This is a genomic window from Bermanella marisrubri (assembly GCF_012295615.1).
Lineage (GTDB): Bacteria > Pseudomonadota > Gammaproteobacteria > Pseudomonadales > Oceanobacteraceae > Bermanella > Bermanella marisrubri.
This window is the reverse complement of the sequence record NZ_CP051183.1, coordinates 1,144,042-1,200,000: the sequence shown is the minus strand read 5'-3', so window position 1 is coordinate 1,200,000 and position 55,959 is coordinate 1,144,042. Positions and strand designations below refer to the sequence as shown.

At 43.6% G+C, this 55,959-nt stretch carries 54 protein-coding genes (2 of these 54 cut by a window edge); 24 read left to right on the top strand and 30 right to left on the bottom strand.

Translation table 11 applies throughout. The features are described from left to right. The 5 genes from queE to HF888_RS05495 form a co-directional block, all read left to right on the top strand. A protein-coding gene (gene queE, locus HF888_RS05515) for a 7-carboxy-7-deazaguanine synthase (protein WP_007016342.1) crosses the window boundary here: on the top strand, positions 1–525 show its 3' portion. The gene continues 147 nt to the left of window position 1, outside the view; 525 of the gene's 672 nt are visible here — the last part of the coding sequence; its start codon lies off the left edge, out of view; its stop codon occupies positions 523–525. Between the two features lie 86 nt (positions 526–611). Next, positions 612–1,664 carry a CNNM domain-containing protein gene (locus HF888_RS05510; RefSeq protein ID WP_007016341.1) on the top strand — a complete coding sequence of 351 codons (1,053 nt, stop codon included), beginning with the start codon at positions 612–614 and terminating at the stop codon, positions 1,662–1,664. Positions 1,665–1,725: 61 nt separating this feature from the next. Further along, entirely contained in the window at positions 1,726–2,523 is a 798-nt protein-coding gene (locus HF888_RS05505; RefSeq protein WP_007016340.1) for a crotonase/enoyl-CoA hydratase family protein, read from the top strand. Position 2,524: 1 nt separating this feature from the next. Next, entirely contained in the window at positions 2,525–2,881 is a 357-nt protein-coding gene (locus tag HF888_RS05500; protein WP_007016339.1) for a hypothetical protein, read from the top strand. Between the two features lie 21 nt (positions 2,882–2,902). Next, positions 2,903–3,382, top strand: a complete 480-nt coding sequence (locus HF888_RS05495; protein WP_007016338.1) for a cupin domain-containing protein — start codon at positions 2,903–2,905, stop codon at positions 3,380–3,382. 27 nt (positions 3,383–3,409) lie between these two features. Here the strand turns inward: HF888_RS05495 and pdxH are convergent, their stop codons facing one another. Then, positions 3,410–4,048: a pyridoxamine 5'-phosphate oxidase gene (gene pdxH, locus HF888_RS05490; protein ID WP_007016337.1), complete on the bottom strand. Its 639-nt coding sequence runs from the start codon at positions 4,046–4,048 to the stop codon at positions 3,410–3,412. Between the two features lie 146 nt (positions 4,049–4,194). On the opposite strand from pdxH, the gene HF888_RS05485 reads away from it, so the two are divergent. Both HF888_RS05485 and HF888_RS05480 read left to right on the top strand, forming a co-directional pair. After that, entirely contained in the window at positions 4,195–5,004 is an 810-nt protein-coding gene (locus HF888_RS05485; RefSeq protein WP_007016336.1) for a TatD family hydrolase, read from the top strand. Positions 5,005–5,031: 27 nt separating this feature from the next. Then, complete coding sequence (locus tag HF888_RS05480; RefSeq protein WP_007016335.1) at positions 5,032–5,919, top strand: D-hexose-6-phosphate mutarotase; 888 nt, start codon at positions 5,032–5,034, stop codon at positions 5,917–5,919. A gap of 9 nt (positions 5,920–5,928) precedes the next feature. Here HF888_RS05480 and HF888_RS05475 read toward each other — a convergent pair whose 3' ends face one another. The 3 genes from HF888_RS05475 to HF888_RS05465 all read right to left on the bottom strand — a co-directional run bounded on the left by HF888_RS05475 (position 5,929) and on the right by HF888_RS05465 (position 9,515). Further along, positions 5,929–6,756, bottom strand: a complete 828-nt coding sequence (locus HF888_RS05475; RefSeq protein ID WP_007016334.1) for an SDR family NAD(P)-dependent oxidoreductase — start codon at positions 6,754–6,756, stop codon at positions 5,929–5,931. A 13-nt stretch (positions 6,757–6,769) separates the two neighbouring features. Beyond that, on the bottom strand, positions 6,770–7,204 hold the full coding sequence (locus tag HF888_RS05470; RefSeq protein ID WP_007016333.1) for a hypothetical protein: 435 nt from the start codon (positions 7,202–7,204) through the stop codon (positions 6,770–6,772). A gap of 94 nt (positions 7,205–7,298) precedes the next feature. After that, positions 7,299–9,515 carry an ATP-dependent helicase gene (locus tag HF888_RS05465; RefSeq protein ID WP_007016332.1) on the bottom strand — a complete coding sequence of 739 codons (2,217 nt, stop codon included), beginning with the start codon at positions 9,513–9,515 and terminating at the stop codon, positions 7,299–7,301. A gap of 157 nt (positions 9,516–9,672) precedes the next feature. Between HF888_RS05465 and ppnP the strand changes: the two genes are divergently transcribed. Both ppnP and HF888_RS05455 read left to right on the top strand, forming a co-directional pair. After that, complete coding sequence (gene ppnP, locus HF888_RS05460) at positions 9,673–9,954, top strand: pyrimidine/purine nucleoside phosphorylase (protein WP_007016331.1); 282 nt, start codon at positions 9,673–9,675, stop codon at positions 9,952–9,954. 233 nt (positions 9,955–10,187) lie between these two features. Next, the gene (locus tag HF888_RS05455; RefSeq protein WP_007016330.1) at positions 10,188–12,077 is read left to right on the top strand and encodes a TonB-dependent receptor plug domain-containing protein; all 1,890 of its coding nucleotides are present in this window, start codon (positions 10,188–10,190) and stop codon (positions 12,075–12,077) included. A gap of 3 nt (positions 12,078–12,080) precedes the next feature. Here HF888_RS05455 and ccmI read toward each other — a convergent pair whose 3' ends face one another. From ccmI to ccmA, 9 genes are all read right to left on the bottom strand, one after another. Next, complete coding sequence (ccmI, locus tag HF888_RS05450) at positions 12,081–13,328, bottom strand: c-type cytochrome biogenesis protein CcmI (RefSeq protein ID WP_007016329.1); 1,248 nt, start codon at positions 13,326–13,328, stop codon at positions 12,081–12,083. Then, on the bottom strand, positions 13,325–13,861 hold the full coding sequence (locus HF888_RS05445; RefSeq protein WP_007016328.1) for a cytochrome c-type biogenesis protein: 537 nt from the start codon (positions 13,859–13,861) through the stop codon (positions 13,325–13,327). Before HF888_RS05445 ends, ccmI begins: the two co-directional genes overlap by 4 nt. Then, a complete protein-coding gene (locus HF888_RS05440; RefSeq protein WP_007016327.1) occupies positions 13,861–14,388 on the bottom strand; it encodes a DsbE family thiol:disulfide interchange protein in 528 nt (175 codons plus the stop codon). Before HF888_RS05440 ends, HF888_RS05445 begins: the two co-directional genes overlap by 1 nt. Positions 14,389–14,397: 9 nt before the next feature. Then, complete coding sequence (locus HF888_RS05435; RefSeq protein ID WP_007016326.1) at positions 14,398–16,341, bottom strand: heme lyase CcmF/NrfE family subunit; 1,944 nt, start codon at positions 16,339–16,341, stop codon at positions 14,398–14,400. A gap of 11 nt (positions 16,342–16,352) precedes the next feature. After that, a complete protein-coding gene (ccmE, locus tag HF888_RS05430) occupies positions 16,353–16,814 on the bottom strand; it encodes a cytochrome c maturation protein CcmE (RefSeq protein WP_007016325.1) in 462 nt (153 codons plus the stop codon). Then, entirely contained in the window at positions 16,814–16,987 is a 174-nt protein-coding gene (gene ccmD, locus HF888_RS05425; RefSeq protein WP_007016324.1) for a heme exporter protein CcmD, read from the bottom strand. The genes ccmE and ccmD overlap by 1 nt, the downstream gene beginning before the upstream one ends. Positions 16,988–17,000: 13 nt before the next feature. Beyond that, entirely contained in the window at positions 17,001–17,753 is a 753-nt protein-coding gene (locus tag HF888_RS05420) for a heme ABC transporter permease (RefSeq protein ID WP_007016323.1), read from the bottom strand. Between the two features lie 93 nt (positions 17,754–17,846). Then, positions 17,847–18,512: a heme exporter protein CcmB gene (gene ccmB / locus HF888_RS05415; protein ID WP_007016322.1), complete on the bottom strand. Its 666-nt coding sequence runs from the start codon at positions 18,510–18,512 to the stop codon at positions 17,847–17,849. Further along, positions 18,509–19,138: a cytochrome c biogenesis heme-transporting ATPase CcmA gene (gene ccmA, locus HF888_RS05410; RefSeq protein ID WP_007016321.1), complete on the bottom strand. Its 630-nt coding sequence runs from the start codon at positions 19,136–19,138 to the stop codon at positions 18,509–18,511. Before ccmA ends, ccmB begins: the two co-directional genes overlap by 4 nt. Before the next feature lie 162 nt (positions 19,139–19,300). Here ccmA and HF888_RS05405 point away from each other — a divergent pair, with 162 nt between their 5' ends. Both HF888_RS05405 and HF888_RS05400 read left to right on the top strand, forming a co-directional pair. Then, complete coding sequence (locus HF888_RS05405; protein ID WP_007016320.1) at positions 19,301–21,142, top strand: hypothetical protein; 1,842 nt, start codon at positions 19,301–19,303, stop codon at positions 21,140–21,142. Next, positions 21,139–21,420, top strand: a complete 282-nt coding sequence (locus HF888_RS05400; RefSeq protein WP_007016319.1) for an EscU/YscU/HrcU family type III secretion system export apparatus switch protein — start codon at positions 21,139–21,141, stop codon at positions 21,418–21,420. The genes HF888_RS05405 and HF888_RS05400 overlap by 4 nt, the downstream gene beginning before the upstream one ends. Here HF888_RS05400 and HF888_RS05395 read toward each other — a convergent pair. The 9 genes from HF888_RS05395 to xdhA are packed head-to-tail and all read right to left on the bottom strand — an operon-like array spanning position 21,408 to position 31,026. Beyond that, on the bottom strand, positions 21,408–22,583 hold the full coding sequence (locus HF888_RS05395; RefSeq protein WP_007016318.1) for a urate hydroxylase PuuD: 1,176 nt from the start codon (positions 22,581–22,583) through the stop codon (positions 21,408–21,410). The two genes, HF888_RS05400 and HF888_RS05395, sit on opposite strands and share 13 nt — an antisense overlap. 13 nt (positions 22,584–22,596) lie before the next feature. After that, a complete protein-coding gene (gene guaD / locus HF888_RS05390; RefSeq protein WP_007016317.1) occupies positions 22,597–23,874 on the bottom strand; it encodes a guanine deaminase in 1,278 nt (425 codons plus the stop codon). Between the two features lie 8 nt (positions 23,875–23,882). Next, positions 23,883–24,422 (bottom strand): ureidoglycolate lyase, encoded by a 540-nt coding sequence (locus HF888_RS05385; RefSeq protein WP_007016316.1) that lies wholly within the window; start codon positions 24,420–24,422, stop codon positions 23,883–23,885. Position 24,423: 1 nt separating this feature from the next. After that, a complete protein-coding gene (gene uraH, locus HF888_RS05380; RefSeq protein WP_007016315.1) occupies positions 24,424–24,765 on the bottom strand; it encodes a hydroxyisourate hydrolase in 342 nt (113 codons plus the stop codon). Positions 24,766–24,798: 33 nt separating this feature from the next. Then, entirely contained in the window at positions 24,799–25,323 is a 525-nt protein-coding gene (gene uraD / locus HF888_RS05375; protein WP_007016314.1) for a 2-oxo-4-hydroxy-4-carboxy-5-ureidoimidazoline decarboxylase, read from the bottom strand. A 4-nt stretch (positions 25,324–25,327) separates the two neighbouring features. Next, complete coding sequence (alc, locus tag HF888_RS05370) at positions 25,328–26,332, bottom strand: allantoicase (RefSeq protein ID WP_007016313.1); 1,005 nt, start codon at positions 26,330–26,332, stop codon at positions 25,328–25,330. Positions 26,333–26,384: 52 nt separating this feature from the next. Further along, entirely contained in the window at positions 26,385–27,230 is an 846-nt protein-coding gene (xdhC, locus tag HF888_RS05365) for a xanthine dehydrogenase accessory protein XdhC (RefSeq protein WP_007016312.1), read from the bottom strand. Then, the gene (xdhB, locus tag HF888_RS05360) at positions 27,227–29,593 is read right to left on the bottom strand and encodes a xanthine dehydrogenase molybdopterin binding subunit (RefSeq protein ID WP_007016311.1); all 2,367 of its coding nucleotides are present in this window, start codon (positions 29,591–29,593) and stop codon (positions 27,227–27,229) included. The genes xdhC and xdhB overlap by 4 nt, the downstream gene beginning before the upstream one ends. Then, on the bottom strand, positions 29,590–31,026 hold the full coding sequence (gene xdhA / locus HF888_RS05355; RefSeq protein WP_007016310.1) for a xanthine dehydrogenase small subunit: 1,437 nt from the start codon (positions 31,024–31,026) through the stop codon (positions 29,590–29,592). The genes xdhB and xdhA overlap by 4 nt, the downstream gene beginning before the upstream one ends. Before the next feature lie 480 nt (positions 31,027–31,506). Between xdhA and HF888_RS05350 the strand changes: the two genes are divergently transcribed. Together HF888_RS05350 and HF888_RS05345 are read left to right on the top strand one after the other, a co-directional pair. Then, positions 31,507–32,244 carry a hypothetical protein gene (locus HF888_RS05350; protein ID WP_007016309.1) on the top strand — a complete coding sequence of 246 codons (738 nt, stop codon included), beginning with the start codon at positions 31,507–31,509 and terminating at the stop codon, positions 32,242–32,244. A 163-nt stretch (positions 32,245–32,407) separates the two neighbouring features. Beyond that, the gene (locus HF888_RS05345) at positions 32,408–33,046 is read left to right on the top strand and encodes a TetR/AcrR family transcriptional regulator (protein ID WP_243469354.1); all 639 of its coding nucleotides are present in this window, start codon (positions 32,408–32,410) and stop codon (positions 33,044–33,046) included. A gap of 24 nt (positions 33,047–33,070) precedes the next feature. On the opposite strand, the gene HF888_RS05340 is transcribed toward HF888_RS05345, so the two are convergent. Continuing rightward, a complete protein-coding gene (locus HF888_RS05340; protein WP_083771843.1) occupies positions 33,071–34,453 on the bottom strand; it encodes a class II fumarate hydratase in 1,383 nt (460 codons plus the stop codon). Between the two features lie 124 nt (positions 34,454–34,577). Between HF888_RS05340 and HF888_RS05335 the strand changes: the two genes are divergently transcribed. Continuing rightward, on the top strand, positions 34,578–35,237 hold the full coding sequence (locus HF888_RS05335) for a Frag1/DRAM/Sfk1 family protein (protein ID WP_007016306.1): 660 nt from the start codon (positions 34,578–34,580) through the stop codon (positions 35,235–35,237). 27 nt (positions 35,238–35,264) lie between these two features. Here HF888_RS05335 and HF888_RS05330 read toward each other — a convergent pair whose 3' ends face one another. Beyond that, positions 35,265–37,016 carry an N-acyl-D-amino-acid deacylase family protein gene (locus HF888_RS05330; RefSeq protein WP_007016305.1) on the bottom strand — a complete coding sequence of 584 codons (1,752 nt, stop codon included), beginning with the start codon at positions 37,014–37,016 and terminating at the stop codon, positions 35,265–35,267. Between the two features lie 149 nt (positions 37,017–37,165). On the opposite strand from HF888_RS05330, the gene HF888_RS05325 reads away from it, so the two are divergent. Beyond that, positions 37,166–38,182 carry an AraC family transcriptional regulator gene (locus HF888_RS05325; protein WP_007016304.1) on the top strand — a complete coding sequence of 339 codons (1,017 nt, stop codon included), beginning with the start codon at positions 37,166–37,168 and terminating at the stop codon, positions 38,180–38,182. 61 nt (positions 38,183–38,243) lie between these two features. After that, positions 38,244–38,435, top strand: coding sequence for a (2Fe-2S)-binding protein (locus tag HF888_RS05320; protein ID WP_007016303.1), 192 nt, complete (start codon positions 38,244–38,246; stop codon positions 38,433–38,435). A gap of 54 nt (positions 38,436–38,489) precedes the next feature. Here the strand turns inward: HF888_RS05320 and HF888_RS05315 are convergent, their stop codons facing one another. Beyond that, a complete protein-coding gene (locus tag HF888_RS05315; RefSeq protein ID WP_165836997.1) occupies positions 38,490–40,241 on the bottom strand; it encodes a S1 family peptidase in 1,752 nt (583 codons plus the stop codon). A 261-nt stretch (positions 40,242–40,502) separates the two neighbouring features. Between HF888_RS05315 and HF888_RS05310 the strand changes: the two genes are divergently transcribed. Continuing rightward, the gene (locus tag HF888_RS05310; RefSeq protein WP_007016300.1) at positions 40,503–41,330 is read left to right on the top strand and encodes a hypothetical protein; all 828 of its coding nucleotides are present in this window, start codon (positions 40,503–40,505) and stop codon (positions 41,328–41,330) included. A gap of 9 nt (positions 41,331–41,339) precedes the next feature. Here the strand turns inward: HF888_RS05310 and HF888_RS05305 are convergent, their stop codons facing one another. Together HF888_RS05305 and HF888_RS05300 are read right to left on the bottom strand one after the other, a co-directional pair. Beyond that, positions 41,340–41,747 carry an MAPEG family protein gene (locus HF888_RS05305; protein ID WP_007016299.1) on the bottom strand — a complete coding sequence of 136 codons (408 nt, stop codon included), beginning with the start codon at positions 41,745–41,747 and terminating at the stop codon, positions 41,340–41,342. A gap of 68 nt (positions 41,748–41,815) precedes the next feature. After that, a complete protein-coding gene (locus HF888_RS05300; protein WP_007016298.1) occupies positions 41,816–43,486 on the bottom strand; it encodes a phytoene desaturase family protein in 1,671 nt (556 codons plus the stop codon). A gap of 139 nt (positions 43,487–43,625) precedes the next feature. Between HF888_RS05300 and HF888_RS05295 the strand changes: the two genes are divergently transcribed. The 4 genes from HF888_RS05295 to HF888_RS05280 all read left to right on the top strand — a co-directional run bounded on the left by HF888_RS05295 (position 43,626) and on the right by HF888_RS05280 (position 47,891). Next, positions 43,626–44,165 carry a PadR family transcriptional regulator gene (locus HF888_RS05295; protein ID WP_007016297.1) on the top strand — a complete coding sequence of 180 codons (540 nt, stop codon included), beginning with the start codon at positions 43,626–43,628 and terminating at the stop codon, positions 44,163–44,165. A gap of 172 nt (positions 44,166–44,337) precedes the next feature. After that, the gene (locus HF888_RS05290; RefSeq protein ID WP_007016295.1) at positions 44,338–45,423 is read left to right on the top strand and encodes an AraC family transcriptional regulator; all 1,086 of its coding nucleotides are present in this window, start codon (positions 44,338–44,340) and stop codon (positions 45,421–45,423) included. 204 nt (positions 45,424–45,627) lie between these two features. Next, positions 45,628–46,752: a hypothetical protein gene (locus tag HF888_RS05285; protein ID WP_007016294.1), complete on the top strand. Its 1,125-nt coding sequence runs from the start codon at positions 45,628–45,630 to the stop codon at positions 46,750–46,752. A 293-nt stretch (positions 46,753–47,045) separates the two neighbouring features. Beyond that, positions 47,046–47,891, top strand: a complete 846-nt coding sequence (locus HF888_RS05280; RefSeq protein ID WP_133308403.1) for a DUF4785 family immunoglobulin-like domain-containing protein — start codon at positions 47,046–47,048, stop codon at positions 47,889–47,891. Between the two features lie 85 nt (positions 47,892–47,976). Here the strand turns inward: HF888_RS05280 and HF888_RS05275 are convergent, their stop codons facing one another. Further along, the gene (locus HF888_RS05275) at positions 47,977–49,389 is read right to left on the bottom strand and encodes a Type 1 glutamine amidotransferase-like domain-containing protein (RefSeq protein WP_040297376.1); all 1,413 of its coding nucleotides are present in this window, start codon (positions 49,387–49,389) and stop codon (positions 47,977–47,979) included. Between the two features lie 498 nt (positions 49,390–49,887). On the opposite strand from HF888_RS05275, the gene HF888_RS05270 reads away from it, so the two are divergent. The 3 genes from HF888_RS05270 (at position 49,888) to HF888_RS05260 (ending at position 54,641) form a co-directional block, all read left to right on the top strand. Continuing rightward, the gene (locus HF888_RS05270; protein WP_007016291.1) at positions 49,888–50,904 is read left to right on the top strand and encodes an efflux RND transporter periplasmic adaptor subunit; all 1,017 of its coding nucleotides are present in this window, start codon (positions 49,888–49,890) and stop codon (positions 50,902–50,904) included. A 1-nt stretch (position 50,905) separates the two neighbouring features. Further along, positions 50,906–54,097: an efflux RND transporter permease subunit gene (locus HF888_RS05265; protein ID WP_007016290.1), complete on the top strand. Its 3,192-nt coding sequence runs from the start codon at positions 50,906–50,908 to the stop codon at positions 54,095–54,097. 190 nt (positions 54,098–54,287) lie between these two features. Next, on the top strand, positions 54,288–54,641 hold the full coding sequence (locus HF888_RS05260; protein WP_007016289.1) for a hypothetical protein: 354 nt from the start codon (positions 54,288–54,290) through the stop codon (positions 54,639–54,641). Positions 54,642–54,652: 11 nt separating this feature from the next. Here HF888_RS05260 and HF888_RS05255 read toward each other — a convergent pair whose 3' ends face one another. Together HF888_RS05255 and HF888_RS05250 are read right to left on the bottom strand one after the other, a co-directional pair. Further along, entirely contained in the window at positions 54,653–55,921 is a 1,269-nt protein-coding gene (locus tag HF888_RS05255) for a DSD1 family PLP-dependent enzyme (RefSeq protein ID WP_007016288.1), read from the bottom strand. 12 nt (positions 55,922–55,933) lie between these two features. Continuing rightward, positions 55,934–55,959: the end of a D-arabinono-1,4-lactone oxidase gene (locus tag HF888_RS05250; protein ID WP_007016287.1), read on the bottom strand. The gene runs 1,330 nt beyond the window's last position; only the last 26 of its 1,356 coding nucleotides appear in the window; its start codon lies beyond the right edge, outside the window; its stop codon occupies positions 55,934–55,936.

Here is a 55,959-nt window from a genome sequence, read left to right as displayed (position 1 = left end):
CAGTTCTGCGACACTGACATTGTCGGCACAGACGGGCAAAACGGTGGTACATACAACCAGCAGGCGCTCGTAGAGTTGGCTTTATCGCTTTGGCCACAATTAACAGACGACACCAAAAGCAAACCCTACGTGGTGTTTACTGGCGGTGAACCTGCTCTTCAGTTAACCGAATCCTTAGTCAGTGATTTTCAGCAAGCCGGCTTTGAGTGTGCAGTGGAGAGTAATGGGACATTACCGTTACCGACTAATCTAGATTGGGTTTGCATTAGTCCTAAAGGCACCAGCGAGATTGTGGTCAAGCAATGTGATGAGCTTAAGTTAGTCTATCCTCAAGTGGATTTGTCCCCAGACGCTGTTAGTGGTATCAGTGCCAGCTACTTCTATCTATCACCAATGGCGGACTATGGTGAGCAGAATAGCGGTATGATCATTCGGGAAAATATGCAGGCTGCCACTCAGTATTGCTTAGACCACCCACAATGGCGCATGTCTTTGCAGACCCATAAGCTTTTAGGTATTGATTGATCTGTTAAGGAACCTCACTCTAATAGAGTCATCTAAGCGTAACTTTGACTCGTATAAACCCGTTAGTACATTAATAAGGAACAGCGGTGACACTTTTACTCATTTATCTATTTGTTGCCTTAGGTTTTTCTTTCTTTTGCTCCATTGCAGAAGCGGTACTTTTAAGTGTCACCACCCCATATGTAAACCTTCAAGAAAAAGAAGGTAAACGCAGTGCAAAAGCGTTACGCAAACTCAAGCAAAATATTGATGAGCCTTTAGCCGCTATTCTCTCTCTAAATACGATCGCCCATACCATGGGTGCTGCCGGTGTAGGGGCACAATCTGCTGTGGTGTTTGGCTCTAACGCGCTTGCCATGACATCAGCCGTTCTTACATTTTTGATTTTAGTATTTTCCGAGATTATTCCCAAAACTATTGGTAGTTTATATTGGCGTCAACTGGCACCTACGTTTGCGGTATTACTCAAGTATATGGTCATTATTCTATATCCACTGGTTGCAATGTCGCGCTTATTGACGCGCCAGTTTCAGGCTCATCCAACGTTAGATGGCTTTAGTCGAGATGAATTTGCTGCGATGGCTAAGTTGGGTGAACAAGAGGGTCAATTAGCGGCTCATGAAGCACAAATTCTGCACAACTTATTTCGCTTACAAGAACTTAAAGTTGAAGATGTACTGACTCCTAGAAGCGTCGTATTTATGCAGTCACAGACCTATACAGTCGAGCATTACTTTAATAAGCACAAAAAGAGTCGTTACTCGCGAATCCCATTATATGGCGCCAGCCAAGATGACATTCTCGGTTTTGCTTTACGTACTGACTTGCTGTTGGCACGAGCTAGGGGTAACGGCGAATCGACACTAGAGCAATATAGCCGAAAAATGGAATCCGTATTGGATAAAACCTCATTGCTGCGATGCTTCGAGCTTATGATCAATAACGGAGCTCAGATCCTATCCGTTGTAAATGAATACGGTGATATCAAGGGCATCATTACACAAGAGGATATTTTTGAAACATTACTTGGCTTAGAGATTGTCGACGAAAGTGATGAAGTCGAAGACCTTCGTAAACTGGCACGTGCCCGCTGGCTAAAGCGCGCCAAAGAAATGGGGGTTGATACCAGCAGCCTATAAGCTTTTATTGCAAATTCACCTGTTAGCGCTCACTATTCATTAAAAATAATAAGGAGCTTTCATGAGCGCTATCCTACTTGAAAAGCACGAACATATTGCCACCCTCACACTGAATCAACCTAAATTACGAAACTCTATTTCAGAAATCGAGGTAGTCGATGCCTTTGTCGATGCATTAAATGAGGTTGAGCAAGATTCAGAAATTCGATGCCTGATCATTACAGGGGCAGGCTCCGCTTTTTCTAGTGGTGGTAATATCAAACATATGCTCAACAAAGAGGGTATGTTTGCTGGCGACGCTAACGATATTCGCGAAAGCTACAAAAGGGTCATACAACGTATTCCGCTTGCCTTATATAACTTCCCATTACCAACCATCGCTGCAGTGAACGGCCCGGCTATTGGTGCTGGATGTGATTTGGCCATGTATTGTGATATGCGAATTGCCAGTACCCATGCGAAATTTGCAGAGAGTTTTATTAAAGTCGGTCTCATTCCCGGCGATGGTGGTGCTTGGATTTTGCCTAAAATCGCAGGTATATCATGTGCCGCTGAGATGGCATTCACTGGTGAATCCATTGACGCACAAACAGCATTAAAGTGGGGGTTAGTTAGCCAAGTAGTCGAACCTGAGGCACTTATGTTAGAGGCTAATAATCTTGCACAAAGAGTATCGAATAATCCTCCGCAAGCACTTAAAGCCACTAAGCAATTGTTACGTTCAGCTCAAAACCTGAACCTCGAACAAACTCTTGATTTAAGTGCAGCCATTCAAGCTAGCTTGCATCAGACCGAAGATCATTTGGAAGCTGTACAAGCAATGATTGAAAAGCGGGCGCCGAAGTATAAAGGACAATAACGTGATTCCTAGACTTTTACTTTGTATAACCATTGTCTTACTCGTGGCGTGCGACTCTGGGCTAAAAACAAGTGATTATCGTGGCGGCTATATTACTGAAAGTGGAGACTGTCCCGAATCCGGTGATTTAGGTATGTATTATCGAGATTTAGAAATCGAAATGGGCTTTTACTGCTTTCTAAAAGAATGTGCTTTGGTAAAAGGTCAATCCAGTCCAGGTGGCTTCTTCCATATTGAAACGGATGGAGCCTATTTCGTGAAAGGGAAAATTGGCCCAGAGCAAGCAAAGGGAACCTGGTATCTCAACATGAATGGTAAAGATTGCTCTGGCCACTGGGTTGCGTTAAAAAATCGATAAATGAAGACGAACTGAATCACCGTGACTAAAGCAGCTCAGCAATGGATTAAGCAGTTGGCATTGGAGCCCCACCCTGAGGGTGGCTATTATAAGCGTATCTATGCCAGCGACATAAACACATCAAACAATCAGTTAGTACGCCCTATTTGCACCAGTATTCACTATTTATTGGAAGCGGGCGACTTCTCCGCTTGGCACCGAATTAAAAGCGACGAGCAATGGTTCTTTCATGCTGGCACGGCCCTCATGATCTATGAAATAAATTCTACAGGAAAACTGATTGAGCATAGGCTGAGTGCAAACCATGCGCTCAGTATTGTGATTCCCGCTCATAGTTGGTTTTGCGCGATGACAGAAAACACAAAAGAAGCGTATAGCTTGGTCAGTTGTGTGGTTAGCCCGGGCTTTGTATTTGAAGAGTTCGAGTTGGCCAAGGCAGAAAGCCTAAGCCAACAATTCCCAGAACATAGAGCACTAGTTGAGCGGTTTTGCCGTCAGTAATAGAGCGGATCAAAATCGATCTGAAAACTAAGGCTGCAAGCGCTCTACATTCCAACCAGAATCCGTTTTACGATATAAAAAACGGTCGTGTAAACGATTCACCCTACCCTGCCAAAACTCAATTCGTTCCGGCACGATGCGATAACCACCCCAAAATCCAGGCAAGGGGACTTTGCCTTCCTGAAATTTGTGTTTCATCTGGGAAAACGCCTGTTCAAGCATTTTTCGACCTGTGATCGGCTTACTTTGAGCACTGGCCCAAGCTGCCAATTGACTGTCATGAGGACGAGATAAAAAGTATTCTGTATTTTCAGCAACACTCAATTTTTCCGCGCGCCCGCGAATAATCACTTGTCGCTCAAGTTCAAGCCAACCAAAGTGCAGACAAACCTGACTATTATTGGCAATGTGCTGGGCTTTCTGACTTTCGAGATTAGTATAAAAAACGAAGCCTTTTTCATCATAGTTCTTAAGCAAAACGATGCGTTGGCACGGCATACCATCTTCATCTACCGTGGCGATATTCATAGCGGTAGGATCTTTAAAAAGCTCTGAATCGATGGCTTGACCGAGCCAATGTTTAAACTGAGCGATAGGGTTATCATCCAAGTCTTCACGATGCAGTTCAAAACCACCGTATTGGCGACGAATATTGGATATATCCATGAAAACTCCCTTACAACCTGAATATCAGTGGGATTAATACAAGATTTCTGAGTGTATCAACCGCTATGCCGTTTACAAAGTATTTTTGGGTTAAGCCGTTGAACACGTTAACATATACGTGAATATTTATTGATTGGTTGTATCACATGAGTAAGAGCAAAAAGCGCCCAATTCCGGTTTTCGATCACCCTATCATCGAAACCCATTGCCACTTGGATTATCTCAAAGAGCAATCTATTGAGGATACCGTGGCCACCGCAGCCGAAAAAAATATTGAGAAAATCATTACCATTGCGGTGTCCGGAGACAATCTTGAGACCGTGATGGATATCGCGACTAAGCAAAACTTGGATCGCGTTTATGGCACGCAAGGCATTCATCCCCATCAAGCCGAAGATTTTAACGACGATGTGGAAAAGCAGATTCGCAGCAACGCCCAACATGAGCGTATTCGTGCCATCGGTGAAATTGGTTTGGATTACTTCTACGATCATTGCGATCGTGAAATACAGCTCAATGCCTTCCGCAAACAACTGCAAATCGCCAGTGAAATGGACTTACCTGTTGTTATCCATAGCCGCGAGGCAGACGAGGATACCATTACAGTGCTAAAGGAATTCGAAAGCACATTAAAACGCCGCGGTGTTATCCATAGTTTCACATCTGGTCCTGGTTTAGCACAGTATGCAATCGAGCAGGGGTTTTATCTTGGCTTTAATGGTATTTGCACCTTTAATAAAGCAGAGAACGTGCGCGATATTATTCGTATGACACCGCTGGACAATATTATTCTCGAAACCGATAGTCCTTATCTCACGCCTGTTCCATATCGTGGTAAAGAAAATGCCCCTTGCTATATCCCGTTTGTGGCAGAAAAAGTGGCTGAAGTGAAGGGCATCACCGTAGAAGAACTATTGCCAATTGCTTACCAAAATAGTCAGGCACTATTTTTTTAAATCATTCTTTACGATTAAGGAAACAAAATGTCAGATAAAGGCTTGGTTTTTTGCAAGATCATCTTTCATGATGAACTACCTTGTTTGCAAATTGAACATCCCAAATTTCAGGCCCTTATCTGCCTACAAGGAGCTCAGCTTTTAAGTTTCGTGCCTACTGGAAAGCAAAATTTATTATGGCTCAGCCCGTTAGCAGAGTACAAGACAGAGCAAAGCCCAAGAGGTGGTATTCCTATTTGTTGGCCATGGTTTGGCAATGCAGAGAAAAATCCACCGGAAATTTTTGATGCCGTTACTAATCCCGAACAAGCCCATGGTTTTGCTCGAAACCAATTATTCGATATTGATGAAGTTAATGAAACCGCGCACAAGGTTCAATTATCTCTGATGCTTAGCGATAACTCTGCGACTCGTGAAATCTGGCCACATGCGTTTGAATTAAAAGCAAGCTTTACGTTAAGCGATCATATAGAAATGACGCTATCTACAAAGAATATTGGAAACATCCCATTTAGTTTTACTGAAGCATTGCACAGCTACTTGCCTGCAAACATTAAAACTACGCAAATCACTGGAGCAGAACAGCAAACCTATGTCGACGCACTCGATAAATGGGTCAATAAACTAGAACTAAACCGGATTGGTATTCAAAAAGAAGTAGACAGAATTGTTCGTCATGGAGGGCCTTATCGAATCATTGATTCAGATAAAAAAGAACATTTATTGATCGAAAGTGATGGTAAAGACAGTATTATTTGGAACCCATGGATTGATAAATCGAAGCGTTTAAGCCAATTCCCCGATCACGCCTATCAATCCATGCTCTGTATTGAAAGTGCCAATATCCTAGACAATGTCGTCACATTGGCACCAGGGCAAACACACAGTTTAGATCTCAGTATTAAGTCGGTTTAGACAACCGACTCATACATAATCAAAACGCTTGGCAAACCATTGTGTTAGTGGCTGGTATCCCGCACCTAATAACCGAACCATAAAATGAATAAGATGTGCATCTTGTCCGACCATGATGCGTCGCTTATTTTTTTCAACGCCCTTAATAATGATATCTGCCGCTTTTTCAGGTTGAGTGCGCGCTAGTTTAGAAAAGCTTTTTACCAGCTCTTCTCGATCTTCATCTTCACTAATACGTGCCTGCTTGGCAATGTTAGTATTGATACCACCAGGGTGAACACAGCTTACTTGAATAGAAGGATGACTGAGTGCCATTTCTTGCGCCAACGCCTCAGTATAGCCACGAACAGCAAATTTTGACGCATTGTAGCTGCTTTGACGAGAGATACTAATCATGCCAAAAACAGAACTAATGTTGATAATATGAGCGGATTCAGTTTGCTTCATATAAGGTAAAACGGATTCGACCCCATTTACCACGCCCCAAAAGTTAATATTCATTAACCACTCAAAATCCTCTCGCTTGTTGTCTGAAACCAAAGAGGACAGCGCAACCCCCGCATTATTGAACAACAAATTAATTTGCCCAAAATCTTCATTGACCTGATTCGCGTGTAGCTCGAACGCCTGTTTGTCAGCTACGTCAAGAGCATATGTTTTAACGTCAGTATTAGGAGATCTCTGTTGAATCAATTCTACAGTTTGTTGTAGCTGATCAACCGATAAATCGGACAGCGCCAGCTTGCATCCTTTACTTGCCAATTTAATAGCTAGTGATTGACCAATACCACTGGCAGCTCCCGTGACCATAGCCACTTTTCCCGTCAACTTTGTCATGTGTTTCCTATTTTTATAGTTGTTTTGAAACTTCTCGCTGGAGATCTTGTAATCGAACACTCACATTTTGAGTGTCGAGTTCTAGCCACATACATGCCGATTCAAGACTAAAGAACAGCATGATTTCTACTCCTGAGGACCAGCTCTCGATTGAATACTGGTTCAAAGAACTAAAATTCTGCTCATGATCCACCCCCAAAACCAAGGCAATACGAGTAGCCCGACTGGAGCCTTCTGTATGTAACGCGGATGAAACGTCTTGAACATCTTCAGGAGTCAAGTTTAATTGGCAATGCCTACAGTCAGCCAGTACTAAGTATTGATCGGCAATAGCAGGGTCTTTTCCTTGCTCTCGCTCACTCTTGATAATTGTGGACTTGTCCAAGTCACCCCACCAATACTCAAGAACAACCGAACCCTGTGCATAAACACCGTAGCGACAACTCACTTCACACCCTTAATGCTTTTTTCTTACTTTATAGCAAGCAATGTAGTAAATATGCAATAAAAGGCTGGCTTTGCCTAAGACAATATATCAACCATCAATTTGGAAGGAATTGTAGAAAAGACTGAGCGATAGACCGGTCTAAGGTTCTAATCTGGCCGTCCTGAAAGCGGATATGTAAATATTTAGGACTTTGCTCGACAACAATTCCCTCTCCAAATTGCGAATGTCGCACACTTTGTTGAACACGGCTTTCTTCTTTCGTTTGCTTAGTGACGCGCAGGTCCACTTTCCAGTTCAAGGCGCTAGTATACCGACGCAAATCATTCAACACATTTTTCGAAACTTGAATCGAATTTTGGTGCTGAGCTAATTCATAAAAAGCATCTCGCAGGGACTGCATCGCAGGTGAAGATAAAAATGGACTGACTTGTCGCTGATCTTCCTGAGGATAAAAAATGTGAAGACTCTGCTTTGCCCGCGTCATGGCCACATAAAACAAACGCCTTTCTGCTTCGATACTACTCGCTTGCTGCATTTCTCCCTCGGCTTCGTATGGATAAAATGCGCTGCTAACACTGGGCAAGACAACCGATGACCACTCCAAACCCTTCGCACGATGAATCGAGCTTATCTTGACCCCCTTAGTCACCTGCTGTTGTTTATTCAGTTTTAATTGGCTGAAATGACCAAGCACCTCATTCACTTTTAAGTTAATACTTGTCATAAATCGAACGAATCCTTGCACAGTGGCTATGCGATCATCTGCTTGCTGCTTTGAGAAAGCACCATCACTTAGCCCTTTGTAAAAGTCCGTTTCTCTAACGTAGCGATTAACCAGCTGAAAACCTTTCAGTCGCTTGTCTTGCGTTAATTCAAGAAACAATAGGCGTTCCTGTATTTGCTGTTTTTGCCATGCATTGAACTCGCCGTAATCGATTTGTGAGAGTACGCGCTTAATTGATGATCCTGAATATTGGCTCAGTGCTTGAACCATTGATTGCGCTAATTCATCGAGCATAGTTCGCTTTATCTTTAACGCTGGCAGCACTAAAAAATTGAGCAACATGCGGTACTGACTAGTTTGATCTCGCTTAGCAAAATCACCAGACGCCAACTCAAACAACAGCATAAAATTTTGTAATTCGCTTCGCTCCAAAACCCAAAACTGACTCGGCATGTCATAGGCGATGCCCCGTTGCAATAAGGCTAGCTCTAAAGGTGCACTCATACCCCATAAACGATACAAAACGGCTACATTCTCCGCTCCATGCATTTCAGATTGCGATTCGATACAACTTAATAAACTCGGTATTTCATCCATACAAGGATAAAAATTCACCTGAGTTTTGGGATTACTATCGGCGGCCAATACAGGTAAATCCAACCGGCCTTGGTTTTTATGAATTAAGCTTCCTGCCAACAAAGCCACCTGATGCCCATAACGAAACGAAGTCGTAAGAGGGTATACTCTGGGGTTCTGAAAGCGTTCATCAAAAAGCTTAACCATATAATCACTGTCGCTACCGCGATATTCGTAAATCGTCTGATCAGGATCTCCAATGACCATGACCTTGCTGCGCTCACCAGCAAGAACTTCCAATAAAAATTGCTGAATACCGTTAATGTCTTGATATTCATCAACCAAAATCCAATCCATATGGTTGCTAAACTCTTGAGCGATATCTGGTCGCTGAGTAAACAGCATGCACGGATCATGCAACATATCACCATAACTAATGCGTCTTTGCTGCTTGCGCCATTGCTCAAACGCCTCATAGGTATTCACAAAAAAGCGGCAATGCTCTGGAAGCTGCTGTGCTTTAAATACGACCGCAGCCGGATCCAGACTCGACTTCACCTGCTCCATAAAACTCATCATGGGATCTACCCATTTTTTTCGTTCTTGCAGAATCTCTTGTCGACGATGGCTAGGCGCTTTTTGCTGCATTAAGCGCCATAAGTGAAATTCCATCTCACTTTGGCTAATGGGATCCCCTTGAAACTCACTGAGATAACCCCGTTCGATGAGTGTGCGATAAATTCTCAACCCTAATGCATGAAATGTACGGATCTGAGGCGCTGATGAAGGTAGGCGTAAGCGACTTAATTTGCGGGTAAAATCTTGCTGTGCCGACTTGTTATACATAATGACCAGCATGCGTCGAGGGTTTTGGCCTTGCTCTAACTGACGCTGGATAAAATGGGTTAACGTCGTAGTTTTACCTGCCCCTGCCACAGCCACGACCTTTGCATGGCCTTGAACGTGCTCAATCACAGCTTGTTGTTGTGGCGTAAAAGCTAAAGTAGACACAAATTTCCCAAGGCAAAAACCCGCATTTTACTGCAATTTGAGGTCAGTTTCTTCCATGGCTTAGTCTCATTTTGTTGGCTTTTTGGGTCCTAACTGGCTAAGATGCGCGCAATTTTCAAAGCCTAAAGAGAGTTTTAGGCCCCTACAGGAGAAAACAATGCTTGAAGTAAATGAATACTTTGATGGCAAAGTAAAATCAATTGCTCTACAGACAGAAACCTTGCCTGCAACCGTAGGTGTAATGTCTCCGGGTGAATACGAATTTGGTACAAGCCAAAAAGAAGTGATGACGGTGGTGAGTGGTGCGTTGACCATTCGCTTCCCTGGTACAGAAGAGTGGAAAACCTTCAAGCAAGGGGAACAATTTGAGCTAGATGCCAATGTCAAATTTGGTGTTAAAGTAGAGATAGAAACCGCGTATTTCTGTACCTACGAGTAATTAAATACTGTAAAACTCTGGCCCTATTAGGGCCAGAGTAAGCAAAAGTAGCAACGCGCAAAACTCCTATATTCAACTATACTAAAGGCAATCGGTGCATATGGATATTTGACACTATGTCTTTGCTCAGACCAGTAATAAAGTGCTCTCTCCTTCCATGGCTGGTCGCAACAAGCTTTATATCCCACAAGACCAATGCTGAGGATTACTTTTCCCTATCGTTAGATGAACTCATGCAAATCAAGATTGATGTTGCATCCAACATCCCCAAAACCGTCAATAAGCAGCCCAGCACAGTTACACTAATAACCCGAGATATGATTGAGCGCTCCAATGCGGTGTATTTAATGGATTTGTTACAGAACGTCCCAGGGTTTTGGGCAGGTGCAGATACTATTGGTACCTTCTCACTTAGTTTTCGTGGTATCTGGGGAATGGAGGCCAAGATTTTATTAATTGTGGATGGTATAGAACAAAACGAGCTGTCATTTGGATCATTGCCATTAGGTAATCGCTTTCCTGTTTCTACCATTGAACAAATAGAGATCATTCGTGGACCGGGTTCTGTGAAATACGGAGGGCAAGCAGCGCTTGCCGTCATCAAAGTGAGCAGTATCAGTCAAAAAACAGAAACAGCCCTATCTTCCCACGCCGAAGTGATTAAGCAGGGTTTGGTTGAGAACAGTATTAGCCTTTATCACGGCGGAACGCTGTCAGATGAAACATCCTCAAGCGCAAAATATGACATGACCTTATCTGCAGGGTATGGAGACTATAGTGTCGCGCGATGGCAAGGCCTAGATGGCTACGAGCAAGATCTCAAGAACTACAGTAATAGCCAACCGCTTCATGCATGGCTGAAACTACAAGAAGGCCAGCAATACATACAAGTTCAGTATGATCGCTTTGAGCAAGAGGACCGTCTTCTTTTTGGCGATGCCGGTTTATTTTATTCGCCCAATGAGCGCTATCAAGAAGCCAACACCTTAAGCTTCGAACATCTGGCCCTGCAAGCATATTCTCGCAGCCCAATCTCTAGTGTCTGGGACTCCGAAAGTAAACTAACACTGGTTAATCAGAAACCATGGAATAGCGATAACCAGTATGGCCAAACCGTTAGTCGAGACGCCACTCGATATCGATTAGATCAAACTTTTTACTGGCACGGAAAGCGTGATCAGGATATCGCCTTTGGGCTTTTCTACTACCAAGAATATGAAAAAGTAACAAGGTCGTTCCTGTTTGATTCTACTACCCGTTTTGACAACGACAATAGTATTGAACAAATAAACGTTGGTGGCTATTTTCAACACAGCCTCTACCTGCCATTTGCCAATGTGACATATGGTGCGCGCTATGAAGATCATGATGCAATTGGTAAAGAGTGGGTACCGCGTCTCGCCATCAACAGCAATTGGGACAGCACTTACCTCAAATTTGTCTACAACCAAGCATTTAAAACACCTCAATTTGACACCTTAGCCAGCGCTAAAAATTCAGGTTCGGCTATAACGAAAACAGAAAAAACGTTATCCACGGAATTAGAGTTGGGATATCGAATCAGCTCAGCTGGACGCCTTAGCTATAACGTTTTCTGGTTAGAGATCCAAGACTTTATCGGTTTCAACCCATCCTCCGCGAGCAATGTCACCTTAGGCGATATTAGTAATTTTGGTCATGAACTCATGTTCCACTGGAAAACAGACGTTATCACGATGAATGCCAGCTACTCATTGTTTTTGGTCGACCAGAACAGTATTGAAGCTATCGGAATAGCGAATGAAAAAAATGCACTCTTGGGCATCCCCAACCATATGCTGAAATTCGACGCGAGTTTACCAATTCAGACGAACGCTTCCATTTACTCAAAGCTGAATATCATCTCTTCACGTTATGCATGTACCACAGACATCAACTTGATCTGTGGCGAACCAGAGAAGCTATCGGAAGAATATGACTGGGAGATCAGTTATCAAAAACGCTATGATAAATGGCGGTATGGTATGGGAATCAAAAATATATTGGATGAAAAAATATTGTACGTTCAACCCTACAGAGGATCTCAATCACCGATACAAGGTTTGCCGCGGCGATTGAGCTTGGATGTACACTATCGCTTTTAAAAACTACAGAATGTCATCAATCATAACAGTGGCAGATTGAGAAGAAGACGAAATCGCTTTAGAGTTCCCTTCTAAGTCTCCCGCTTTTGCGTTGCCCACTCCACTCTTAGAAATGCGTGCCGTGATCACCACTGATTCAAACTCACTGAGCTTTAAATTGTCCATCATTGCCATAGAATCATCTAGCGTCACAGTTACCGGCCATTCACTCACCTGCAATCTCTGCACTGCAAGTGGCATAGGCGGCCCTTGTTCTGCTTTAGCTAGTACGAATAAATCCGCTTGCTCGGGTAGCTGATCCTTCAACGAATCATCAACATTCACCGTCACTTTAATGCTGGCTTTAATGGCATCAAGACGTTCTTGCTCAAGTTCATCCAGTTGATCTGCAGAGAGATTATCTTTGGCTTTATTAATACCGCCGGCAATGGCTTGTCGATTAGGATCACTGGGTGGCATCAAACCCTGTAAGCGCGTCCAGTAACGCACGGCATCCATATAGTTTTGATTTTCATAGGAAGCAATGCCCAGCAAACCCAATACCATAGAATCCCGTGGATTGATTTCTAAAGCATCAATTAACAACGATTCCGTCGCTTTATCTAATACGCGATCGTTCGCAAAAAATTGCGCTTGCGCCAACTGTGCCATGGCTGCGGCTTTATCCGCTTTTTGTTCAGGGTCTAAGTATTGTAAGACCTGACTAAAAGAAAACACGGCTTCATCATAGCGGCCTAAGTCTGATTGAATTCGACCGAGTAGATACCAAGCCTCTACATCTTCTGGCGTTTCGTCTACGACAATCGTCAGGCGCTGCATAAGCTCGTCGGCATTTTCACGCATAGTTGCCATGTCCGTATTAGGATCCATACTGGATTCCAATAACTCTTTAATTATGAGCTCATTTTCACTACCAAGATGCGCGTATAACAACACACCGGAAACAATCAGAATGAATGCCATGATCGGAATCAATGGTTTACCGCTGGTATGATTGGTTTCAGACTTGGAGGATTCGGCGTCTTGCAACAAGTTCTGCTTTACTTCGTCAGTTAATGCTTGGTGATCTTCTTTAGAAATGCGTTCCGCTTTAAGATCGGCATCCAAATCTTTTAGCTGCTGCTTGTAGATTTCAATATTTGCTTGATCACGTACCAGTTCACCGGAGCGTAGACGAATAAACAAAGGCAAGCATAAGAACACAACGGCCAGAGCTGTTAGTACTGCAATTCCTATCCACAAACTGGTCATGCGTCTTTATCCTCTTCGTTACTTCTCTTGTCTGAGTTGAGTAGCGCCTCAGCACGGGCCCGTTCTTCATCACTCATAAGCGCAGATTTGTTTTGTTTCTGGTCTTGGTATTCTTCATCATTAATGCGTTTACGACGTTTGATAATGATGATCGCAATCACGGCAACCAGTGCCAGTAATATCACCGGGCCATACCACAAAGCATAAGTCAGTGAATTGACCTTTGGACGATACAAAACAAATTCACCATAGCGATCCACCATAAAGTCGATGATCTCTTCACGATCATTACCTTGCTTGATTTGCGTATACAATTCGCGTCGCAGATCACTAGAAATGGTGGCATTACTATCGGCTAGGTTTTGGTTTTGACACTTAGGGCAGCGCAGTTCCACTGCTAGTTCGCGAAATAACTCCGCTTTTTTCTCATTCTCTTGCTCACTGCCTTCCGTAAACTGGTAGGCGTGACCTTCCACGATAGCCAGTGACTGAGTACTCAAAAATAAGCCTATGATCAGAAGCAGTGTTTTCATTATTGCTCCTCATTTAATGCGTCATAGTGAGGTTTAATCTTATCCCAGTTGCTGGCAGTAATCGGTCCTTGATGTCGATAACGCACGATACCTTTTGCATCAACAAAGAAGGTTTCTGGTGCACCTGTGACACCTAAATCCATTGAAAGCGTACCGTCTTCGTCATCAACACTAAAAATATAAGGGTCGCCTAAGTCTTTTAGCCAACGACGTGCAGCGTCATTATCGTCTTTGTAATTGATGCCCATAATGGCGATGCCTTGCTGCGATAAATCCACAAGGAACGGGTGCTCCACTTTACAACTCACACACCAAGTGCCCCATACATTGATCAGCAATGGCTGACCTAGAATATCGGCTTTGGTCTTGTTCTCATCGGACAAAAGAATCGGCAACTCAAATTCAGGAAACGGTTTATCAATCAGTGCCGACGGAATGTCTTTAGGATCTAAATACAGTCCACGCCAAAGTAGAACACCGAGCAAAAAGAAAATAATAAAAGGTATAAATAGCATCCAACGTTTCATAATCTTTCCTTAAGCTCGACGAGGAGCCATGCGATAGCGCTTGTCTAAAACAGCTAATACTGAACCAAAGGCCATGAAAATTGCTCCCAACCACAACCAGCGCACATAAGGCTTGTAGTGAATACGCAGTGCCCAAGCGTCACCAGCTAAAGGTTCACCGAGCGCCACATACAAATCACGGAACAAGCCTGCGTCGATATCTGCTTCCGTCATCATATTGCTCTGCACTTTATAATGACGCTTCTGTGGTTTCATGGTGTTGTAGAACTTGTCGTTGTAGAACACACGAATCACACCTTCATCGGCAATATAGTTTGGCCCAGGTACTTTGCGTACACCATCAAAGACAAACTCATAACCGGATGCTTCGATTCGATCACCGGGCTCCATACGCACGTTATGTTCTTGTGTGTAGTTAGAAACAATGGTGATACCAATAGCGGTAATGGCCACACCGATGTGGGCGCACACCATTCCGTAATAACTAGGCGTGAGTTTCTTCAAGCCACTAACGATACCGCTTTTACCATTGGCTTTGTGGTAAACATCCATCAATGTGCCTGTGATAATCCAACTGCTTACAGCAATACCGACTATGATTTGCCAAGTGTATTCCACACCGTAAATCAACGGAAACACAAACGATAAAACAATACTGAACAAGGCCGCTGGCCACAGTTGCTGTGCTATCCATTTTGCGTCGGTTTTCTTCCAGCGGCTGGTCATGCCGATGGCCATAAACAACACCAGTACACACATGATGGGGTTAAAGAACATATTAAAGAATGGTGCCCCTACTGAGATTTTTTGATCAAAGAAAAAATCGGCCACTAGAGGATAGAGCGTACCCAGCAATACCGTGGCAGCGACCACAACCAGCAGTACGTTGTTTAGCAGTAAGAAGCTTTCTTTTGAAATCCATGCAAAACCCACACGAGCAACCACGGTTGGTGCTTTAATGGCGTAGAGCAAAAGTGAACCGCCAATGGCAATAACCAACAGCGCAAGAATGAATAAACCACGATCCGGGTCACTGGCAAAAGAGTGCACGCTGTTCAATACACCAGAGCGCACAAGGAAGGTACCTAATAGACTTAAACTAAACGCGAATATGGCAAGCAGAACCGTCCAGCTTTTGAACGCTCCGCGTTTTTCAGTCACTGCCAAGGAGTGGATTAAAGCAGTACCCACTAACCAAGGAATAAAAGACGCGTTTTCAACTGGGTCCCAGAACCACCAGCCGCCCCAGCCAAGTTCGTAGTATGCCCACCAACTACCAAGCGCGATACCGACTGTTAAAAAGCCCCAAGCGATGGTAGTCCACGGACGACTCCAACGAGCCCAGGCCGCATCTAAGCGACCACTTAACAATGCGGCGACAGCAAAAGCAAACGCCACAGAGAAACCTACATACCCCATGTACAACATAGGCGGATGCACGATAAGACCAAAGTCTTGCAACAACGGATTTAAATCTGCGCCGTCGGCTGGAACATTGGGTAATACACGCTCGAATGGGTTAGACGTAAATAAAGTGAAAAGAATAAAGCCGACACAAATCATGCCCATGATTGCCAGCGCTCTGGCTAAAACGTCGGTTGGCAAATTGCGAGAGAAAATGCTCACGGCGAGTGTCCACATACCGAGCATGAAGACCCACAATAGCAAAGAGCCTTCGTGACCGCCCCAAACGGCGGAAATCTTATACTGCATAGGTAGCAAGCTATTTGAATTATTGGCGATATACGCCACCGAGAAATCATCTAGGGCAAAGCAAATAGCAAGAATAACCAAGGAAAGAAGTAAGAAAGCAAACTGGCCCCAAGCGAGCGGTCGGCTCATAAGCATCCACTGAACACGGCCGGTGGCCGTCCCTAACAAGGGCACCACAGATAACAAGGCAGAAAATACAAGCGCCAGTATGAGCGCGTAATGTCCTAATTCAGGTAACATAAATTCCGTCCTTAATAGCGAGCGCTTTCTAGATCATCTTGCCCTTTGCTATGGGCTTTTTCTAAGGCGTCCGCTACTTCAGGCGGCATGTAGTTTTCATCGTGCTTGGCCAGTACTTCGCTGGCAATGAAGACATTACTCTCGTTGAGCTTACCTAGCGCAACAATTCCCTGATTTTCGCGGAACAGATCAGGCAGAATACCTGTGTATTGAATCGTTACTTCGGCAACGCCATCGGTGGCTTTAAACTCCACCGTTAAGTCGTCTTCGGCACGCTTAACACTTCCCTCTACGACCATACCACCAGCACGGATGGTGCGATCTTTGGGCGCTTCGCCATCTGCAATTTGTTGTGGTGTATAAAACAGATTGATGTTCTCTTGCAGAGCCACCAGCATTAAGCCAACAGCAAGACTAATGCCTGCCAACATGAAAAGAATAATGAAAAGACGTTGCTTACGTTGTGGATGCATTACTTCTGCTCCCGGCGAATTTGACGCTCAATATCTTTAATCACGTTTTTCCGCGTTAAAGATGGGGTTAAAAAATTGGTAATCATGATGACTGCGAAAATACCGTAGCAAAGCCAAACATAAGGCCCATGACCACCCATCTCTATGAAGCTGTTAAGACTGTCAAAAAACATTTTGGTTCAGCTCCTATTCTGATAAACCGAGCGTTTGCCGAACCCATTTGGTTCGGCGCTCACGCCACAAGATTTCGTTACGAGTACGAGCAAACACCCAAACCGCAAACCAGCAATAAAACGCAATAATCGTCATAGCCAGAGGAATAAACATCTCCGGCGCCATTGTGGGTTTTTTCGTCAAGGTAATCGTGGCGGGCTGATGTAGGGTATTCCACCACTCTACCGAATATTTAATGATCGGAATGTTGATGGTGCCGACAATGGATAGAACCGCCGCTGCCTTGTTGGCCATGTCTTCGTTTTCAATGGCGTTATAAATGGCAATTACACCAAAATACAAAAACAACAAAATAAGCATGGAGGTCAAACGAGCATCCCATACCCACCATGTGCCCCAAGTAGGTTTGCCCCAGATCGCACCGGTCAGTAATGCCAGAACTGCCATACCCGCACCAATGGGCGCAATGGCTTTACCGACAATGAAAGACATTTTCATTTTCCAGACAAGACCCACAAGCCCGGCCACCGCCATCATGATATAGGCACTTTGACTGAGCAACGCCGACGGCACATGGATATAAATAATGCGAAAACTATTGCCCTGAAGATAATCCGCAGGTGCAAAAGCAAGACCCCAAACGAGGCCCACTGACATTAAGATTGCACCCACCCAAAAGAACCAAGGGCTCCAAAGCTCGCTAATTTGATAGAACCACTTGGGCGACCCCAACTTGTGGTAAAGACGTTTTATTGCTTGCCACATACAACTGACCAATCTAAAAAGATAAAAACTTTATATCCAGTATACGAATTTAACCTCGTAAACCGAATGTTCACGCCATGGCTTTAAAGCCGATCAGCGCGATACTGAAATTCTTAATGCAAAGGCGGCGGCAACGGGTGCCACGACTAAACTCATCGCCAAATACGCCCCCAAAAAGGCGAGATGACCAATGTAAGGATCACCTTGGACACCAGCCTGTACACTGCTGGCGGCAAATATCAATACCGGTATATAAAGGGGTAAAATCAATAAGGGCATTAACATCCCCCCCTTCTTTAATCCCACGGTAAGCGCCGCACCAATAGCGCCAAGTAAACTCAAAATCGGTGTACCAATTAATAAACTCAACATCAGTGGTGCAAAACCGGATTCAGGCAACGATAGCATTAGCCCTAGCAAGGGCGCCATCAGAGTCAGAGGTAAACCGGCTACGACAAAGTGCACCAAGACTTTGACCAAAACAAACAACATGGTTGGCGATGGGCTGACCAATAGCTGCTCTATCGCCCCGTCTTCATAATCTCCTTTAAACATGAGATCCATGCTTAATAGCGTCGCCAACAAAGCGCCCACCCAAATAATGCCAGGCGCAATTTCGCCTAAAAATTGAGGATCGGGGGTCACGGCCAATGGGAATAAACTAGCCACCATTAAAAAGAACATTAATGGATTAAAAAGTTCGCCGCGATTGCGAAATGCAATCAGTAAATCCCGCTTTAATAATGCGTATAAACTCACATAGCCCCCAAGGTTATTTCTTTGTGGGGCACAGATAACTGATGGTGTGTCGTCAGAATAACCAGACCACCCTTGCTACTATGATCAATCAGTAGTTGCTCTAATTGCTCGACACCAGATTGGTCAATGGCCGTAAACGGCTCATCGAGAATCCAGATGGGCTTACTTTGCAGATATAGGCGCGCCAATGCCACCCGTCGCTGCTGCCCGGCCGACAAACTTTGGCTAGGGACATCTTCAAACCCCTTTAAACCCACCTTCTGCAGAGCATCGAAAATCGCATGTTGTGAGGCAGATGGTTCAATCGATGAAAGATTCTCTTGTGGCGTCAAACTGGCTTTCACCCCGACTTGGTGCCCTAAATACAACAGCCCATCGTAAAAACCGGCTCGGGCACGATGCATTGGCTGACCTTTGAATAAAACGTCACCTTCAAAGCCAGCGCTTAATCCCACCAAAATACGAATAAGCGTGCTCTTACCACTGCCATTGGGCCCAGTAATGCGCACAAGTTCGCCACACCTAAGCTCAAAGCTTAAATCTGCGAATAATGTTCGGTCATCTCGTTCACAGTTCAGTTGATTTGCCTGAAGCAAAGGTAATTCTGAACTAAACTCAGTAGACATAGTTTGGAATCTACTCCTGCCCTGTATTTTTTAGGGATTCGGCCGATACCTGTAAGTGACCTTGGTTATTGACCCTGTTAGGTACTTAGGTAGCGAATTTGGCGGGCATTATATACAAATCCCCAGTAATTTACGGCCCAAATCAGGCCAAAAGATATAAAAATGAAGCTAAATCCACCGCAAAATGGCCAATCTTCACCCGATGCATCTGGAATCGGCAAAGCCGCGAACCAGAAGACAGCGCAAAAGCCCAGTGCAAACGCCAATAGTAGCGTCTTGCAGCGCTCGGCTGTGGGTAGCGAAGCCCTATCTGGTTTAAAAAATACCACTGCACAAGTAGTAAAAAGCCAAGCTCTCACACCCGAGAATGCTCAACAGCAATTATCGAACTTGAGCAAACAGCTAAGCGCTCAAGACAGTGATCAACCTATGCAGCAACAAACCCGTTATCTACTATCACAACTGCAAAATGGCAGCGCCGCGAATCAGGCTCAATCCAAGGTCTATATCACTCAACTCAATACTCAAAACACGCTTTTCTCTGTATTGACCAATAAAGCGTATGCCGCAGGCTCCAGTGTACAAATCACGCAAGACTCGTCAGGACAATGGCAACTTCAATCGAGCAAACCCGCACTGCAATTGGAAAAGTGGCTTAGCCAATTTAGGGCTGGGAGTGTAGCAAACCTGACTCCCTTAAAGCTTGATAAAGGTCAGTTGCCTCTGCCATTACTGGCGCAATCATCCATGGGAAACCCGGCATCTCCACAAAACCTTACTGCCTTGGATAGTTTATTAAATAGCCAGCAATTTCAATCGCTAAGCCTAGAACAAAAGACACAGCAACTGATGCAAGGCATGAAAAACAGTGGCCATACATTGGAGAAACAGCTACTTCAATGGGCCAGTAATCAGTTAGGGCAAGGTTCTCAAGGGCGCTCTGGGAACGCTAATAACGCTGACGGTAATGTCTCTGCTCCCAATCTTCAGCGCGGCCTAAAACATGTGCAAAAACAAATGCAGCTGTGGATGCAGCAGGCTCAGCACGTACTAAAACCAATTAACGGTCAGTCTACGCCCTCTTCTCAGCCCACTTCTCAGTCGCCAGATTCATCCTCTTCAACAATGACTGGGGTACAAACTGCATTAGCTTCAAAGACAGTGAGTCAATCAATCTCAAACAAGAACGGTTTAACTTCAGTAAAAAATGAGGTTTTAAATTCGTTAATAAAAATAATGAAACAAGATAGTAAAGGACAATTATTACAACATCAGACGGCTCTAATACAAAACTTACGTCAAGTCATTCAACAGCAACCACAGTTATTCAATGCAAGCGTAGTGCCCAACTGGTCACAAAACAACCATGAGACAGGGAGACTCAATCCTGTTGATTGGATTTCTATATTGGCCACACCCAAAACTACCAGCCACGCTCAAATCAATTGGCCGCCAAACCTAAGTGTTCAACAGCAATTACAAAACACAGCCCAGATCATGCTGGCGCAATTACCTGATAAGGCTTCGGAAGAACAAGCACTGCTTAGACAACTTTTGAACACGGCTCAAAACGTAAACAAAGTACAGCAAGATCAAATTCAGAGCCGAGTGTTTCAAACCAACAGCGACAATACTTTTATTCAAATGAATCTGCCTTACGTCCATCAAAATACTCTTCATTGGTGTGAAGTGGATATTCGAGAGCATGAACAAGAAACACAGCAAGACTCAACCGCAGAAAGAGGCTGGCATCTGGTATTGCGCTTTGAGCAATCAAGCCAAAAAAGCTTTGCCATCGAAGCCAATGTATTAAATAGTAAAGTAGACATAACGCTATGGTCTGCCCATAAAGACCGTTTAAAAGTCTTACAAAACCAGATTGCAGTGCTACGTGATAAATTGAGCAGCGCAGGCTTTCAAGTTCAACAACTACAAACCAAGCATGGTGAGCCAGCGAAAAAAGAACTAACCATAAGCCAATCATTAGTGGACGTACGAACATGAATCAACAACAAGCTGTCGCCCTATTTTATGATGGCGATACCACACCGATAGTAAGTCAAAACCAATTGGGCGAAGCCGCGCAATTTCTTATTGATGCTGCGCTGGAAGCTGGTATTCCCATCTATGAAAATCCGGCACTGATTGAGCAGCTTGCTCATTTAAGCGAAGGGGATGAAATACCGGTAGAGCTCTACCGGCTTATTGCGGAAATCCTTGCCTTTGCATTTTATATCCAAGGCAAGGCTCCAAAAGGATATGACGAAAATCAGTCAGACTGACTGGCCCATTGAACCAATTGCGCCCGTTCCTCATCCGTCATCTTGGTCATGTTCGCCAACGGCATATAACCCGTCTTAACGGTTTGTAAAATCATCGGCTTTTGCGCCACAAGTTCATCCAAAGTTTCCAAATACAAACCCGCTGGCGCCGATGCAAAGGCAGGATGGCTCGGTTCTTGTGCATGACATGCGGCACAGCGCTGCTCACTAATTTGTACCGCTCTTGCATCACTGATGACATCGGAATGGGTTTCAATGGGCTTTGGTAACATAAAACCAATAATGGAAAACAACATGACGGCACCGGCTACCAAAATCCATGGCTGATGATTATCTTGATGTTTAAGATTGAAATAGTGTCGCACAAATGCTGCATTGAAACTGATCAAAGCCAAAACGAGCCAAGCATGCTCATGAGCATACGTCATGGGATAGTGATTACTGATCATGATGAACAGTACAGGCAGCGTAAAGTAATTGTTATGAGTGGAACGTAATTTTGCAAAAGCCGCTGGTTTGGGATCAGGTTTTTCCCCTGCTTCTATAGCTCTTACTAGCTCTCGCTGGGCCGGCATGATGCCAAAGAAAACATTACCCGCCATGATCGTGCCAATCAATGCACCCACATGTAAATAAGCAGCACGATCACTGAATATTTCCCCCAAAGCATATGCCGCTAAGGTTAAACCTAAAAATAAAACAACGGCAAATAGTTTTGCTGAATGCTGTAAAGGGCTTTTAATAAGTAACTCGTAAAAGATAAATCCACCTACAAGAAAACCCAAACTAATAGCAATAGCTTGCCATTGTGTTAGATCCATCTTACTTGGATCAATCAGGTATTGCTCCGCCCCCCAATAATACATGACAGAGAGCAAGGCAAAACCCGTAAGCCAAGTGGTATAGGCTTCCCATTTAAACCAATGCAATTTTTTGGGCATGGCTTCTGGTTCTAACTGATATTTGGCAATCTCATAAATCCCACCACCGTGTATGGACCAAAGGTCCCCTTTTATACCCTTGTCTTTTTTCCATTGCGGAGGCTCGCGTAAGCTCAAGTCTAGCCAAATAAAATAGAAACTCGCACCAATCCAAGCGATGCCCGCTACCACATGGAACCAACGAAAAAACAAATTGAGCCAGTCGAAAAAATAGGCTTCCATAATCTAATACCCTTTATTCTGATTCTTTTGTATAACGGCATTCACCCATAATATAGGTGCGAGAAATGGCGCGATCATCAGCCAACATCATTAGGCTAAATAATAGCTCGTCTAAATCATCGCTTTTCTTGTACTTGCGTGTAAGTAACGGCGTACTCTCTAAATCTAAAACAATAAAATCCGCTTCTTTACCAACGTCGAAATTGCCGATCAAATGATCCAAGCTAAGTGCCTTAGCATTACCTAACGTCGCCATATAAAATGCCTTTCTAGCATCTAGCTTCTGTCCGTTTAGCTGACATATTTTGTAGGCTTCGCTTAAAGTACGAAATAACGAAAAAGAGGTACCCGCACCGACATCCGTTGCAACACTGGTTGCGACATCGTGTTGCTCTGATTGCTGTAAATCAAATAAGCCGCTACCTAGAAATAGATTCGATGTTGGACAAAATGAAATCTTTGATTGAGTTTGTGCTAACCGCTTGTATTCACTTTCTTGTAGATGTACACAATGGGCAAAAATTGATTTCTTACCAAGCAACCCATAGTGATCATATACATCCAGATAATTTTCACGATCCGGGTACAGCTCCATGGTAAAACGAATTTCATCTTTGTTTTCACTAAGATGGGTTTGCAAATAAACATCAGGGCTTTCTTTTAAAAGCTTACCGGCATATTCCAATTGCTCTGGCGTGGAGGTAATGGCAAAGCGCGGTGTGACTGCATAAAGCTGCCGACCCTTGTCATGCCACTGCTCGATCAAGGCTTTACTCTCGATATAGCTTTGCTCGGCTTCATCACATAAGGCGTCCGGTGCATTGCGATCCATCATCACTTTGCCGCAGATCATACGAGTATTATATGACTCGCTTACTTTAAAAAAGGCATCCACCGCCGTTTTGTGCACACTAGCAAAAACAAGGGCACTGGTTGTCCCGTTTCGTAGCAATTCATTAATGAAAAAGTGAGCGGTTTCTTCTGCTATGGAAGGGTCTTTAAAGCTTTCTTCCGTGGGAAAAGTATATTGATTTAACCAATCTAATAACTGCTCGCCATAGGAAGCAATCACATCCACCTGCGGGTAATGCACATGGGTGTCAATAAATCCAGGCATGATAATATTCTGGCGATAGTCGATAATATTTTGTTCAGACGCCTGATGAATTAGGTCATCGAAATGACCTAGATTTTTCACTTTTCCATTTTCGATGAATAGCAATCCATCTGGCAAATACCGGAGCGCGCCGTCTGTATCAAAGTCTAAAATAGAGGAACGATAAACTTGCATATTGGGTTTTATAACTCGTAATTCTTTAGCTCAGGTATTTGTATGTGCCAAGCACTATCAAATTCGTATTCTTCTAGGTTATTGCCATCACCTGCGCGATCTACAACCCAAAAATCAGTGACATCTTCTAAAGCCAATAAAGGATGATGCCAGCAATTTGCTTTGTAACTTACGCCGGTTAAACTAGGTTCACGGCCACTCACCAAGAATAATCGCATACTATAAGGGTCGGGCTTTTGTTGACCCAGACAAACCAACACTAAATAGGGACGGCTGGAAGTCGGTAAAAATGCCTGACTGCCTAATGGATGACGTTCCATCATTTTGATGTCCATTGGCAAAGTACGTGGTTGCGCTCGGAAGATATTTATAATCGCCAGGTCAGATTGGCCTAATAATTCAACCGAGCTTAATTTATGGTGGCGCTCCGTTGTACCTTCATTGATCATGATGGGCTGTTCGCCCACTTGGATCACATCACCAAAATCTGAGAACGCTTCTGCCGTCAATGGCTCGGGCGTCAGTGTTAAGACTTTATTCAACGACATATCATGAACCCCGATATGTGGAGTAGCCGTTCGCACTTACCAATAGTGGTATATGATAATGCTCATCTTCATGATCAAGATTAAAGTCAATGGCGATCGATGGATACAGGCAGCGAATGTTTTGACGGTCAAAATAGGCTTGAATATCAAATACGACGCGATACGTACCGCTTTTTCTTTGCGTCTCCGACATCCAATCGGTTATACGACCATCATCATTGGTTTCACCGCTGGCAATTTTCTGATAGTCAGAGCCCTCTAAACGATAAAGTGCCACCGACACTGATGTTGCTGGCTTACCTAAGTGCGTGTCCAAAATATGCGTAGTTATGGGCGATTTCATAATAATTCCTTCTTCGCTATTTACGATTAGCTCTTAGCTATCTGTTAGGCCAAACAGTTTATCGATTCTTAAGGCCGTGATTTTACTTTGTTCTACCGCCGCATTTTCTAATTCTTGATGGCGTTCATTACCAATACGGCCGTTCAAAATATCCAGCATTTGTTGAGCACTTTTTCCGGTTGCAAAGACAATGAAAATAAAACCAAACTTATCTAGATAAGCCTGATTTTTTTCTGCTAACTCTTGAATAACCGCTTCTTGCGCTTGTGCAACAGAACTTTGCTCATGTTCCGCTAATGATTGCGTATTGCGATATTTCTCGCGTAAGCTAGAAACATCACCAATCTTTGGATGACCCTCAAAGGCTTCTAATAAATCTTGCTCTTGGCACGACTGCCATACAGATAGTGCAACTTCTTGTAGTTTCGACACAGAATCATAGGGGCGCTGATCGGCTACGCGTTCAATCCATTGACTAGATGTGCAGCAAAAGCTCAATGTATCGCGAGCTTCTCTCTCTGTCATAGAATTAAACTGATCTAAGCTTAGTAGCTTCATAAATTTACTCGCCCTCTTTTTCGGCTAGAAAACCATACACGCGCAAGCGACTGACACCTCCATCAGGAAAAATATTCAGACGCACATGAGTAAAGTGCTGTCCTTTATTCTGAATATTATGGCGATAGAAGTGTTCTGAATCCGCTGTGAGCTTTTCTCGCCCAATAACCTCATGCCATTCAGTATTTTCATCTGGACTTTGATGTGGTTCTAAACATGCTGCCTCCAAAGTGAAGCTCTCTGGATAATTTCCTTTAAAATGCGCGGTATCCACCAAGACTTTTTCAATAGAGCCTTTGGCCCCTAGCTTGACGATGATCCAATCACACTCACGACCACCACGGCGACGCTTGGTTTCCCAACCATCCCCCATGTCCTTGCCACGATTTGGCATGATCAGGTTTTCCATATTACTGAAGAACATGTCGCTGCATGCCATTGGGCGACCACCATTTTTGACATAGGCCAAATCAATAGGCTCACCAGGTAAGAACCAATCCCAGTCAATCACTGGCTCACCATAGACTCTCAATCTTGCAACACCACCGTCGGGGAAAATGTTCAACCGAATGTGAGTAAAGGCTTCTTGCGATTCGATACCAAAATAATTATCACTGTCAGGATTAACGTTAGACTGAATTAAAATGGGTTGCCATTCAGTACTATCATTGGGTGCTATTTCAGACACACAGCCTTCAATAGAAACGCTTTGAGGTGCATTACCGGCGAAGAAACGTGTGCAAACATTAACACCATGGATAATACCCTTTGCGCCTAGTTTGATCACACACCAATCGTGTCCAACTACACGTTTGCGTCTAGACTCCCATCCGTCCATCCACTTACCACGGTCTGTATATTTATCGTCGATAAAAACCGGGGCTGCTGGCTTAAGCAAGTTTTCCATTTCCGCAAAAAAATCATCACTGCATTGCAGTGCCTGTCCGCCTAGTCGTTGTGCCGCTAAATCAATCCACGTTTTGTACGGATGATCATTTTGTTGTTGCATGTATAAACCCTTATAAATAATTTGAAACAAGAACCTGTAACTAAAAAATTAGCTATTGCTCTTCAAACATAACTTGTTTTAACTCTTTCCATTGAACACCTTCACGCGGTAGGTCAACGTTTTTTTCATTCATTTTGATTATTTGCGAAGCAATCGAAACCGCCACTTGCATGGGTAGCTTTCCGGGGATATTTAAGTCGCCCACGGGGCATTGCCAAGCATTGCGTTGAGCCTCGCCAAAACCTTTGTTTTTCAGACGTAAATTAAATCGGTTGGCCTTAGTTTGCGAACCAATACAGCCAATGAAAGCCAGGTCATCTCGTTTAAGACAAAGCTCTAGTAGTTCGTAATCAAGTTGATGATTGTGAGTTAGGATCAATACTTGGCTATTGCTCGGCATGTCCGCTACAAAGTCTTGCGGATGCTCTAAAACGTGCATTTCAATATTGCCAGCAACCGCGTTGTCGGCATGGAAGCACTCAGCACGACTATCAACCCAATGCACTTTGCCGGGTAAACCACCAAGAATGTTCATCAGTGCGTTAGCTACATGACCTGCACCAAATACGGTTAGCTGCATCGCTTGCACAGGAAAAAACTCAAACAAAATAGAGACACTACCGCCGCAGCATTGACCTAATTTTGCGCCTAGAGGAAAGTGTTGTACCTCGTTAAGGGCATTAGTCCCTTTGAGCATAGTCTGCGCATGCTCTATCACTTTGAATTCCAAATGACCGCCTCCCAAGGTATCAAAACAACCTTGCTGAGTGATCACCATTTTGCTGCCAATATCTCTTGGGATAGAGCCTGCGGTGCCAATGACCGTAGCAATCACATACGCCTCGCCCAATTGCTCACACTCACTGATGGCTTGATGCCAACGTTGATGCTTTCTCATGACGCTCTACCTTCAAGATGGCGCTGACAATACTGTACCGCACGTAAAACTTGCTCTGGTGTCGCCGGGGCATTTAACGGCGGATTTACTTTATAATCTGCAACACTAGCCGCCGCATCCCGCAAGGCCAACCAAACCGCCATACCCAGCATGAGCGGTGGCTCACCCACAGCCTTGGAGTTATAAATGGTTTGCTCTTCATTGATACGATCAAAGAGTTTCACATTAAATTCTTTGGGCATATCCATAGTGGTTGGAATTTTATAATTGGCAGGGCCATTAGATGTAACACGGCCATGCCCGTCCCAATTCAATTCTTCTGTTGTCAGCCAGCCCATGCCTTGAATAAAGCCACCTTCTATTTGACCGATATCAATCGCAGGATTTAAAGACTGACCAACATCGTGAATGATATTAGTACTTAATACATCATACTCACCTGTTAGCGTATCAATTTCGACTTCACTGCAGGCCGCACCAATGGCGTAATAAAAGAACGGGCGACCATCCGCCTTTTCCCGGTTGTAATGGATTTTAGGTGTACTGTAATAGCCGGTTGAAGAAAGCGAAATACGATTTAAATAAGCCAGTTCAACAAATGCTTGAAAAGTCATTTCCTCAAGGTTATCACCAGATCCAATCAAAACGTGATTGTTTTCAAACCGTATTTCACTGGGTTCAACCTTAAAGTAATCACTAGCAAAATCGATCAATCGCTGTTTAATGGTCAAGCACGCATTTTGCGCCGCTTTACCATTCAAGTCTGTACCAGAGGAAGCCGCTGTAGGCGATGTGTTAGGGACTTTTTCGGTATTGGTACTGCTCACCTGTACGGTATCTATATCCACATCAAATTCATTGGCCACCACTTGTGCGACTTTCGTGAATAATCCTTGGCCCATTTCCGTACCGCCATGATTAAGATGAATACTACCATCCGTATAAACATGAACTAAGGCACCAGCCTGATTCAAAAACTGAACCGTAAATGAAATACCAAATTTTACCGGCGTTAACGCTAAACCACGCTTTTTATAAGTATGGTTTTTATTAAATTCGGTTATGGCTTGGCGACGCGTTTGATAATCGCAGTCTTTTTCTAATTGTTCGATCAATTCACGCATGTGGTAGTTTTCAACCACTTGACCATAGTGGGTACTGGAACCATCTTGATAAAGGTTGAGTTTGCGCACTTCAAGCGGGTCTTTGCCAACTGCTCTGGCGATGTCGTCCACCATGTATTCCGCAATCGTCATACCCTGAGGACCGCCAAAACCACGAAATGCGGTGTTGCTCACTGTGTGCGTTTTGCAGCGATGTCCAACCACTTGACAATCACCTAAATCATAAGCGTTATCACTATGGAACATGGCGCGATCGACAATAGCATCCGATAAGTCAGGGCTATAACCACATTTACCCGCAACCATAATATCCGTGGCTAAAATTTTGCCGGATTCGTCAAAGGCTACACGATATTGATTTAAAAAGTCGTGCCGCTTACCAGTCATGACCATGTCGTCTTGGCGTGGTAAGCGAAGCTTCACTGGACGCTTTAATTTGTTAGCCGCAACAGAGGCCATACACGCCCACGGAGCCGCCTGGGTTTCTTTACCGCCAAAGCCTCCACCCATACGACGCACTTCAACACTGATATAATTCATAGGTAGATCTAGTACTTCAGCAACCAGTTTTTGTACTTCAGTTGGATGCTGAGAACTTGTATAGACCTTCATGCCTTTGTCTTCGGTAGGCACGACATAGCTCACTTGCCCTTCAAGATAAAAGTGTTCTTGGCCTTTTACATATACCGTATTTTCTAAACGGTTTGGCGCTTTGTTGTAAGCAGTTTGAAAATCCCCTTTTTGCATGGAGTGGCTCGGGCGAACAAAAAAGTTTTGCTCTAACGCTTGTTCAATTTCCAGTACAGATGGCAAAACTTCGTATTCTACTTCAGCCAACTTAGTTGCGCGCTTTGCCTGCGCTAGAGATTGAGCGACAACTGCAAACAAAGGCTGCCCAACATACTCAACTTTTTTATCTGCAAAAAGAGGGTCACCTTTGAATACTGGACCAATATCGGCTTCACCGGGCACGTCATCTAACGTAATGACATCCACCACCCCTTGAGCTTGGAAGACCTTAGTTAAATCCATGGACACAATATTGGCATGGGCCTCGGTGCTTTGCGCAACCGCCATATGCAGTGTGCCTGCTAACTCTGGCATATCATCTACATAAACCGCTTCACCTGTTACGTGTTTCTCGGCACTTTCATGGGCTAAAGACTTTCCACTTTTGCCCTTGGCTGGACGCTTGCGACGCTGCTCATACGGTTCTAATCGACTGGATATAAAACTCATAGCGCCGCTCCTGTTAATTCTAATCCCATTTTAATGATTAAATTCGTGGCAACATCCAATCGATACTGTGCTGTTGCACGAACATCCGACATTGGCGAAAAACTGTCACTAATTTTTTCTGCAGCGACTTCAAAAGAACTCAAAGCAAACGATTTACCTTGTAAGGCTTGCTCAACCTCTACGCAACGACGTGGAATCGCATCCATACCACCAAAAGCAACTTTCGCTGTTTCTATTTCATCGCCTTTGGTGGTTATTTTTGCCGCCATGAGCACCGAACTAATATCATCGTCTTTGCGCTTGCTGACTTTGAAAGTGACAAAGTGCTCATTTGCGTTAAGTTTGGGAACTTCAATAGAGGCTAGGTATTCACCTTTTTCTAGAGCAGTTTGCTTATAACCTTGAAAGAAATCATCAATTGCAATGTTTCTAGGACCATTTACACCATCAACTTTTAGCACTGCCTGTAATGCTAAAAAAACTGGGGGGGTATCGCCAATTGGTGAAGCGTTGGCAATATTCCCCCCAAGAGTGCCCAAATTACGAATTTGCGTAGCCGCAATTCGTTTATTGAGTTGGGCCATTGAAGGAAACTCGGATTCAAAGAGTGATTGAGCTTGGTTGTAAGTAACCATTGCGCCGATTTCTATTGTGCGCTTGCTTTGCTGAATCTCAGACATCTGCGCTATGCGATGCAAACAAATAATATGATCAAACTGTTTATAGGCTTGGGTTAATTCCAACCCCAAATCTGTCCCACCCGCCCAAAGAGTTGCATCGGGGTACTGCTTCAATAACTGATTTAAGGCTTCCAATGTTTCGGGGATGAAAACCCTTTCATTGAGACTAACAATTGATTCGCGAGTTGGTTCTACAGGATCAAAAATTTTTACGCCCGAATCAAGCTCAGCTATCCTCGCGTCTTTAGGAACTTGATACTGCTGCATTTTCATAGCAGCTTCGATAATAGGGCGATAGCCCGTGCAACGACATAGATTGCCGGCTAGTTCTTCGGTTATCTCTTCTTCAGATAGTGCGACGTCATTTTCATGATTATGATGCATGGCCGCCATGGAGTGAACAAAGCCTGGTGTGCAAAAACCACATTGAGAACCATGGCACTCAATCATCGCTTTTTGCGCTGGGTGCAAATCTGACTGGCTAGACAAGGTAGGTAAGGTATAAACGGCACGTTTATGCATGCTGGCCAAGAGCGTGATGCAACTATTGATGGGTTGTAATGCTAAACGGCCGTCAGAGGCTTCTTTACCATCCTCAATCATGAGAACAGTACAGGCGCCGCAATCACCACTGGCACAGCCTTCTTTTATTTCATTCTGCCCTTCAATGGTGCGCAAGTAACCCAAAAGGGTCATATTTGGGTCGATTTGTGACACCTGCTGCCATTTGCCATTAATATTTATTTCTATCACGTTGGCCTCTAACCTTGCTAAATCCGCAGGAGATGGGCCTCTAAGCGCTTTTAAAATTATCGCTTAGCCATCGCCTATATTTCATCTCACCAGCACGCTGCAATAATCTGACCAATTAGTCAGCTTTTCAAGTGTTTTTTTCGCATATCGCTATTTAGCAACAGAATGGCAACTTTTGGCCGATATATTGCATTGGTTCACCTCAATATTTTCTGTCCATATGGTCAGTTTAATATTTACCCTATAGCTTTGAGTATAAATCCAAGTACTTTGCTTTTGATTTGTATAAAAGAAATTAGACTAATAGCGTTATTTATTAAGGGTTAAGCCTCTTAACAAAACGCGCCTAACCCCATTAAAAAGTGAATGAAAGGATTTATCCACTAAACGAAAAAGGGCATAATCCCTTTGACCTGATGGACAGTTTTTAGAATGGAATCAAGGTCCTAAGAAAAAAACCTAGCCTCATTGGAGATATAAATGAAAAAAACAATCCTAACGCTTGCTGCTGCTTCCGCATTTACTATGAATGCACAAGCTGAACAATACTGGGCAGATAACAGTGTTTCCGTTCTATATAGCGACCAGTACGAATTCAACGAAGATGAAGCAACGACGACAATGACTCTTGAGCATGTTTCCGGTCATAGCTGGGGTGATCTTTTCTATTTTGTAGACCGTCATAATGGTGGTGACTATAAAGAGACTTACGGTGAGTTCAGCCCAAATATCAAACTAACAAGCATTGATGACAGCTTAGTTTCATCTGTGAAGTTGGCATACACATACGAATTTGGCACATTCCAAACTGGTGACTTTAACCCAGGAAACCCTAGCTTTCATTCTGCGTTTGATAATCACCTGCTGGGCTTAGGCGCAGACTTAAAAGTGCCTGGAATGGATTTTACATCCGTTTATCTTTATCGCGCATTCAATGACAGTTCAGATAGCGACGATAATCAAATCACTTTGGTTTATGGATACTCTAACGGAAACCTGATTATTGACGGCTTCTTAGATTACTCATTCGGTAATGAAAATGACTCTGTTGAAGATGAAATGAACTTCACTCCTCAAATCACGTACAACGTTGGTCCAGCTCTTGGCTTAAAAAACAAGTTAAAAGTTGGTGTTGAATACTCTTATTGGACAAACCAATTCGGTATCGACGGTCAAGATCAAAACGCTGTTAGCTTATTGGTAAAAGCTCACCTGTAATACTTGTAAAAACGACGCACTCTAGTGCGTCGTTTTTTATTACCCCCAAGTCACTTCACTTCTTCCATCACCACTAAAACGTATTGCTCTACTAATTGTTTATATAACAAACACTTATTGCTATAATGCAGTTTTTCTTTTTATTCATTAGGACTTAGCTATCGTGAGTACAGAGCAGGAAATGGATAAGCCCAAAGTGGGCCGCATTCGTGAACGCAATAGCCAACAGATCATTCAAGCCGCTCAAGAAGAGTTTGTTTTGCATGGTTTCAAAGGCACAAGCATGCAATCCATTGCTGATCGTGCTGGCTTACCAAAAGCGAATATTCACTACTACTTCAAGAATAAAGAAAACCTTTATAACGCTGTTTTAGAAGACATTATCGAAGATTGGAACGTTGTACTCTCTGATATGGACGAAAACAGCGACCCCAAAGAGGTGCTGACTAATTTTATTCGTAATAAGATGCAGCTTTCCTATAAAAAACCTAAAGCATCTAAAATCTTTGCCATGGAGATTATTCAGGGCGCACCGCATATTAAAGAGTACATTAGTAAAGAATTACGCATTTGGGTTAAAGAACGTGTGCAAATAATGCAAAGTTGGATTGATCAGGGAAAGATGCGCGCTGTTGATCCGATGCACTTAATTTTTATGATTTGGGCAACAACTCAGCACTACGCAGATTTCAACACTCAAATTCTAGAAGTCATGAACCGACGCGAATATGATGATGAGGAAATCGAGCGAATTACTGAATTTTTAACCACCATGATTTTAAATGGTCTTGATATTCAATAAACGCTCGATCATCAATTCAAAGCACTAAATTCCGGGTTGTGTCATTTTTAGCGGGTCTAGTGCTTGTTCTAATTCATGCTTAGATAGATCCGTCATTTCCAACGCGACGTCAATTAATGCTCGCTTCTCAGATAATGCCTTCTTTGCTACTTTTGCCGCCAAGTCATAACCAATTAATGGATTAAGCGCCGTAACCAAAATTGGATTTTTATCTAGACTTTCTTCGACATGCTGTTTATTAACCTGTATATGTTGTACGCTGAATTCTCTAAGATGATCACACCCATTACTTAATAATCGAATAGCCTCAAGCAAGTTATGAGCAAGCAACGGCTGCATGACATTCAATTCAAACTGACTGCTTGCTGCTGCCATAGTATTTGCACTATCAAAACCGACCACCTGACTACAGACCATCGCCATAGCCTCTTCCATCACTGGGTTTACTTTAGCAGGCATGATAGAAGATCCAGGCTGTAACGCTTTTAGTTGAATTTCTCCCAAGCCATTATTGGGTCCTGAATTCATCCAACGTAAGTCGTTGCATAGTTTGTAAAGCGCCATGGCTACAGACTTTAGTTGACCACTTAACTCTAACGGCACATCAGCGGTTCCCTGTGCTGCAATATGATTTTTCGTTTCAGTAAAATGCATTCCTGTCTTTTTGCCGATTGCGTGTGCTACTTTGCTAGCAAAGGCAGGATGCCTGTTTACACCGCTTCCTACTGCTGTCCCACCTTGAGGCAGAGCGCACAAGCGCGGCAGTGTTTGTACTAGACGCTCCGTGCATTGTTCTAGTTGGCTAGCATACGCTTGAAACACTTGTTCAAAAGTTACAGGCATCGCATCCATCAAATGCGTACGGCCAGTTTTTACTATCCCACTAAACTCCTGTGCTTTTTCTAACAAACTGGCCTGCATCGCTTCTAACGCTGGTAATAAACGACGTTCTGTTTGTAAGGCTGTGGAAATTCGAATCGCCGTAGGTATGACATCGTTAGAACTTTGCCCAAAATTCACATGATTATTTGGATGAATTCGTTTTTCACCTAATATGTCATTGGCTAATTTCGCAATGACCTCATTCACATTCATATTAGTGGATGTACCTGAACCGGTTTGATAAACATCGACAGGGAATTGATCCAAATACTCTCGCCGAAGTATGAGCTCGCATGCTTGTTTTATTGCTTCGGCATCCTCTCGCTCTAGCGCACCTAACTCAGCATTTACATCGGCAGCCGCATACTTAACTAAAGCCACAGCTTCAAGGAATTCATTTGTAAACCCCTGTCCGCTAATCTGAAAGTTATTAACCGCTCGCTGAGTTTGCGCTCCATAAAGCGCATTAGCTGGGACTTCTACCTCTCCCATTGAATCAAATTCAATCCGGTATTCTTGTGTCACGATGAACCTCCAGTAGCAAAAAACATCAGTCGGTTTTCTTGATAAAAACGAAAAGCTAACATAACTATAGAAGAAGTTATAAACTCACACTATGAATCCATCCAAGTAATTTCAAGGACATTGCATGCGTTCTTTAACGGGTATACCTCTCATTTGCTTACTTCTTAGCCAAGGCACAATTATTATCAGCTATTTAATATCAATTCAATTTGATCGACCGAAAGTTGAAACCTGTAACCCATTCCTACAAGGATGCTTAAATATCACCGATGCGGGTATTTACGGCCTTGAAGGGTTTGTCTTTCGTGGAGGAATGATTGCAGCATGTGCTTTTTTCATCGTCTGGTGGCTAATGAATCATGACTTTAGTCTGGGATTACCCAAGTGGTTCAATCGCCTGAAAACTGCAATGGGTATCTTAGGTTCAATTCTACTTATTGGTTCAACCGCCGTCTTGATTCCACCACGATCTGCCATCCCATGGGATGAGCATATATTCTTTGCCACTTTCTTTTTTCTTATCACCTTTGTCGCCCAAGCCCTAGATCTTGCTGGCCACTATTTATTTAGGGCAGAAAAACAAGTCTTAACTGTACCTCTGAAAATAAAGTGGATCTGTGTGCTTATGCAAGGAATAATGATAGCCAGCGTTTTCGTTTTACGAGAACTAGATACCGGTGACTGGATTGGCAATGCTATTGAATGGTGGCTAGCATTACTGATCGGAATCTATTACGCCTCCAACCATGGTGAGTGGAAGCGTAAACTTCGAATTAGTCAATGAAACTCAAAACGTATTCTAGATTAATGACTAGTGCGCAGGCAAAAACGCACCAAAGCCTTTTTGCTTGCCTAGATTTTCACTGATCTGCTCGTTTTCAACCGCCAGCTTACCATTGATTACAACATGCTTTACCAAGCCAGGATTTCGATTTACTAACCTATCAAGACCAAAGTTCTCCATTTCGTCCCAGCTAACTTGCTCTAAGTTTTGATCAAACCCTGTTGGATCGATGACAACTACATCTGCACGATCACCTTCATGAATGCGACCTGCATCAACGTTAAACCAGTTAGCTTGATCTCCTGTCATGCGATGAACCGCTTGTTCCATGGTCATAATCGATTTTCCTTTTCCCTCTTGTTCCTCATCCAAACTTTCTTTAACTAACTTCAACATTCGTAGCGGTAAATTATAGAATGCCATGTTGCGAATATGAGCACCGGCATCACTAAACGTAATCAAGGATTTTTTATCTTTAACCATGTTCTTTAGAACATGCTTACGATGATTGCCTACCGTTGTATACCAACGTAGCTTGGTTCCATATTCCACGACTAAATCCAAAAATAAGTCCACCACATGAACATTACGTTTTTTCGCAACCTCTTCAAAATTTTTACCTACAATCGTTTGATCGGGGCAATCAAGAATAATGGCATCACCAAAATCCCTTTGCCAAACTCGAGGACTGAGTTTTTCGCCATAAAATTTACGGAATTGGCGGCGATAACTTTCGTCTTTCAAAAGCGAATTACGCTGCACCTGGTTTTTTAAATCTAGAGCCATCTCACCAGCACCAAATTCCTCGAAGAAAACCACATCAATTCCATCAGCATAAACAGTGAACGGAGTTGGTAGTACTTGCCAGCGAAAATCCCCACCAAAAAAATTGGCCACTTTTGCTGCGAGATTAGTAAGCTGTGTCAAATAAGCACTGCCCTTTAAATCCATACGACTAATGAGAGTTGTTTTTAAGCGCTTTTTGAAGATACCGATACATTCACGCATATACTCGTTAATCTGTAAGGCGTTGGCTGCATTTGGAGCCCCTTGATGCACTCGATCATAGCGTCTTAATAAATTGTTTAGGCGAGAGACCTCTTTCCAATGAGCGTAAGTGCTAGGTAGACTCTTTGACCACTCACGATCGCCATCCACTTTGTCCCACTTGAGGCACATAGTAGATAAACCCAAGAAGCCATTTTGTAGGGCTTCATCTAACAGACCTTCCATTTTTTTCATTTCAGTTTCTGTTGGTTTTATGGCGCGATCTGTGGCTCGACTCAATCCCATAACAGCTGTGCGTAAATCACTGTGACCGAGAAAGCTCATGACGTTGGGACCCAGAGGCAAGGTCTCGACAAATTCCAGCCATTGTTTGGGAGTAGACCAGGTTTTCTTTTTTTGTAGAATTGGCAAGACTTTTTCTCTAGGAACCGTTTCTACTCGAGTAAAAATATCAGACGCATCTTCGGCATCACTACACACCATACTCAGCGAGCAGCTTCCTACTAAAACGGTTGTGACGCCATGGCGCACTGATTCTGACAAACTTGGGCTAACCATTAACTCACTATCATAATGCGTATGGGTATCAATAAAACCTGGCATAACCCATTGGTTTTTCGCATCGATCACATTACGGCAGCCATTCTCATCTAATGATTCGCTACAGACTTGGCTAATTCGGCCATCTCTAATGCCAATGTTTTTAATACTTGATGCCGCACCGGTCCCATCAAAATAGCGACCATTTTTAATGATGATGTCAAAAGCCATGGCTCTCTCCGTTTTTCATTATTATTGTGTAAATCAAAGAGTAATAAGATTGACGTAAAGGTTCTTGTTAATTGGCGACAAGTAGTACAGTATTGTTTGGGTCGCATCGTTCGCTTGTTTCTTAAAGACAATTAATAACAATAATTATCATGAAATATTTTATCCGCAGTGGTTCCTTGCAAAGTTTCTCACGCTTAGTGAAGTCATTAGGCGGTGACAGCGAAACACTACTCACGCAGTGCAACCTGACTCAAGATGACTTACGGCAGCATGAACATCGTATTGAGTTTGAATCTATGGTTAAGCTGTTAGATTTATCTGCTACTGAATTAAAAACACCGGATTTCGCGTTGAGACTGGCAAAGCTGCAGGGAATTCAAGCCCTAGGCCCATTGGGGTTACTCATACAAAATAGTGCCACTGTTCGCGATGCACTTTTAGCGGCACAACGTTACATGGCGATACATAGCCAAGGCGAATATTGGCGATTGGATGAAGAGGATGAGCTTGCCTATATTGAGCGTTATGAAGCATTTCATGGCTTGAGCTACGCACGACAATATAAAGAACTCTCGTTTGGAGTCTGCTTACGCTTGGCCAAAAGTCTTATGGGCGAAGATATCGAACCAAGATGCTTGGAGTTCGCTCATGCACCGATTTCTGACCCTCAAATTTATCGCAATCATTTCAATTGTCAGGTCTTGTTCAATCAAGAACATGATCGCCTTGTGGTACCCAAAGCGCTACTAGATCGCCCCATACCAGAAGCCAGTGAAGCTGAATACGCCCAAGTAGAGCAATATTTGCAGGCAATGATCCAACCTTTTGAGGGGGACCTGGAACGGCAAGTTCAAACCTTAATTCTTCAAACTCTCGGACTGAAAGAGCATAGCATTGAGAATATTGGTGCCATGCTGGGTTTACACAAGCGTACGCTCCAGCGTCGCTTAAAAGACCAATCTCTCAATTTTAAAGAGATTTTGAACGATGTCCGCGTACGAACGGCCTGTTGGCAGCTAGAATCCAGCAATATGGATATGACATTGCTATCTGAAATGCTGGGATACAGTGATGTCAGTGCCTTCTCAAGGGCATTTAAAACTCGCATGGGCATCTCGCCGCTGAAATGGCGAAAGACTCAAAAAAACAAATCGCAAATGCATTGACAATCATTCTCATTATCACTACTATGCAATCCAGAGTTACCGTTAATGAGATTATTCGTCTATGTACGTATGTGTTTGCAAAGGCATTACTGATAGCCAGATCCAAGAAGCTTTGGACAATGGTGCCGATTACAAGCAGATCCGCCAGCAGCTGGGTGTCGCCCAGGACTGTGGACAATGTGGTAATCTGTGCAAACAAATGGTCCGTGAACATCGTGATCAATCACTGTTTTACGAGGCATCAGCCGCGTAACGAAAAAAAGCGCCAATGGCGCTTTTTTTATGTCTGACTATTCTAACCCCCGTCCTATGTCGCTTTGAAGCGGCGTCCGAACAACAAAAAGCCCAGAATGAGAAGCCATATGGGGGACCAGCCGCCATATCCACTACCGCTTTTTTTACTAGGCTCTGTTGCTACTGTTGGTTTTTGAATACCTAATTGTCCAACACTGGTTTGCAATATTGGCACTGTCTCCACGCCCATTGGAACGTAAGCATCACTACTTAGTTGTCTACATTCTCCGTTCTCACAGACTCGAAAATTACTTACTTGCGCAGCATCAAGGCCTTGGCTAACAGCCTCATTTTTAGCATACACAAATAACACATGATTCTGCCCTGGACTCAAAGGGACATCTAAGGTTTGCCACACTCCAGACCCTCTTGCTACGAAGACTTCGTTCACAAAAACATATAATTCATCAAACGTTTCAGATTCAGCCCGTGCATCAAATCGCAAAACGCTGTTTGCAAAAGCCCCTCCATCAACATAGGTCAACATGACAGATCTTTGATTGTGAGTAATCGGGCCTGATTGCATCACCCAGGTATTGCGTTCACTGCTGTAGTTTAAGAACCAAGGCTGACTGTGTTCAGTCGCTTCATCAGTGCCCGAAAACACAGGCCAGTCGACGCCTAGGGCCGATTCGGTTTCAAGTTGCGGCCATGATGGCTGGTTGGCTTGCTCGCCGTACAATACCTTTGAATTAACCGAGTATTCGAATTGATCTGAACTCATCTTATCGGTGGTAATAAATAAACGACTGGAATGCTCGCCTATGTAAGACCCCAAAGCCTTTATAGTGAAATTCAGAGAGCCTTCTGCATTGGCAGGTACTGTCTTACCTATTAACTGGGAAGCTTTAGATGGAAGTTCAAATTTTTCAGTATCCTCCATCCAAACGTCGTTAACAACAACGTCAGTATCACTGAAATTAACCAGTGCGTAGTTTTCGATTTTCACCCGACCTAAACCAACGAAACCTATTTTGTTAATACCTGTTACGATCAGTCCACTCTGGCGATCATTAATCCATTCAAGAAACGCATTGACCTCTGTATAACCACCTGCAAAGCCAATCTTGCCACATTCTACTCCCCAACTAACAAGCCCAACTAATTTTGGCGTACCATTATCATCATAAAAAAGAGGCCCACCACTATCGCCTTGGCACGAGTCCTTTTGCCCAAGTTCAACCTGCGTCTGCTCTGGGGTCTGCGCACATAAAACCTTTTGCCAATAACTGTCAGATTGCCCAAGAATTGTCTTGCACTCACTATCACTCAAAACCTTGAGATCAACCTCATGCAACTCATTCGGGCTACTTGTGCTATCTCCAGATACGGTTAAGCCCCATCCAGCCACACTCACAGGCAGGTCTTCGGCTGGTGCTTGGTCTAAATACTCAATGGGATTTAATCCCTCCACTCCTCCATCTTCGGCTATATGCAGAAGTGCAATATCATTCTCAAAATAGGAATTTTCCCCGCCATAGCCCTCATGAATGGCGAACCAATCCACAGTATAATTTGACTCTCTTGACCTACGATCAGTTTGTCCTATCACCAAATTCAATTTATCCACTTGGTCAAGTGTTACACCGTCGAGACAATGTGCAGCGGTCAGCACCCAATGCGTATGAACTAAAACTCCACCACAAAAATGACTACTCGGATTATTTTTAAACTGCAGGCTCACCATCCACGAATACGGTGTTGAAACGGGTTCACCACCGATGATTCTCGCAGTCGCCCCCTCGTATTGGTATGTAGATGCCATAGACATGGCCCCTGATAGCAAAGAGCCAATAATTATTAGAATCCCAACTAAACGCAAAATTAGACCCATTATTTCCGAATTTGAATTTTTTCAAGTATATGCACTGAGTCACACTCTGTCTGTGAAGTACTCTATTTATTTCTACGATATTTATGCCTGTTCAGTTTTACTCTTTCACACTCATCAAATTGAAGTTCCCTGCGCTGCAAGCGAGCAATTTAGAGCTATGCTTATATAAATCATTTTATTTCGGACGATCGAATGCAGTATCTCGTTGTTTTAATGACCTTTTTATTTCTAGTAGCGTGCGGCGCGCTGGATGATAGCGATGATGGTTCGTCTACTGGAACAACAGACCTCGATGGCCTATGGATCGGTACAACATCAGAATACGTCGGCAGTACGACTACTGCTACCGAATTCGATACCATCGTTCTATTCAATAACCAGAATGTCTATTTACTTCGCACTGATGAAGCACAAATAGGTAGTTATGAAATAACAAGCAATGGCGCATCTGATTGGGACCTTGAATTATTTCCTTATGCAAATCCTGACGTGGACAACAACTTTTTTGTCGGAACACGCAATGCTGATCGCTTTCAAGTGGATGGACTGTTCGCATCCGATACCCGCTTAGTCTTGAATTATGACAACACCAACCGCAGAGGTACTGCTATTTTGGATCTCGACACAGCTCAAGCCAACGATCTTAATGTGAAACGTGTTCAGGGAGAGTGGTCGACTACAGATTCCATTATGTATATCAATCAAGAAGGTGGTTTCATTGGCAACATCCAAGGCTGTCAATGGGAAGGCAGTTTGAGTGAGAATACAGGCTCAACATTGAACGTTTCTATTGTCCGTCGCAACTGCAGTGAATTTAACCCCGTTGTCAGCAGGCCGTCACAAGGATTTGCCGTGCTAGACGGTACTGGAAGTCTTCACTTCATGGCTGAACAAGACAATAGCTTTCTTTGGATGAAATTCACACCATCAACGGCAGCTCCAACACCTGATACTGGTGATGGAGCTGCCGATGATGGGGGCGACGACGGCGGTGATGAAGCGGCTGACCCAGCAGCCTAAAAAGGTTATCTAGAAAATACTAAAAACGAGAACGATCCAGCAAACCAACAAGACAATTGCGGACATCGCAAAAACAAGCATTCTGTGAAGCGTATTGTTATAAGTCACATGTATACACGTGTGAACAACTCGTAATACCACAAACAACCAAGCTAACATGGTTACTAATGTGTCTTGTATGTTGAGGGCTAATGCGGTTAGCACCAACACATAAAACAGAATAGGTAACTCTAATAAGTTAGCGTAATTGCGATTTATTTGAGTCAACCAAGCAGGTTCATCATATCCGCTCATTACTCGATAATATTTGGGGTTAACCATTCTCTTTCTGATCGCAATTAATCGAGAAATACCGACAGAAAAGCTAACCGTAAAAGTCAGCGCTAACATGGCTAGTAAAGGGAAAATTAATTCCATTGAAACATCCTTATTTAATTATTCAAACAAGCGTATGAATACCATCTAAGTAAGAAAAAGAGAAGTATTTACACTGTTCCATTTTGCGCCTTAATAGTTTCAGAATGCTGTTGAGACTCCTGATAGTTCTTGAATAGCGCCATAACTTGCTTACCTTTTTTTGGACCGAGCATACACATACTCGTCATAACACCACCCATCAATGCCCCTCCGACACCCGCAGTCATGACATCAGCGCCTGTCATATATAAGTTTTTAACGGGCATTTGCGGATGTAAACAACTTTGCTTAAAGCGATCCACATAATGGTTTAGCCCGTAGATTTCGCCACGTTCGTTTAATTGGTAGAACTGAGTTGATAGCGGCGTAGATAACTCGTAATAATCTAATGCCTCTTTCAATTGCGGCAAGCGCTCAAATAAGATGGCTAGCAGACGCTGACATAACGCTTCTTTCTTCGCCTCATAGTCGTCTCCACGTTGCTGCCAAGTAGTACCGTCCCATGCATCATAATCTTCCATATTGGCAATGGTAACGATCTCTACGGTACTTTTGCCTGGATATCGATTTTCCCAATCAGGATCCTTGCTCGACGGAAAAGATACGTAAACCAAAGGTAAATCGTCACTCTTGCCAGCTAAATAATTATCTAGGTTTTGTTCGTGACGACCGTCTGGGTAAATCCATAGGTTGGTTGTATTGATACCCAAGTCTTTCGCAGTACCTTTAAATCCAGCATAAAGGCAATGAGTCGCTGCCGAGCGCTCAATACTTGGTTCAGATAACCACTGCTTAACATTCAATTTCTGCTGTGTTTGGCTCGGAAGTAAACGATTCACCGTGTTCATAAAGCCAATATTACTAATTACATTATCGGCTCGTAACTCATCCCCGTTGTCCATTTTAACGCCGACACAACGATTATTTTCTATTAGTAGCTTGTCTACCTCAGCATAGGTAAACACTTCACCACCAGATGCTTGAATAGTAGGAATAATGGTTCGAGCAATACTTGATGCACCGCCCACAGGATAGGCACCGCCAGCTAAATAATGTTTCGCAATCAATGCGTGCATCATGAACGCTGCGTCTCTCGGAGTTTGACCGTAATCGCCCCACTGCCCTGTCAATACGCTTATTAGTTCTTGATTACTAGTAAGCCCTTCCAGTACTTGGCGAGTGGATTGAAAAAATGCCTTATCCACCAAGAATGGGCGAACCGTGTTGTAGAGACGCCCCATCCATCGCGGCATCGCTTGTGCGGCAAAAAATTTGGGAGTTTGTGAGCTGATTTTACGGACCAAGGCCACATACTGCTCAATAGCCTCGCGCTCTTGTGGAAAATGTTTACTTAATTCGTTGACGAAATTTTCACGACCTGCAATAAAATCAAACTCTTTATCGCCAAGGATGATTTTATCGTAAACAGGATCCATTGGGGCCCATAGCAAACGGCCTTGTGAAATCGTATCGAAAATGCGTTTAAGCGTGCTGGGTTTGTGTACCTCACCGATATAATGTACACCTACGTCCCATTCATATCCCTCGCGTTCATAAGCATGCGTGAAACCACCTGCGGTATAGTGCTGTTCTAAAACGCAAACCTTTTGCCCTAGTAAGGAGAGGATCGCAGCAGTGCTTAAACCTCCCATACCAGAGCCAATGACGATGGCATCGTAATGATCTTCGGCACGACCAGTGCGATAACGCTTCCCTGTTCTGACTTTCACTTTCGACATGGCTATCCCCTTTTTGCGTTGTTATTTTTATATGCAATTTGTTGCATATAAAATTAGCACCCTATCTAGCCATATGCAACAAATTGCATATAACTAATTTGAGCAATAGAATAAAGACACATTCATATCGAAGCTCACCATGTCACTGAAACACGCAATATTAACTTTATTAGAAACCGAGGAAGGTTCTGGCTACGACTTACTCAAGCGCTTTAAGTCTCGATTGGGGTATTTCTGGAATGCTAGTCACCAGCAGATCTACGCTCAGCTTAAAGCCATGCGTGAGCAAGGATTATTAGAATACGATGTGGAATCACAGCACGACCGTCCAGACCGCAAGGTATATCGCGTCACCGATAAGGGCCACAAGGCGCTACTCGACTGGATCGCTCAACCAGTCAAAATCGATAAGGTTAACGACGCGCTTTTAGTAAAACTCTATGCCGGCCACCTTACAGACAATACAAGTCTGCTGAATGAGGTACAGCAACACAAGCTAGTACACCAGCGCATGCTGCAAACGTTCTTAGATTTAGAGCAAGATTACCTAGCCTTATCTCCAGAACAAAAACCACAATACACTCTGCCATACCTAACGTTGCGCCGTGGGATTCTCGGTGAGCAAGCTTGGTTAGAGTGGGCCAGAGAGGTAGAAACCTTCCTAGCAAAAAATACCTAGATCATACGAACTAGTCGGTAAACGCCAAAAACAAACATTTGTTCTAATCAGCACTCCAAAGGTGACACGCTCGCCATCAAATTGGGCCAAAGCCATCACGATAATTTTTTTATTTTCGCGAAATCGGTAAGCTTCTACCAAAATAAGAATAAAGTAGTAGAAATCGGCCACCATGGAACACGATGCGTATTTGACCACACCGCGATTTATTAATCGTGGTGAAACAGGGATTCCAATATCCAATGTAAAACCACTACTGAAGTTCGCGCAGGCGGATGGTATTGATACGCAATCACTGTTATTGGAATGTGGAATTCAGGCCACTGAGTTTTGCTATCAAGATCGCTCTATTTTGCTATCGCAATACCTAGATCTAATACAGCGTATTCGTTTGGAAATAACCGACCCATGCTATGCGCTTAAACTTGGAGAGCAATTCTTCATTAATCATGATGGGGTTTTGGCCTGCCGCATAATGGCCAGTAATACTGTCGCTGAAGCCATGACGCTGCTCTGTCGTTATCAGGTGTTGTTCACTCAGATGTTTCAATTCCAGTTCAGTATTCACAAAGGTGTGGGCGTTTTTGAAGTCGGCCCTTCTCAAGCCCTAACCAATACCAATGAGCACGCCATTCAGCACTTCATCGAATACATTTATGGCGCCATTTTTAATCTAGGCAAATTCTGTCTAGGAACGGATCAAATTGATCTTGATTTCGAATTCACAGTGAATAAAGGGGAGTACGCAAGGCCCTTCAAACACTATTTTGGTAATCAGGTAACGTTTGCTAAAAAGAATAATCGCGTTTTGATTCCGGAAAAGACACTCAATTCTAAAATCATCTATGCCAATGTAGAGGCCGCAGAATACCACGAAAAGTTGTGCAAGCGCTTTTTAATGAAATATGAATCCGATGAGCTCATTATCAAACAAGTAAAGCAAGTCATACGCTCAATGTCGTTTAATCAAATCACCCTTGAACGTCTGGCCAACAAGTTGCATTTAAGTCCACGATCATTACGTAGACACTTGAAGAACGTTGGCGTCAGCTACAAAGCCTTATTTGAGACTGAACGAAAGCGACAAGCCATTAAGCAAGTTCAGCTCGGCAATATTGCTCTAGACAAACTCGCTGAAGAACTTGGCTACCAAAATACTTCAAGTTTCAGTCGAGCGTTTAAACGCTGGTTTGGCTTATCTCCGCAACAGTATAAAGATAATCACCAAACACTTCCGCGTCATGAGGAGCTCTTTTAGTAATCAGTCCTTTATAGAGCGAATTACTTTTGATTTTGGCCACAAATGTAAGACTCTTGGCCTATATGGTTATGGCTCAAATAAGCGTTATGGAAAATACTGAATAACAAAATGGAACAGCTAGATCCCTCGCAGGACGCGACACAATAATAAAGATAACAATTAACTCGCAAACGCTAATCAGCGTGACAATGAGGGCCCGACATGAAACAACCGACTTTTGTTTCTATATACAAGCGAGTGCTTGGCATCCTTGCCATCGCAACGAGCTTGGTATTCGCAAACATGGCATCTTCCGAAAACTGCTACATCATGGTTCATGGCCATGGTACGCAAGGCAATTATAAAAACGGCACCGATCAACCTGCTTTAGACTATTGGCGAAGTTCTCATTTTGACAGATATGCCGGTGCTGATTTTTTTGCGCACTTACTAGGACCAAATGACAATTATGCCATTGTCGGTTACGACAGCACCGATGCCAGTGGTTATCCATATTGGCGAAACGAAACCGCCGGTGAAATTGCCCGTCAAATGGTCGCCATCAAACAAGGCAACGGAGATGGCTACATTCATGAACAGGCAGGCACACAATGCAACTCTAGCGATGACTTCTGGGTAGTAAGCCACAGCCAGGGAGCACAGCAAATGATATTCATGTCCGGCAATGCTATTACAGGCTCGCCGTACTTTAATATTGCATTCGATGCAAACGGGAACTCTGTTTCTGTTGACTACCAATCAGCGTTTGAAAATATTCACGGTATTTTCACCTTAGGTGGAGCCATTGGAGGTACGGAAGGTGCTGACCGTTTATGTAACGGCAATTGGTTAGACTCACTGATTAACGCAGCATTTTTGGGTAAAGACTGTAACCCTAGTGTTGAGTGGTTGCAGACCAATGATACATACCTAGCACGAAACATGATCGGTACCAATTTGGCCGCACCTGTGTATGTAATGGGAGGGTATAAAAGTTTTCCTGGTGTCGAAGGTGCCAGTGCCGGCTTGCTTACTGGTGAAGACGACGGCTACATTAATCTTGCTTCGCAAATGTCTTGTGCGGGCTCACCAAAGCGAAATCTCTGGGATGACTTGAACCAATATAAAACCTTCTTCGGCATTGCCTATGGCAGCCCTAAGTTCCGCTGCAATAACGCTAACAAAGGTACGCCGCGTACATACAACATGGCTAGTGTTTACACTGATCATGATTCTGAACGCAATGGCGGCATAAGCTATCCAGATTATACCAACATTGAAAATGGCATGAGCTGTGGCAATGGTAAAAATATGGCCGCACGTATCGCTACTTGTACCGAACTTTAATTAAACCTAGAAGTAATACCGCCTTTTAGTGATACCTGTGAACGAAGCTTTGGCTCACGTTAATACGCGCAGGTATCACTTTTTTATTTTGGTCGCTGTATATGAAAAAAATAATTCTGATTGCAATTATTCCTCTAATATTGGTCGTAATTGGCAGTCAATATAAAGTTGACATTAAGACAAGCAGCACGCATCCGGAGCCAAACAATAAACCGTCAATTTTATATAAATCAAAGCCAGACTCGTTAATTACAATCAATCACACATCTGGCACGTCAATAGAAGTGCCTATAATGAACGAAACATCGCGCGCACAATCACATTTAGAAACACTACACCATAAAACAGATCTTCAAAAACGTGTATTAGAAGAAGCAAAACGCTTTCAACAACACCTTGCGACCAACACGCCCATTACTACTGAACGGCAAGACCCAATCACACAGCGCTACGCAGTGGATGAGCGCACCACACTGAATCCAGATAAAAAAGTGGGCATGACTATCTGGAGCGACGCCAAGTATTATCTGAAATCAGATATCGTAAATGTCTACGCTAGGTTAATGAACAAAGACCAACAACCCCAAGTTACTACTTTCTCTGCAGTATTATTACAGGGTCAACAGAGAACAATTACTAAAATAGAACTGGCCGATAACGATCAAGATAAGTTGTATCAAGGTACCATTGATCTAGCCCAATATGACGTATCTCCAGGTATTTATAATGTACAAGTGGTTAATCATGAGTACCAAGTTATTGACGATATCAGCTTCACGCTTTCACAACCTGACATTGAAGTAACTGGCGAAGAGCAATCGTTTATTAATGACAACGGAAACTTGCAATGGGACATCGAAGTGAATGTCAGCGAAGTTGGTCGCTATTATATTCAAGGATCACTTTATAGCCTTACGAGGGTAGCAATCTCATCCAGTCAAAACTCTTTTGAACTGTCTACGGGAAAACAAAATGTTTCATTGATATTTGATGGTGGACTGATTCAGGAATCACAAGAGAACGGCCCCTATGTTATAAAAAAACTCAGCCTTGCCAAAGTAACCATGCCAATGCAAAGAGCGCCTTTACTGAAACCTGAATTCCAATCAGCATCGTATCGACTAGAAGAATTCAAATAATAAATCCCATAAAAAAGAGCCCGATGAAGTGAACACATCGGGCCCAAGGGTGCTATTTTTTATTTACGTTAATAACTAGCTTACTTTAATAAGGGGAAGTTGGGCTATAGAATTGAGTATTGCGTCCATCAATAGAAATCTCAATTTCATCACCATTATGCTGCAAAGTATTTAGGTTGATACTCTGACCAGACAATAGCTTCACACGGTTTACATTATTATAAATAACTGGAGATCCACACTGACCTTGCTGCAGATTGGAGCTTGTACCGTTATACAACACATAAATTTCATAGCTACCTACAACCGTGGCATTGCCATCGGCCTCAACAAATAACGAAGTACCCTCACTGGCTGCGATGACTTTATGATTGGTAGCCTGTCGCGCCAAGAATACCATTGAGCGTCCCATTCTATCGCGCTCGTAAAAATGGGTATCGGTAACTGTATTGGCTAATGCTGGAACAGAAAGCATTCCCTGAGAGAAATTCAAAGTTGAATGGCAGTAATTAGTAACGACCTCGCTAGAAACAGCACCGAGAATACCATCAGGGTCATACATTGTAGAACCCATAACTGCCATACCCGCAGACGTTCCACCGATGACACCACCTTTGTCGTATACATGTTGCAGTGCTGCTGAAAGCTTTGTATTTTCCCAAGCGTTTAAGTAAGCCGATTGATCACCGCCAGCCACAAAAACAAACTCTGCACTTTTAACTAACCATTCAACATAATCACTATTAGCAAGAGTACGTGAGTCGACAACCAAGGTGATCACTGAATCACTGGCCATTAAGCTAGCAAGGTAACTATTGTAACCATTGCTATCATCGGCACGTAACACTACGGTATCCATACTAGACCCAATATGATTAACAACGTTTTGAGAAAACGCGTTGTCAACATCTGAACCCCCACCCATCAATAATGAGGCACCATTACCCGCTATAAGGCCAGAAGGACATACATCATTAATATCACCCGTAACATACTCTGTTAAACCTGATGGTTTAGATGGAATAGCTCCATAACCACAACCATCGGTGCCACCTGTGTTACCGCCACCCGTATCACCACCAGAACCTTGAGGGAAATTGATGGTTAGGTCGTACCAGCCTGTCCCCGAATAGCGACTGACTTTTAAATAATATGTGCCCGCATTACTAACGCTGGTTGATCCTGTTTCTGGAATCTGACTCGTCGAACCACTTGCAATAGAGGATCCCGACGCAGGGTATAAATCCCAATCAAAGTCATCACGACTATCGTGATCCAAAGTCACTGAAATGGTTCCTGCTGACGTTACCTCGAAACTGAACCAATCCACATCACGACGATTACTGATGCTACCTTGCAATGTGGTTCCAGAACATATACCTGCAGTAGCATCGCGATCAGAATTATTGGAAGCAGTTTCTTCCGTGGTACACGCCATAGAAACGGTACTTGCCGCCAGAATCATTCCTGCCAAACTTATTTGTTTTAATTTTTTCATTTTGTTCTCCAAATTAAATTCAGCGGCTTTATCAGTTTTCATTTTTAGCCGTGAACCTAATCAGAGTAAAAAAGCAGTAGTTGTGCCAACGTAGCGATTTTTCTTGGACACAATAATTTAGAATTTTTTTCGGTTTAATAAAATTTCATGAAACTTTATTTTGTATCAAGTAAGGCTAACAAACTCTCGAAAATACATATGCACTATCTACACACATAAGAATTTAATCCGTTACAATTTGATGCAAATAAAACTTCATATTTTCGTCATAATGATTCAAAAAATGTCTGATTTTACGACTTTATAGATTAATTTTATCCTCCAAATAGCGGCACCTAACAAGACTATCTATCACAGGCGGTCAACTCGACCTCCTACATGCCCTCTTGCAAATCTCTCTTTTCGCCTTTATATTAGGTAATACTAATTTAGACATTTCGAATAAATATACCTTATGCTGAGCTAGACTCAAGTATAGGGTGGTAAAGGGTAGGATTTATGAAAACACTTCCTCGTATAGCCGTTACTTTGGCTGCCGTTTTAAGCAGTTTCACGAGTATTGGCCAAGATTATCAGGTAACGCTGGATAACTACCGAAACTGGTATAGCTTGGAAGCACGTATAGAGGCCGTTAACGAGGCTACTGTCAGCGCACAAACCAGTGGTCGCATTCAGAGCATTGCCTTCGACGTCAATGATTACGTTGAGCAAGGCACGATCATCATCGAACTACGCAACAAGCAGCAAAAGGCAGCCTTCGAACAGGCGCAAGCTGGATTATTACAGGCTCAAGCCGCTAATGACGACGCTAAAGCCCTGCTTAAACGCAGTGAACCCCTGCATGAGCAAGGTTCCATTAGCCAAGGGGAGTTCGACTCAATTAAAGCCAGAGCTGCCGCCGCTAGTGCGCAAGTCAAAGCCGCACGAGCACAACTGGAGCAAGCCAAAGAACAGCTAAGCTACACACAAATCAGAGCCCCCTACTCTGGTATCGTGAAGACCCGTCATGTTGAGGTAGGCGAAGCTGTGAATCCTGGCATGCCACTGATGACAGGGCTTTCTCTCGCTAAACTACGTGCCGTTGCCGATATCCCACAGCGTTTTTCGCCTCACTTGAGCGAGCAGAAAGATTTTAAAGTGGCATACCAACACAATTCAGAAGAAGCGCTACTCGATGCAGAAAAGGTGACCGTATTCCCTTATGCGGATCCAAATAGCCATAGTTTTCGCGTCCGTGTGGAGGTCAATAGTGAAGGCTCCCATCTATTCCCAGGGATGTGGGTCAAGCTTAAGGTCCCAATGGGTGAGAAACAAAGCCTACGTATTCCCGAACGCGCACTGATGCAAAAAGGTGACTTAAACAGTGTCTATGTAAAATTGGATAGCGGCTATATTTTACGTCAAGTACGCATTGGCCATCGCTATGGTGATCAGATCGAAGTGCTATCCGGATTGCGAGATGGTGAAACCATTTCTCTTAAGCCTTATGCCGTGATGGCGAATAAGGAGCTTTAACATGGGAATCAGTGGTCGCATTGCACAAACATTTCAAAATAACGCTATTACACCATTGCTGGCTTTGTTTGGTTTGCTACTGGGTTTCTTTGCTATTGCCGTCACACCAAAAGAAGAAGAACCGCAAATCGATGTCACCTTTGCCAACGTCTTCATTGCTTATCCAGGTGCCAGTGCAAAAGAAGTAGAAAGCTTAATCAGTACGCCCGCGGAGCAAGTGCTGAGTGAAATTCCGGGGGTGGATGAAATCTACAGTGTTTCGCGCTCTGGCATGTCGGTATTAACCGTCGCATTTGAAGTGGGTCTCGAACGAGAAACCGCTATCCTAAACTTATACAACCAAGTATATAGTCACGCCGATTGGCTACCGCAAAACCTAGGTGCAAGCCAGCCCCTCATTAAACCCATGGGGATTGATGATGTGCCCATTATGTCGCTGACGCTGCATAGTGACGATAAAACCGTATCGCAACGAGAGCTAACTGATCTTGCCCACTTGCTTGAAGTGGAACTCAAACGCATTCCCGGCACCCGGGATATATATACACAGGGACAACATCATGATGTTGTCAGTGTTCGTCTTGATCCTGTGCGTCTTAACGCTTATGGCATTACTTATGACGATGTAAGCAATACCCTACGCTCAAGTAATGCTGCGAGTCCGGCGCGCAACATTGCAAAAAATAATGAGCTAATTCAAATTCAAGCGGGTAATTTTCTAAGTGAACCCAGAGAAGTTGAAGAGCTCGTTGTCGGCATGAGTCAAAACGGCTCACCAATTTACTTAGCAGATGTTGCGAATATCGAACTTGGCATAGACACACCCGATGCACAGGTTTTTCACTTTAGTGAATCCCAAAAGCAAAGCCGTGCGGCCATGACCATTGCCATTGCCAAACAGCCAGGCACCAACGCGTTTGATATTACTCAAGCAATAGAAAAGCGCCTTGCTCAATTAAAAGGTGTCAGTATTCCTGACAATATCCATGTGGATGTCACCCGTAATTATGGCGATACCGCAAAAGCAAAAAGTGATCAGTTAATCGCTAAGTTATTATTTGCTACCGCTGCCGTGGTGCTGTTGGTATTGGCCACCATGAGCTGGCGTGAAGCCGTTATCGTCGGCGGTGCTATTTTTATCACGCTCGCGATTACCTTATTCGCAAGCTGGGCGTGGGGCTTTACCTTAAACCGTATTTCTCTATTCGCACTGATTTTTAGTATTGGTATCTTGGTGGACGATGCCATTGTGGTGGTGGAAAACATTCATCGTCATTTACATATGGGCGGTAAAAAAATTCTTGAAGCCATTCCACTGGCAGTGGATGAAGTCGGTGGGCCAACCATTCTTGCGACGTTTACCGTGATTGCTGCGCTCATGCCCATGGCATTTGTCTCTGGTTTAATGGGCCCATACATGAGCCCAATCCCGATCAATGCGAGCACGGGTATGTTAATCTCGTTAGTGATTGCCTTTGTGGTCACACCCTGGTTAAGCTACAAGCTATTAAAAAACCAAGACTTCGCCTCACACTCTGCTGATCATGATAAGGAGGATGAGCAGAGCAATAAAATTTACGATATTTTCAATCGTATTATGCGCCCATTGATCCAAGGGGAGAAAGCTGAGAAGAATCGTTTAAAAATGCTGGGGTTCGTCATCGGTTTAATACTGTTAGCCGTGACTCTACCTGTGATGAAACTGGTGGTACTAAAAATGCTGCCATTTGATAACAAGTCCGAATTCCAAGTCATCGTCGATATGCCCGAAGGTACCCCCATGGAAGAGACACTTGCTGTCTTGGAAGAGTTGGGCACCGAGCTGCAAAATGAATCCACCGTAAAAGACTATCAGGTTTATGCCGGTGTGAACGCTCCCATCAACTTTAATGGTTTAGTGCGTCAGTATTACCTGCGCAATGAACCGCATATGGGCGACATTCAAGTAAACCTTGTGGGCAAAGACGATCGCGATGAGCAAAGTCATGACATTGCTTTGCGTGTACGTCCTAAATTGCAAGCCATTGGTGCGCGCTACGACGCCAATGTCAAAGTAGTCGAAGTACCGCCCGGACCACCTGTAATGGCACCGATCGTGGCCGAGGTCTATGGTGCAAACTACGAGCAACAGCTGCAAACAGCCAAGCAATTGCGTAGTGTATTTGAATCCACCGTAGATATTATCGATGTGGACGATAGCATCGAAGCGGCGCAAGCAAAAACCTTAATTCGCATTGATCGACAAAAAGCGGCCCAGCAAGCAGTTCCTTATGGGTCTATTGTTGAGGTTTTGGACGCGGCATTGGCCGGCCATGATGTGAGCTACCTGCACAGTGAGCAAAAGAAATACGCCACACCGATTCGTATTGAGTTCGAAGAAGCCGACAAAGCCGACTGGCAGGCTTTATTGCAAACCCCAGTGCGCAATATGAAAGGCGAATTGATTCCTATATCGGAACTGGTGTATTTGGAACAATCCAGTATTGATCAAACCATTTATCACAAAAACCTTTTGCCAGTGGTCTTTGTCAACGCGGATATGGCCGGTGAATTAGATAGCCCTCTTTATGGCCTTTTCGATATGTCGTTCCAATTGGATGACAATGGTGAGCAAGATGAATTTTCACCTAAACAATATTTCATTAGCCAGCCAGAAGTGAGCCATGAACCTTCTATTAAGTGGGACGGTGAATGGCAAATTACCTATGAAACTTTTCGTGACATGGGCATTGCCTATGGCGTAGGCATGATTTTAATTTACTTGCTGGTAGTCGCTCAGTTTAAGAGCTACTTGGTGCCATTAATCATCATGGCCCCTATTCCACTCACTATTATTGGTGTCATGCCAGGTCATGCGTTATTGGGTGCTCAGTTCACGGCGACCAGTATGATCGGCATGATCGCTCTGGCAGGCATTATTGTGCGAAACTCCATTCTCCTAGTGGATTTCATTAATCAAGAACTGGATAAAGGAACCGACTTGGTGGAGGCCGCCATTCAAAGTGCCGCGGTGCGAACCAAGCCCATTCTATTAACGGGCATCGCGGCCATGACGGGTGCATTCTTCATTCTCACGGACCCGATATTCAATGGTCTGGCTATTAGCCTTATATTCGGCATTTTAATTAGCACCATCTTCACACTAGTACTGATTCCGATGCTGTATTATGTCTATCTGCGTAAACGTGTTTAGTTATCAATATAAATCTGTGAACAAATCAGAAGGAGGCGAATCATCGCCTCCTTTTCTTTTGGGTATAAGCACTGTTATTTATACAGCTGCTCATTCTAAAACTGTCACAATACACCTGATTGCCAACTCTGAAATCTGTCTATACTGATTAATGCAGGGCTGATGAAAGCCTGTAACAGGAGCTGTGATCATGATGTTTGCGCTACATACCCTATTTGCTCGTTATTATGCTTGGCAAGTTAAAAAGCAGTACCGCGCACGTCATTTTCAAGAGTGTCTGCGTTGCATTCAGCATCTAGAGTACTGGGATTGCCGCTATACGCAGCAACCACTTTATACTGGCTACCGCGCCATGTGTCACTATCAAACCGAGCAATGGGAAAATATAACGGCTGAAATTGAGCAAGCTTTGTTTGTTCTTCGTCGTTCTGCTCAAGAAGACAAGCAGTGTTTTTTATTGTGGCAAGAATTAAAAAGCCATCTAGCAGACTTACGCTACATTGAACGCCACCAATCAAACCTACGCAAAGTGGAAGGCCTTTAAAGTGCCTTTGCTTAACCTTTTAAAATAGGCCAATGGTCAATCAGTTGGCCTTTCCGATAGACCAATAAATCCCCAAACTGCAGCATCACTGATTCACTTTGCGTTGGTCGCAAGAACACATAATCATCCTGTTTGAGTTGCACGCTATCACTGCCATTAAGCATTTCTTGATTAGTGGAGCGTCCATATACTGGGTTGAGTTTGAGCCCCTTAGGTGACTCTGGCTTTGCCTTCCAATAACCGCCATAAATGAAAAAAGCTTGCTTTAAATTTGGGTCCCAGCTACTGAGTAGCTCCCCCATAAAATCAATTCCCGGAATCTCGGCTTGATCTAACTGCTTTATGACAGGGCTAGCGATATAACAGGCAGGCTCATGGTCTTGTAAACTAGCTAAATCAAAATCCGTTGGTTTCACCAAGCACGAACCAGCGCTTAACTCATTCATGGGCCATTGCCCTTGATTGTAGTATTGATAAGTAGGACTACCACCAGCGTTTAGCGTTAGATGTTGAATGCTTCGCTTTAAATGCTGTTCTGTTAATTGCACATAATGCTGATACTCAGCCATGGCTTTGTCGCGATGATCTAACACGTCACCTGGCACCTTTCCGATGTGGGGCTCGTAACCCATAAAACCAGAAAAATTTAATGTATCGCTGGTTTCGATCATATCTAGCATACTGATTAAATCGCTATCACGGGTTATCCCCCCACGGTGTAAACCCACATCCAGTTCGATATTGATTGCCATGGACAGTTTGTTACTCTCCGCAAATTCGCGGTATTGCTCTAAACGCTGAGGCGAATCCACTAGCCACTGAATTTGCTGTGCGGCCACAAAATCATTATGAATACCATCTTGATAAAAACGTTCTACAGCCTGTATCGGCATAGGCTTGCCCATCAAGATGTCCGCGTCAGGCAATCGCTTAGCAACCTGGCTTAAAAAGGGTTGGTGAAAGAGCATTAAGCGATTGGTATCCGCCGCTTTCATCACCACCTGTAATAACTCAATCGAAGGCAAGGACTTCGCCACTATTCGATAGTCAAAACGAGGTTTAATATGACCTGTTAACGTTTTCACGTTTTGCAATAACTGATCATAATCCACCAGCATTCGCGGTGTGCCAATACTCTGTTCTTTTAAAGCTTTAGATATCTCTTGAAAATAGGGTGAATGTCCGCCCTCTCCGTTATCCGAGGGTTTTATAAATGGCAAAGCAACTGCAGCAGCGGTACCAGACGATAGCAGCATAAACTGGCGTCGAGAAAGTTTCATTTTGGTTTCCCATTAAGCCGTAAACAAGGACTTTAAAT

Coding starts and splice junctions, on each gene's coding strand:
- HF888_RS05480 (WP_007016335.1), top strand. CDS start 5,032: ATGTCAGATAAAGGCTTGGTTTTTTGCAAGATCATCTTTCATGATGAA.
- HF888_RS05350 (WP_007016309.1), top strand. CDS start 31,507: ATGAAAAAAACAATCCTAACGCTTGCTGCTGCTTCCGCATTTACTATG.
- guaD (WP_007016317.1), bottom strand. CDS start 23,874: ATGCAAGTTTATCGTTCCTCTATTTTAGACTTTGATACAGACGGCGCG.
- HF888_RS05325 (WP_007016304.1), top strand. CDS start 37,166: ATGAAATATTTTATCCGCAGTGGTTCCTTGCAAAGTTTCTCACGCTTA.
- xdhB (WP_007016311.1), bottom strand. CDS start 29,593: ATGAGTTTTATATCCAGTCGATTAGAACCGTATGAGCAGCGTCGCAAG.
- HF888_RS05265 (WP_007016290.1), top strand. CDS start 50,906: ATGGGAATCAGTGGTCGCATTGCACAAACATTTCAAAATAACGCTATT.
- HF888_RS05400 (WP_007016319.1), top strand. CDS start 21,139: ATGAATCAACAACAAGCTGTCGCCCTATTTTATGATGGCGATACCACA.
- HF888_RS05420 (WP_007016323.1), bottom strand. CDS start 17,753: ATGTGGCAAGCAATAAAACGTCTTTACCACAAGTTGGGGTCGCCCAAG.
- HF888_RS05505 (WP_007016340.1), top strand. CDS start 1,726: ATGAGCGCTATCCTACTTGAAAAGCACGAACATATTGCCACCCTCACA.
- HF888_RS05270 (WP_007016291.1), top strand. CDS start 49,888: ATGAAAACACTTCCTCGTATAGCCGTTACTTTGGCTGCCGTTTTAAGC.
- ppnP (WP_007016331.1), top strand. CDS start 9,673: ATGCTTGAAGTAAATGAATACTTTGATGGCAAAGTAAAATCAATTGCT.
- uraD (WP_007016314.1), bottom strand. CDS start 25,323: ATGAAGCTACTAAGCTTAGATCAGTTTAATTCTATGACAGAGAGAGAA.
- HF888_RS05405 (WP_007016320.1), top strand. CDS start 19,301: ATGAAGCTAAATCCACCGCAAAATGGCCAATCTTCACCCGATGCATCT.
- HF888_RS05280 (WP_133308403.1), top strand. CDS start 47,046: ATGAACGAAACATCGCGCGCACAATCACATTTAGAAACACTACACCAT.
- HF888_RS05330 (WP_007016305.1), bottom strand. CDS start 37,016: ATGGCTTTTGACATCATCATTAAAAATGGTCGCTATTTTGATGGGACC.
- HF888_RS05455 (WP_007016330.1), top strand. CDS start 10,188: ATGCAAATCAAGATTGATGTTGCATCCAACATCCCCAAAACCGTCAAT.
- HF888_RS05295 (WP_007016297.1), top strand. CDS start 43,626: ATGTCACTGAAACACGCAATATTAACTTTATTAGAAACCGAGGAAGGT.
- HF888_RS05445 (WP_007016328.1), bottom strand. CDS start 13,861: ATGAAAACACTGCTTCTGATCATAGGCTTATTTTTGAGTACTCAGTCA.
- HF888_RS05335 (WP_007016306.1), top strand. CDS start 34,578: ATGCGTTCTTTAACGGGTATACCTCTCATTTGCTTACTTCTTAGCCAA.
- HF888_RS05255 (WP_007016288.1), bottom strand. CDS start 55,921: ATGAAACTTTCTCGACGCCAGTTTATGCTGCTATCGTCTGGTACCGCT.
- pdxH (WP_007016337.1), bottom strand. CDS start 4,048: ATGGATATATCCAATATTCGTCGCCAATACGGTGGTTTTGAACTGCAT.
- ccmD (WP_007016324.1), bottom strand. CDS start 16,987: ATGTTTTTTGACAGTCTTAACAGCTTCATAGAGATGGGTGGTCATGGG.
- alc (WP_007016313.1), bottom strand. CDS start 26,332: ATGCAACAACAAAATGATCATCCGTACAAAACGTGGATTGATTTAGCG.
- HF888_RS05440 (WP_007016327.1), bottom strand. CDS start 14,388: ATGAAACGTTGGATGCTATTTATACCTTTTATTATTTTCTTTTTGCTC.
- HF888_RS05475 (WP_007016334.1), bottom strand. CDS start 6,756: ATGACAAAGTTGACGGGAAAAGTGGCTATGGTCACGGGAGCTGCCAGT.
- ccmE (WP_007016325.1), bottom strand. CDS start 16,814: ATGCATCCACAACGTAAGCAACGTCTTTTCATTATTCTTTTCATGTTG.
- ccmA (WP_007016321.1), bottom strand. CDS start 19,138: ATGTCTACTGAGTTTAGTTCAGAATTACCTTTGCTTCAGGCAAATCAA.
- HF888_RS05310 (WP_007016300.1), top strand. CDS start 40,503: ATGCAGTATCTCGTTGTTTTAATGACCTTTTTATTTCTAGTAGCGTGC.
- HF888_RS05385 (WP_007016316.1), bottom strand. CDS start 24,422: ATGTCGTTGAATAAAGTCTTAACACTGACGCCCGAGCCATTGACGGCA.
- xdhC (WP_007016312.1), bottom strand. CDS start 27,230: ATGAGAAAGCATCAACGTTGGCATCAAGCCATCAGTGAGTGTGAGCAA.
- uraH (WP_007016315.1), bottom strand. CDS start 24,765: ATGAAATCGCCCATAACTACGCATATTTTGGACACGCACTTAGGTAAG.
- ccmI (WP_007016329.1), bottom strand. CDS start 13,328: ATGACCAGTTTGTGGATAGGAATTGCAGTACTAACAGCTCTGGCCGTT.
- HF888_RS05290 (WP_007016295.1), top strand. CDS start 44,338: ATGGAACACGATGCGTATTTGACCACACCGCGATTTATTAATCGTGGT.
- HF888_RS05395 (WP_007016318.1), bottom strand. CDS start 22,583: ATGGAAGCCTATTTTTTCGACTGGCTCAATTTGTTTTTTCGTTGGTTC.
- HF888_RS05305 (WP_007016299.1), bottom strand. CDS start 41,747: ATGGAATTAATTTTCCCTTTACTAGCCATGTTAGCGCTGACTTTTACG.
- HF888_RS05435 (WP_007016326.1), bottom strand. CDS start 16,341: ATGTTACCTGAATTAGGACATTACGCGCTCATACTGGCGCTTGTATTT.
- HF888_RS05315 (WP_165836997.1), bottom strand. CDS start 40,241: ATGGCATCTACATACCAATACGAGGGGGCGACTGCGAGAATCATCGGT.
- HF888_RS05275 (WP_040297376.1), bottom strand. CDS start 49,389: ATGAAAAAATTAAAACAAATAAGTTTGGCAGGAATGATTCTGGCGGCA.
- HF888_RS05285 (WP_007016294.1), top strand. CDS start 45,628: ATGAAACAACCGACTTTTGTTTCTATATACAAGCGAGTGCTTGGCATC.
- HF888_RS05300 (WP_007016298.1), bottom strand. CDS start 43,486: ATGTCGAAAGTGAAAGTCAGAACAGGGAAGCGTTATCGCACTGGTCGT.
- HF888_RS05320 (WP_007016303.1), top strand. CDS start 38,244: ATGTACGTATGTGTTTGCAAAGGCATTACTGATAGCCAGATCCAAGAA.
- HF888_RS05485 (WP_007016336.1), top strand. CDS start 4,195: ATGAGTAAGAGCAAAAAGCGCCCAATTCCGGTTTTCGATCACCCTATC.
- HF888_RS05260 (WP_007016289.1), top strand. CDS start 54,288: ATGATGTTTGCGCTACATACCCTATTTGCTCGTTATTATGCTTGGCAA.